This is a genomic window from Rheinheimera texasensis, from assembly GCF_964031785.1.
Lineage (GTDB): Bacteria > Pseudomonadota > Gammaproteobacteria > Enterobacterales > Alteromonadaceae > Pararheinheimera > Pararheinheimera texasensis_A.
Window position 1 is genome coordinate 344,473 of sequence record NZ_CAXIRE010000024.1, and the last position, 57,671, is coordinate 402,143.

At 52.7% G+C, this 57,671-nt stretch carries 47 protein-coding genes and 1 riboswitch (2 of these 48 only partly in view); of the genes, 19 read left to right on the plus strand and 28 right to left on the minus strand.

The genetic code is table 11. The annotated features are described in order from the left end of the window. Together mnmA and ABNT34_RS20155 are read right to left on the minus strand one after the other, a co-directional pair. Positions 1–1,049: the 5' portion of a tRNA 2-thiouridine(34) synthase MnmA gene (mnmA, locus tag ABNT34_RS20150; RefSeq protein WP_348734699.1), read on the minus strand. Its footprint begins 52 nt before the window's first position; the window shows 1,049 of its 1,101 coding nt (coding positions 1–1,049); its start codon is at positions 1,047–1,049; its stop codon lies off the left edge, out of view. An 82-nt stretch (positions 1,050–1,131) separates the two neighbouring features. Beyond that, positions 1,132–1,599, minus strand: a complete 468-nt coding sequence (locus ABNT34_RS20155) for an NUDIX domain-containing protein (RefSeq protein WP_348734700.1) — start codon at positions 1,597–1,599, stop codon at positions 1,132–1,134. 300 nt (positions 1,600–1,899) lie between these two features. Between ABNT34_RS20155 and ABNT34_RS20160 the strand changes: the two genes are divergently transcribed. Further along, positions 1,900–4,128, plus strand: a complete 2,229-nt coding sequence (locus ABNT34_RS20160; RefSeq protein WP_348734701.1) for an NADP-dependent isocitrate dehydrogenase — start codon at positions 1,900–1,902, stop codon at positions 4,126–4,128. A 252-nt stretch (positions 4,129–4,380) separates the two neighbouring features. Here ABNT34_RS20160 and cspD read toward each other — a convergent pair whose 3' ends face one another. Continuing rightward, positions 4,381–4,602, minus strand: a complete 222-nt coding sequence (gene cspD, locus ABNT34_RS20165) for a cold shock domain-containing protein CspD (protein ID WP_031570768.1) — start codon at positions 4,600–4,602, stop codon at positions 4,381–4,383. Between the two features lie 194 nt (positions 4,603–4,796). Here cspD and clpS point away from each other — a divergent pair, with 194 nt between their 5' ends. Continuing rightward, a complete protein-coding gene (clpS, locus tag ABNT34_RS20170) occupies positions 4,797–5,117 on the plus strand; it encodes an ATP-dependent Clp protease adapter ClpS (protein WP_031570766.1) in 321 nt (106 codons plus the stop codon). A 48-nt stretch (positions 5,118–5,165) separates the two neighbouring features. Next, entirely contained in the window at positions 5,166–7,424 is a 2,259-nt protein-coding gene (gene clpA, locus ABNT34_RS20175) for an ATP-dependent Clp protease ATP-binding subunit ClpA (protein ID WP_348734702.1), read from the plus strand. A gap of 76 nt (positions 7,425–7,500) precedes the next feature. On the opposite strand, the gene infA is transcribed toward clpA, so the two are convergent. The 4 genes from infA to trxB all read right to left on the minus strand — a co-directional run bounded on the left by infA (position 7,501) and on the right by trxB (position 10,204). Next, positions 7,501–7,719, minus strand: coding sequence for a translation initiation factor IF-1 (infA, locus tag ABNT34_RS20180; RefSeq protein WP_008610216.1), 219 nt, complete (start codon positions 7,717–7,719; stop codon positions 7,501–7,503). 96 nt (positions 7,720–7,815) lie between these two features. Then, positions 7,816–8,520 carry an arginyltransferase gene (locus tag ABNT34_RS20185; protein WP_348734703.1) on the minus strand — a complete coding sequence of 235 codons (705 nt, stop codon included), beginning with the start codon at positions 8,518–8,520 and terminating at the stop codon, positions 7,816–7,818. After that, on the minus strand, positions 8,517–9,242 hold the full coding sequence (gene aat / locus ABNT34_RS20190; protein ID WP_348734704.1) for a leucyl/phenylalanyl-tRNA--protein transferase: 726 nt from the start codon (positions 9,240–9,242) through the stop codon (positions 8,517–8,519). The genes ABNT34_RS20185 and aat overlap by 4 nt, the downstream gene beginning before the upstream one ends. Before the next feature lie 5 nt (positions 9,243–9,247). Further along, positions 9,248–10,204 carry a thioredoxin-disulfide reductase gene (gene trxB, locus ABNT34_RS20195; RefSeq protein WP_348734705.1) on the minus strand — a complete coding sequence of 319 codons (957 nt, stop codon included), beginning with the start codon at positions 10,202–10,204 and terminating at the stop codon, positions 9,248–9,250. Between the two features lie 224 nt (positions 10,205–10,428). On the opposite strand from trxB, the gene ABNT34_RS20200 reads away from it, so the two are divergent. Further along, a complete protein-coding gene (locus tag ABNT34_RS20200; protein WP_348734706.1) occupies positions 10,429–13,692 on the plus strand; it encodes a two-component regulator propeller domain-containing protein in 3,264 nt (1,087 codons plus the stop codon). Positions 13,693–13,746: 54 nt separating this feature from the next. Here the strand turns inward: ABNT34_RS20200 and ABNT34_RS20205 are convergent, their stop codons facing one another. Next, complete coding sequence (locus ABNT34_RS20205) at positions 13,747–14,382, minus strand: hemolysin III family protein (protein WP_348734707.1); 636 nt, start codon at positions 14,380–14,382, stop codon at positions 13,747–13,749. A 123-nt stretch (positions 14,383–14,505) separates the two neighbouring features. On the opposite strand from ABNT34_RS20205, the gene ABNT34_RS20210 reads away from it, so the two are divergent. Then, positions 14,506–15,771 carry a glycosyltransferase gene (locus ABNT34_RS20210; RefSeq protein ID WP_348734708.1) on the plus strand — a complete coding sequence of 422 codons (1,266 nt, stop codon included), beginning with the start codon at positions 14,506–14,508 and terminating at the stop codon, positions 15,769–15,771. Beyond that, positions 15,758–16,516, plus strand: coding sequence for a Nif3-like dinuclear metal center hexameric protein (locus ABNT34_RS20215; RefSeq protein ID WP_348734709.1), 759 nt, complete (start codon positions 15,758–15,760; stop codon positions 16,514–16,516). Before ABNT34_RS20210 ends, ABNT34_RS20215 begins: the two co-directional genes overlap by 14 nt. Positions 16,517–16,532: 16 nt before the next feature. Here ABNT34_RS20215 and ABNT34_RS20220 read toward each other — a convergent pair whose 3' ends face one another. Then, positions 16,533–17,159: an ElyC/SanA/YdcF family protein gene (locus ABNT34_RS20220; RefSeq protein WP_348734710.1), complete on the minus strand. Its 627-nt coding sequence runs from the start codon at positions 17,157–17,159 to the stop codon at positions 16,533–16,535. A gap of 138 nt (positions 17,160–17,297) precedes the next feature. Between ABNT34_RS20220 and ABNT34_RS20225 the strand changes: the two genes are divergently transcribed. Continuing rightward, positions 17,298–18,083 carry a methyltransferase domain-containing protein gene (locus tag ABNT34_RS20225; RefSeq protein ID WP_348734711.1) on the plus strand — a complete coding sequence of 262 codons (786 nt, stop codon included), beginning with the start codon at positions 17,298–17,300 and terminating at the stop codon, positions 18,081–18,083. Positions 18,084–18,120: 37 nt separating this feature from the next. Here ABNT34_RS20225 and ABNT34_RS20230 read toward each other — a convergent pair whose 3' ends face one another. The 5 genes from ABNT34_RS20230 to ABNT34_RS20250 form a co-directional block, all read right to left on the minus strand. Further along, positions 18,121–21,951 carry a translocation/assembly module TamB domain-containing protein gene (locus ABNT34_RS20230; protein ID WP_348734712.1) on the minus strand — a complete coding sequence of 1,277 codons (3,831 nt, stop codon included), beginning with the start codon at positions 21,949–21,951 and terminating at the stop codon, positions 18,121–18,123. Next, positions 21,948–23,711 carry an autotransporter assembly complex family protein gene (locus ABNT34_RS20235; RefSeq protein ID WP_348734713.1) on the minus strand — a complete coding sequence of 588 codons (1,764 nt, stop codon included), beginning with the start codon at positions 23,709–23,711 and terminating at the stop codon, positions 21,948–21,950. The genes ABNT34_RS20230 and ABNT34_RS20235 overlap by 4 nt, the downstream gene beginning before the upstream one ends. Before the next feature lie 96 nt (positions 23,712–23,807). Then, the gene (locus tag ABNT34_RS20240) at positions 23,808–26,660 is read right to left on the minus strand and encodes an ATPase (RefSeq protein ID WP_348734714.1); all 2,853 of its coding nucleotides are present in this window, start codon (positions 26,658–26,660) and stop codon (positions 23,808–23,810) included. Next, on the minus strand, positions 26,653–27,201 hold the full coding sequence (locus ABNT34_RS20245) for a hypothetical protein (RefSeq protein WP_348734715.1): 549 nt from the start codon (positions 27,199–27,201) through the stop codon (positions 26,653–26,655). The genes ABNT34_RS20240 and ABNT34_RS20245 overlap by 8 nt, the downstream gene beginning before the upstream one ends. Before the next feature lie 3 nt (positions 27,202–27,204). Continuing rightward, a complete protein-coding gene (locus tag ABNT34_RS20250) occupies positions 27,205–28,449 on the minus strand; it encodes a hypothetical protein (RefSeq protein WP_348734716.1) in 1,245 nt (414 codons plus the stop codon). A gap of 140 nt (positions 28,450–28,589) precedes the next feature. On the opposite strand from ABNT34_RS20250, the gene nhaD reads away from it, so the two are divergent. After that, positions 28,590–29,837: a sodium:proton antiporter NhaD gene (gene nhaD / locus ABNT34_RS20255; RefSeq protein WP_348734717.1), complete on the plus strand. Its 1,248-nt coding sequence runs from the start codon at positions 28,590–28,592 to the stop codon at positions 29,835–29,837. Positions 29,838–30,011: 174 nt separating this feature from the next. After that, positions 30,012–30,184: riboswitch (Lysine riboswitch) on the plus strand. A 115-nt stretch (positions 30,185–30,299) separates the two neighbouring features. After that, the gene (gene lysC, locus ABNT34_RS20260; protein WP_348734718.1) at positions 30,300–31,649 is read left to right on the plus strand and encodes a lysine-sensitive aspartokinase 3; all 1,350 of its coding nucleotides are present in this window, start codon (positions 30,300–30,302) and stop codon (positions 31,647–31,649) included. Between the two features lie 81 nt (positions 31,650–31,730). Here the strand turns inward: lysC and ABNT34_RS20265 are convergent, their stop codons facing one another. The 9 genes from ABNT34_RS20265 to ABNT34_RS20305 all read right to left on the minus strand — a co-directional run bounded on the left by ABNT34_RS20265 (position 31,731) and on the right by ABNT34_RS20305 (position 43,661). Next, a complete protein-coding gene (locus tag ABNT34_RS20265; protein WP_348734719.1) occupies positions 31,731–33,566 on the minus strand; it encodes a prolyl oligopeptidase family serine peptidase in 1,836 nt (611 codons plus the stop codon). Positions 33,567–33,824: 258 nt separating this feature from the next. Next, positions 33,825–34,667 (minus strand): HDOD domain-containing protein, encoded by an 843-nt coding sequence (locus ABNT34_RS20270; RefSeq protein ID WP_348734720.1) that lies wholly within the window; start codon positions 34,665–34,667, stop codon positions 33,825–33,827. A 190-nt stretch (positions 34,668–34,857) separates the two neighbouring features. Beyond that, positions 34,858–35,364, minus strand: coding sequence for a DUF3087 family protein (locus ABNT34_RS20275; RefSeq protein WP_348734721.1), 507 nt, complete (start codon positions 35,362–35,364; stop codon positions 34,858–34,860). A gap of 22 nt (positions 35,365–35,386) precedes the next feature. Further along, positions 35,387–36,019 (minus strand): glutathione S-transferase family protein, encoded by a 633-nt coding sequence (locus ABNT34_RS20280; RefSeq protein WP_348734722.1) that lies wholly within the window; start codon positions 36,017–36,019, stop codon positions 35,387–35,389. A 124-nt stretch (positions 36,020–36,143) separates the two neighbouring features. Further along, positions 36,144–37,904 carry a DEAD/DEAH box helicase gene (locus tag ABNT34_RS20285; RefSeq protein ID WP_348734723.1) on the minus strand — a complete coding sequence of 587 codons (1,761 nt, stop codon included), beginning with the start codon at positions 37,902–37,904 and terminating at the stop codon, positions 36,144–36,146. Positions 37,905–38,000: 96 nt separating this feature from the next. Continuing rightward, positions 38,001–38,249 carry a DUF3862 domain-containing protein gene (locus tag ABNT34_RS20290; protein WP_348734724.1) on the minus strand — a complete coding sequence of 83 codons (249 nt, stop codon included), beginning with the start codon at positions 38,247–38,249 and terminating at the stop codon, positions 38,001–38,003. After that, positions 38,246–39,430 carry a CsiV family protein gene (locus ABNT34_RS20295; protein WP_348734725.1) on the minus strand — a complete coding sequence of 395 codons (1,185 nt, stop codon included), beginning with the start codon at positions 39,428–39,430 and terminating at the stop codon, positions 38,246–38,248. Before ABNT34_RS20295 ends, ABNT34_RS20290 begins: the two co-directional genes overlap by 4 nt. 8 nt (positions 39,431–39,438) lie before the next feature. Beyond that, positions 39,439–42,918 (minus strand): transcription-repair coupling factor, encoded by a 3,480-nt coding sequence (gene mfd, locus ABNT34_RS20300; RefSeq protein WP_348734726.1) that lies wholly within the window; start codon positions 42,916–42,918, stop codon positions 39,439–39,441. Between the two features lie 143 nt (positions 42,919–43,061). Then, a complete protein-coding gene (locus ABNT34_RS20305; RefSeq protein WP_348734727.1) occupies positions 43,062–43,661 on the minus strand; it encodes a PilZ domain-containing protein in 600 nt (199 codons plus the stop codon). A gap of 85 nt (positions 43,662–43,746) precedes the next feature. On the opposite strand from ABNT34_RS20305, the gene ABNT34_RS20310 reads away from it, so the two are divergent. From ABNT34_RS20310 to ABNT34_RS20320, 3 genes are read left to right on the plus strand one after another with little or no spacing between them, the layout of a single operon-like run. After that, a complete protein-coding gene (locus ABNT34_RS20310; RefSeq protein ID WP_348734728.1) occupies positions 43,747–44,937 on the plus strand; it encodes a lipoprotein-releasing ABC transporter permease subunit in 1,191 nt (396 codons plus the stop codon). Between the two features lie 17 nt (positions 44,938–44,954). After that, a complete protein-coding gene (gene lolD / locus ABNT34_RS20315) occupies positions 44,955–45,632 on the plus strand; it encodes a lipoprotein-releasing ABC transporter ATP-binding protein LolD (protein ID WP_348734729.1) in 678 nt (225 codons plus the stop codon). Beyond that, entirely contained in the window at positions 45,625–46,863 is a 1,239-nt protein-coding gene (locus ABNT34_RS20320; protein ID WP_348734730.1) for a lipoprotein-releasing ABC transporter permease subunit, read from the plus strand. Before lolD ends, ABNT34_RS20320 begins: the two co-directional genes overlap by 8 nt. A gap of 3 nt (positions 46,864–46,866) precedes the next feature. On the opposite strand, the gene ABNT34_RS20325 is transcribed toward ABNT34_RS20320, so the two are convergent. Then, positions 46,867–47,397, minus strand: a complete 531-nt coding sequence (locus ABNT34_RS20325; RefSeq protein ID WP_348734731.1) for a DUF2062 domain-containing protein — start codon at positions 47,395–47,397, stop codon at positions 46,867–46,869. Between the two features lie 8 nt (positions 47,398–47,405). Continuing rightward, the gene (locus tag ABNT34_RS20330; RefSeq protein WP_348734732.1) at positions 47,406–47,930 is read right to left on the minus strand and encodes a DUF2062 domain-containing protein; all 525 of its coding nucleotides are present in this window, start codon (positions 47,928–47,930) and stop codon (positions 47,406–47,408) included. 25 nt (positions 47,931–47,955) lie between these two features. On the opposite strand from ABNT34_RS20330, the gene ABNT34_RS20335 reads away from it, so the two are divergent. The 7 genes from ABNT34_RS20335 (at position 47,956) to tcdA (ending at position 55,642) form a co-directional block, all read left to right on the plus strand. Next, entirely contained in the window at positions 47,956–50,256 is a 2,301-nt protein-coding gene (locus tag ABNT34_RS20335; RefSeq protein WP_348734733.1) for a DNA internalization-related competence protein ComEC/Rec2, read from the plus strand. 72 nt (positions 50,257–50,328) lie between these two features. Further along, on the plus strand, positions 50,329–52,080 hold the full coding sequence (msbA, locus tag ABNT34_RS20340; RefSeq protein ID WP_348734734.1) for a lipid A export permease/ATP-binding protein MsbA: 1,752 nt from the start codon (positions 50,329–50,331) through the stop codon (positions 52,078–52,080). Then, positions 52,077–53,054 carry a tetraacyldisaccharide 4'-kinase gene (gene lpxK, locus ABNT34_RS20345; protein ID WP_348734735.1) on the plus strand — a complete coding sequence of 326 codons (978 nt, stop codon included), beginning with the start codon at positions 52,077–52,079 and terminating at the stop codon, positions 53,052–53,054. The genes msbA and lpxK overlap by 4 nt, the downstream gene beginning before the upstream one ends. A 33-nt stretch (positions 53,055–53,087) precedes the next feature. After that, positions 53,088–53,285, plus strand: coding sequence for a Trm112 family protein (locus tag ABNT34_RS20350; protein ID WP_348734736.1), 198 nt, complete (start codon positions 53,088–53,090; stop codon positions 53,283–53,285). After that, a complete protein-coding gene (kdsB, locus tag ABNT34_RS20355) occupies positions 53,273–54,028 on the plus strand; it encodes a 3-deoxy-manno-octulosonate cytidylyltransferase (RefSeq protein WP_348734737.1) in 756 nt (251 codons plus the stop codon). The genes ABNT34_RS20350 and kdsB overlap by 13 nt, the downstream gene beginning before the upstream one ends. Positions 54,029–54,030: 2 nt before the next feature. Further along, a complete protein-coding gene (locus tag ABNT34_RS20360; protein ID WP_348734738.1) occupies positions 54,031–54,825 on the plus strand; it encodes a TIGR01621 family pseudouridine synthase in 795 nt (264 codons plus the stop codon). Further along, on the plus strand, positions 54,818–55,642 hold the full coding sequence (gene tcdA, locus ABNT34_RS20365) for a tRNA cyclic N6-threonylcarbamoyladenosine(37) synthase TcdA (protein ID WP_348734739.1): 825 nt from the start codon (positions 54,818–54,820) through the stop codon (positions 55,640–55,642). Before ABNT34_RS20360 ends, tcdA begins: the two co-directional genes overlap by 8 nt. On the opposite strand, the gene ABNT34_RS20370 is transcribed toward tcdA, so the two are convergent. From ABNT34_RS20370 to ABNT34_RS20380, 3 genes are all read right to left on the minus strand, one after another. After that, positions 55,637–56,050, minus strand: a complete 414-nt coding sequence (locus ABNT34_RS20370) for a SufE family protein (protein WP_348734740.1) — start codon at positions 56,048–56,050, stop codon at positions 55,637–55,639. The two genes, tcdA and ABNT34_RS20370, sit on opposite strands and share 6 nt — an antisense overlap. Then, positions 56,050–57,255, minus strand: coding sequence for a cysteine desulfurase (locus ABNT34_RS20375; protein ID WP_348734741.1), 1,206 nt, complete (start codon positions 57,253–57,255; stop codon positions 56,050–56,052). The genes ABNT34_RS20370 and ABNT34_RS20375 overlap by 1 nt, the downstream gene beginning before the upstream one ends. Positions 57,256–57,395: 140 nt before the next feature. Next, positions 57,396–57,671, minus strand: partial view of a citrate synthase gene (locus ABNT34_RS20380; RefSeq protein ID WP_348734742.1) — the 3' end only. Its footprint extends 1,014 nt past the window's final position; only the last 276 of its 1,290 coding nucleotides appear in the window; its start codon lies off the right edge, out of view; its stop codon occupies positions 57,396–57,398.

Below are 57,671 nucleotides of genomic sequence, written 5' to 3' on the forward strand. Positions count from 1 at the left end.
TAGAACACCGCAGACTGACCCGGTGTCACCGCTTTTTGCGGTTCATCAAACAGCACTTCCAGCCGGTCCGCGTCAAGGCGGCGTAAGGTGCAGGGAATGTCTTGTTGGCGGTAACGGGTTTTCACGCTGCAGCGCAGCGTGTCAGCCGGGCCTTGCCGGTCGACCCAATGCAGTTGGGTGGCAGTCAGACCACGTGACAGCAGGCTGGGGTGGTCGTGCCCCTGGGCAACGATCAGCTGATTGTTGATTAAATCTTTGCTGACGACATACCAGGGCTCTTCGCCACCGTCTTTAGTGCCGCCAATGCCAAGGCCTTTGCGCTGGCCAAGTGTGTGATACATCAGGCCTTCGTGGCGGCCGATTTTTTCGCCATCGACGGTGATGATGTCGCCAGGCTGTGCCGGCAGGTATTTTTGCAGGAAATCTTTAAATTTGCGCTCGCCAATAAAACAGATGCCGGTGGAATCTTTTTTATTGTGGGTGATGAGGCCCTGTTGTTCGGCGATAGCGCGAACAGCCGGTTTTTCCAGATGACCGACCGGAAACAACGTTTGCGCAACGTGTTGTTCGCCGATGGTGTAGAGGAAATAACTTTGGTCTTTGTTGGTATCGAGGCCACGCAGCAATTGCCAGTGGCCATCCACTTCGCGGCGCTGCACATAATGGCCGGTGGCGATATAGTCGGCACCGAGTGCCTCAGCGGCAAATTCAAGGAAGGCTTTAAACTTAATTTCCTTGTTGCACATGATGTCCGGGTTTGGCGTGCGACCTGCTTTGTATTCGGCCAGGAAATACTCAAACACATTGTCCCAGTATTCGGCGGCAAAATTCACTTTATGCAGCTTAATGCCAAGGGCGTCACACACCTGCTGCGCGTCTTTTAAATCTTCGGCTGCAGCGCAGTATTCGTCATTATCATCTTCTTCCCAGTTCTTCATAAACAGGCCTTCGACCTGATAGCCCTGCTGGATTAACAGATAGGCTGAGACTGAGGAATCAACGCCGCCGGACATACCGACAATGACTTTTTTGCTGCTGTTTTCTGACATAACCTGCGCTTTGTGGAAAAAATGAGGCGCGGATTATAGCATCATTTCATGGCCAACACAGCCCGCGCGCAGCATGCAAAGTTCAGCGCGGATCTGTCATCGGCTGCAGGGCTTCGAGCGGCAAGCGGATGCCTTGCTGATAAACGTCTATCGCTGCGGTGACCAGCTTGCTGCGCACCGGCAATGCGGCTTGTGCCAGTTCTGCAGCGCTGAACCAGTGCAGCGCCAGAATATCCGAGTCTTGCGGCGCATAGCGGGGCGGCAATGAGACCGGTTCAAAAATAAAATTCACCCGGTAATAAAAATGACCGTTGGCGGCGCGTAACTGCGAGATGCCAAGCCAGCCAGTTGGTGTCAGTTCCAGGCCGGTTTCTTCACGTAGTTCCCGCTGCATCGCATCAACTAAATCCTCGCCATGCTCAACGTGGCCGGCAGGCTGGTTCAGCACTAAAGCGCCGCTAAGTTTGTCGCGTTCTTCCACCAGTAAAAAACGTTGCTGATAGCAGACCACGGCTGCCACTGTCAGATGTAAAGATGAACGGTCCGGCACCGGATGCCTCCTGTAGACTTTTCATTGTTATACGGATTCTGCACAGGTCAGTCCAGAAAAGGTTTTGCCATGCGCTTGAAAAGCGTACACTGAGCCGCCATTGCCTGAATTCTGCAGCAGCTGCTGTGGCAACATGGCGGTATCAGTGCAGGCACTTCTGCTGCGTGGCCTGTTGCTGATACACTGTGACTGATGTTTCGGACCCATTTTTATAGTGACCGGTGTTTCGCTGCGACGTACCGCTGGATGTGCGTTGCGGTTGGGATAGCGGTGCTTGTCGAAAGCTAGCCAGGACCTGATATGACCACTGAAATTTCTAAAATCATCTACACCAAAACCGATGAAGCGCCAGCGCTTGCCACTTATTCTTTTCTGCCGATAGTCCAGACTTTTGCCAAAGCCGCTGATGTGGTGGTGGAAACACGCGACATTTCGTTGGCAGGCCGCATTATTGCTGTATTCCCTGAATTCTTAAAACCTGAACAGCAACAATCCGACGCGCTGGCAGAATTAGGCGAACTGGCGACTAAACCTGAAGCCAATATCATCAAGCTGCCTAATATCAGTGCTTCAGTACCGCAATTAAAAGCGGCGATTAAAGAACTGCAGGCGCAGGGTTATGCGCTGCCGGATTATCCGGAAGAAGCCCAAACCGAACAGGAAAAAGACATCAAAGCGCGTTACGACAAAATCAAAGGCAGTGCGGTAAACCCGGTGCTGCGTGAAGGTAACTCCGACCGTCGTGCGCCATTGTCCGTCAAACAATATGCGCGGAAAAACCCGCATTCAATGGGCGCCTGGTCAAAAGATTCTAAATCTCATGTTGCACACATGAGCCATGGCGACTTCTATGGCAGTGAGCAGTCAGTAACTGTCGCCGCTGCCGGCCCGGTAAAAATCCAGCTGGTGCAGGCTGATGGCACTGTTAAAGTGCTGAAAGAAAAAACCAATCTGTCTGCCGGTGAAATCATTGACGCCGCAGTATTAAGTAAAGCGGCACTGCGTGAATTCCTCGCCGCCGAAATCGCGGATGCCAAAGCCAAAGGTGTGCTGTTCTCTGTACATCTGAAAGCCACGATGATGAAAGTGTCTGATCCTATTATGTTCGGCCATGTCGTCACTGTGTTCTTTAAGTCGGTGTTTGATAAACACGCGGCGTTATTCGCCAAACTGGGCGTGGATGTCAACAACGGCCTGGGTGATTTACTGGCGAAAATTCAGCAATTGCCGGACGCACAACGTGCTGAAGTTGAAGCCGACCTGCAAGCCGCTTACGCCGCGCAGCCAGGTGTCGCGATGGTCAACTCAGACAAAGGCATCACTAACCTGCATGTACCAAGCGACGTGATTATCGATGCTTCTATGCCTGCCGCTATCCGCAGTTCTGGCCAAATGTGGAATGCTGCCGGTAAGCTGCAGGACACTAAATTCGTCATTCCGGACCGTTGTTATGCCGGTGTGTATCAGGAAACCATTAACTTCTGTATCGCCAATGGCGCTTTTGATCCACGCACTATGGGCTCGGTACCGAACGTCGGTCTGATGGCGCAAAAAGCTGAAGAATACGGTTCACACGACAAAACTTTCGAAATCCCGGCCGCTGGTACTGTGCAGGTATTGGATGCAGCCGGTACTGTGCTGATGAGCCATGCGGTTGACGCCGGTGATATCTGGCGCATGTGTCAGACCAAAGATGCGCCGGTGCAGGATTGGGTGAAACTGGCTGTCAGCCGTGCCCGTCTGTCTAATACTCCAGCAGTATTCTGGTTGGACGCCAAGCGCGCCCACGATGCGCAAGTGATTGCTAAAGTTGAAACTTATCTGAAGAACCACGACACCACAGGCCTGGATATTCAGATCATGTCGCCGGAAGCGGCAACCCGTTTCAGTCTGGAGCGTATTAAACAGGGTCTGGACACTATTTCAGTGACCGGCAACGTACTGCGTGATTATCTGACCGACTTGTTCCCAATTCTCGAGCTGGGCACCAGCGCCAAGATGCTGTCGATTGTGCCGCTGATGAACGGTGGCGGTTTGTTTGAAACTGGTGCCGGTGGTTCTGCGCCTAAGCACGTTGAACAGTTTGTTGAAGAGAACCACTTACGCTGGGACTCGCTGGGTGAATTCCTGGCACTCGCCGCATCGCTGGAGCATTTAAGTCAGGTGTCCGGCAATGCCCGCGCGCAAGTACTGGCCGAAACTCTGGATGCAGCGACAGCCAAGTTCCTCGACAACGATAAATCGCCAACCCGTAAACTGGGTCAGCTGGATAACCGCGGCAGCCACTTCTACCTGGCACTGTACTGGGCACAGGCTGTGGCAGCACAAAGCAAAGACGCGGCGCTGGCAGCTCGTTTTGCGCCACTGGCCAAAACACTCAGTGAGCAGGAAGCGGCCATAGTCGCAGAACTGAACACTGTGCAGGGTAAAGCCGTGGATATCGGTGGCTATTATCGTCCGGACGATGCCAAAGCCAGCGCTGCACTGCGTCCAAGCGCTCTGTTTAATGCGGCATTAGCGGCTGTCTAAGCAAGTCTGTTGATTGATGCAAAAGGCACCTGCGGGTGCCTTTTTTCTATGGCGCGAACCGACCAGTCTGATTTGAGCAATGATCCGGCGTAGGAACAAATGGAAACGCAGAGTTTGAAATGTTTTTAGCTTATCGCAGAAAAACAAAAACGGCCGTGATATCGGGGGTATCACAGACCGCTTTGACAGGCATGTTGCCTTGAACCGCACCGATTTAGTCTGACGCCCTGCATCGTCAGCGTTGTGGTGGGGTTATTCAGGTTTTTCACCTTCTGGCAGTGCAATGTTCACTGCGTGCAGGCCTTTTGGCCCTTCTGACAGTTCAAACGTCACGTCCTGACCCGCTTTGAGTGTCCGGTACCCATCCATGCTGATGGTGGAGTAGTGGGCGAAAATGTCTTCGTCACGACCCTCTTCACGGATAAAGCCAAAACCTTTGGCGTTGTTGAACCATTTTACTTTACCGGTAGCCATACTACTTACTTCCTTCTCTTCGTTAGCTAAAATCTGTATTCTAGGTCTGGAGCTGTCGCTATGCGCAAAGCTCCAAAAATTACTGTAGATAATTTGTCCAACTAGTCAAGTTTTTTAGAAAAGTACGACCACTTGAAATACGGCAGAATCAACACAACATCCTTTGATGGAAGCAACAGGCGTGACTATAGTCTATGAGCAACACTAAATTTGGTGACGGACAATCCGAAGGGCTGGCGGAGCTGATACGACAGAAAGTCGAACCTCCGCCGATGTATAAAGTGGTGCTGCACAATGACGATTACACCCCAATGGATTTTGTTATTGATGTGCTGACCCGGTTTTTTAATATGCAGTATGAAAAAGCCAGCGAAGTGATGTTACAGGTTCATTACGAAGGTAAAGCGGTCTGCGGGGTTTTTACCGCAGGAATTGCCGAAACCAAAGTTCAGCAGGTCAGCGAATATGCCAGAGAACATGAACATCCGTTACTTTGCACAATGGAGCGTGCCTGACTGCAGTCTCTCAGCTTTTTATAACTCAGGTGGATTGGGAGTTGTCTTATGTTAAATAAAGATCTTGAGTTAACGCTGAACCTGGCTTTTCGCTTTGCCAGAGAGCGCCGCCACGAATATATGACCGTCGAGCATCTGCTGCTCGCACTACTGGATAATCCGGCCGCCGGCGATGCGTTAAAATCCTGCGGCGCCAATATCGAACGCCTGCGCCTTGAGCTGGCGAATTTTATCGATTCCACCACACCACTGATCCCCGATGGTGACTTAGAGCGCGACACCCAGCCTACGCTTGGTTTCCAACGTGTCTTACAACGTGCAGTGTTTCACGTGCAATCCTCTGGCAAGTCTGAAGTGACCGGCGCTAATGTGCTGGTGGCAATTTTCAGCGAGCAGGAATCTCAAGCGGTTTATTTGTTGAAAAAGACCGACATCAGCCGGTTGGATATAGTTAATTTCATTTCGCATGGTGTGATTAAATCTGAAAAGCTTGAGCAGTCAGACGAGCAGCAGCAGGATGAAAACGGTGAAATTGCAGTTGAAGACAATAAATACTTGGAAAATTTCACCGCCAATCTGAATGTGCTGGCCAAAAATGGCCAGATTGACCCGCTGGTAGGCCGTGATCTGGAGTTGGAACGCACCATTCAGGTGTTGTGCCGTCGCAAGAAAAACAATCCGTTGCTGGTCGGCGAAGCCGGTGTCGGCAAAACGGCGATTGCCGAAGGGCTGGCGTTTCGCATCGTGCAGAATCAGGTCCCCGAAGTCATTGCCAATGCCACCATTTATTCGCTCGACATGGGTGCTTTGCTGGCAGGCACCAAATATCGCGGTGATTTTGAAAAACGACTGAAGTCGTTATTAAAAGAAATCGAACGTGAAAAAGATGCCATTTTATTTATCGACGAAATCCATACGGTAATAGGCGCCGGCGCAGCCAGCGGTGGGGTGATGGATGCCTCAAATCTGATTAAGCCATTGCTGTCCAGCGGTCGCCTGCGGTGTATTGGCTCCACCACTTATCAGGAATTTAAAAGTATTTTTGAAAAAGATACTGCGCTGGTCCGGCGTTTCCAGAAAATTGATATCACAGAGCCCAGCGTCGATGACACCACACAAATTCTGCTGGGGCTGAAAGAACGCTACGAGCAGCATCACGGCGTGCGTTACACGCAAAAAGCCTTGCGCGCGGCGGCAGAGTTGTCGGCGAAATATATCAATGAACGGCATTTGCCGGATAAAGCCATTGATGTGATTGATGAAGCAGGTGCCAGTCAGCGCATGTTGCCGGCGTCAAAGCGCAAAAAAGTGATCAACGTACCAGAAATCGAACACATCATCGCCAAAATGGCGCGAATTCCGGAAAAGTCGGTTTCCGCGTCAGACAAAGATGTGCTGGCCAATCTCGACCGGAATCTGAAATTGGTGGTGTTTGGTCAGGATGCGCCGATTGAAGCCCTGACCTCGGCTATCCGCTTATCGCGTTCAGGCTTAGGCAATGAAGAAAAGCCGATTGGCAGTTTTTTGTTTGCCGGCCCGACGGGTGTCGGGAAAACCGAAGTCACTAAACAACTGGCGCGCATTATGGGCGTCGAACTGCTGCGTTTTGATATGTCAGAGTATATGGAACGGCATGCAGTCAGCCGGCTCATTGGTGCGCCACCGGGCTATGTTGGCTTTGAACAGGGTGGCCTGCTGACCGATGCGGTGTCCAAACATCCGTATTCTGTGGTGTTGCTTGATGAAATCGAAAAAGCCCACAGCGATATCTACAACATTTTGTTGCAGGTCATGGACCACGGCACTTTGACTGACAACAATGGTCGCAAAATTGATTTCCGTAATGTCGTGCTGGTGATGACCACCAACGCCGGCGTGCAGGAAACAGTGCGTAAGACCATCGGCTTTAAGCAGCAGGATCATAGCCATGATGCACTGGCGGAAATCAACCGGACTTTCAGTCCTGAATTCCGCAACCGGCTGGATGGCATTATTTGGTTCCAACATTTAAGCCGTGACATTATCCTGCAAATCGTCGACAAGTTTGTCTGTGATCTGCAGGTGCAACTGGACAAAAAACAGGTGCAGCTGGAGCTGAGTCCCACAGCGCGGCAGTGGCTGGCGGATAAAGGTTATGATCAGGCAATGGGCGCGCGGCCGATGGGACGCGTGGTGCAGGAACAGCTGAAGAAGCCGTTAGCCAACGAAATTTTGTTCGGCCGTCTGAGTCAGGGCGGGGAAGTGCGCATTGATCTGCAAGGCGATGAGCTGTCGTTTGATTATCATGAAGATGAGGTACCGGCTTAATCGCTGGTACGCGCATAAAACAAAACCCGGGAAACCGGGTTTTGTTTTATGCTGGATACTTGGAGCCTGGCTGCGATTAGCGCTGACGGAAAACGATCCGGCCCTTAGTTAAATCATAAGGCGTCAGTTCAACCGTCACTTTGTCACCTGTCAGGATACGGATATAGTTTTTGCGCATCTTGCCTGAAATATGCGCAATCACCACGTGACCGTTTTCGAGTTCGACCTTGAACATGGTATTTGGCAATGTATCAAGGATGGTGCCTTGCATTTCAATCACGTCTTCTTTCGCCATTCAGCGTACGAGCCCCTTCGGATTTAATTTTAAACAGAAAAAAACAGCGCAGATTTTGCCTAAAAGCCGGCGATAAGTAAAGCGACAAGCTGTTATTTAGCAAAATGATTGCCATTGGTCGAGGACTAACCGCTGTTGCGGCCGAAATTGGCTCTTATAACGCATTTTTTCTGACTGGCTGACCAGGTAGCCCAGATAGAAATACGGCAGCTGTTGTTGAGCACAGAGTTCAGTGCCGGCCAGCACCGCCAGAATACCCAGAGCCAGTTTGTGTTCTGGCAGATAAAAACTGTACACCGCTGATAAGCCCTGTGGCAAATGGTCCAGCACCAGCACGCCAACCAGCTGGTCACCGACATATTGTTCCAGCGTGCTGACCTGTAACCAGCTACAACTGAGTAACTGCTGCAGGTGTTCTGGCTCTGGCGGATACATCACACCATCGGCGTGGCGCGTGCTGATATAGGCCTGATATAGCGGAAAATAATCTTGTTGCAGTGGCTGCTGCTGCCAGCGCCACTGCCAGTTCAGCTTATGGGCTTGTTGTTGTAACCGCCGTTGACTGCGGTTCAGGCGTAAAGTGCTGACATCAAGCCGCACTGCCTGACAGGCCTGACATTGCAGGCAGTAGGGACGGTACAGCTGCTCACCGCTGCGGCGGAAATTATGATCAGTAAGCCACTGATAAACCTCAGCGGACATTGGTTGCTCCGGCAAGCTGAATAACAGCCGCTCCTGCTGTTCCGGCAGGTAACTGCAGGGGTGAAGTTGACTGACACCTAATAAAAACTTGTCGCTCATCGGTTTTTAATCAGCGGCGCTAAGGTACCGGCTTGCCATAAACCTGCAGGTACAGGCAAGGCGGCTAAAGCCTGCAGCAGTTGCAGGTAATCGGGTCTTGGCATTTTTTGTGCGCCGCATTGCAGTAAAAATGGATTGGGCAACTGACAGTCGATCCAGCCAAGGCCAAAGCTCTGCAGATAATGTTGTAACTGCACTAAGGCAAGTTTGGCAGCATTCGGCACGCGGTTAAACATCGACTCACCGCAAAACAGCTGACCAATTTGCAGGCCATAGAGGCCGCCGACTAACTGGTCTTGCTGCCAGACTTCAATACTGTGCGCGATCCCTTGTTGATGCAACTGTTGATAAGCCGCGCGAATGTCGGCGCTGATCCAGGTGCCGGGCTGATTGGGCCTTGGCGCGGCACAGCCGCTTGTCACCGCCGTAAAAGCCAGATCACAAGTAAAATGATATTGGTGCTTTTGCCAATCCCGGCACAAACTGCGGCCGGCTTTGAGGCTGTCGGGCGCAAACACCGCCCTGACCGCTGGAGACCACCATAACAGCGGGTCGTCCTCGCTGAACCAGGGAAAAATACCCTGATGATATGCTGCAGTTAACCGCTGAGGCGACAAATCGCCGCCAAATGCCAGCAAACCGTCTGGTTCAGCCAGCGCCGAGGTCGGCGCCGGGAACCAATCGGGATCAACACTCAGCTCAGGTAACCACAGCACAGTCACAGCGATTATTTGTCCAGAGCGTCGAGGTAACGCTCAGCATCTAAGGCTGCCATACAACCGGTACCGGCTGAGGTAATAGCCTGACGGTAAATATGATCGCTGACGTCGCCGGCGGCAAAGACGCCCGGAATACTGGTTTGGGTGGCATTGCCGTGTAAACCGCTTTGTACAACCAGGTAACCACCATTCATTTCCAGCTGGCCAGCAAAAATGTCAGTATTAGGTTTATGGCCAATCGCAATAAATACGCCTTGTAAATCAATCTGCTCGTCAGCCTGACCTGCGGTTGAAGACAAACGGACGCCGGTCACGCCAGCGTCATCGCCCAATACTTCAGCCAGTTCACGGTGCGTGTGCAACACGATGTTGCCGGATGCCACTTTGGCATTTAAGCGGTCGACCAGAATTTTTTCGGCTTTAAAGCTGTCGCGACGGTGGATCAAATGGACTTCTGAGGCAATGTTTGACAGATACAATGCTTCTTCGACCGCAGTATTGCCGCCGCCAACGACGGCGACTTTCTGTTTGCGGAAAAAGAAACCATCGCAAGTTGCGCAGGCTGACACGCCACGGCCACTGAATTTTGTTTCAGATTCAAGGCCAAGGTATTTGGCTGAAGCGCCGGTGGCGATAATCAGCGCGTCACAGCTGTACTGACCGTTGTCGCCGGTCAGCAGAAATGGCCGTTGTTGCAAATTAACCGTGTGAATATGATCAAACACGATTTCGGTGTTAAAAGTTTCAGCATGCTCGCGCATGCGCTCCATCAGTGCCGGGCCTGTCAGGCCGTGTGGGTCGCCTGGCCAGTTCTCCACTTCGGTGGTGGTGGTTAACTGCCCGCCTTGCTGCATGCCTGTCAATAAAACTGGCTTCAGGTTGGCACGGGCAGCATAAACTGCGGCGGTGTAGCCGGCTGGGCCTGACCCCAGAATAAGCAGGCGGCTGTGTTTTGGATTTGACATGAATTTCCCCGGAAATGCTCTACAGAATTGAGCGTTGTCTGTACGTGGGGCCGATTCTATTGGATTGCAACCCGATCGCAAAGTCGGGTACTAAAATTATTTCTGCCACAATGTAAAGTCGGCGGTGCTGTGCTAATTTAGCCACAAACATGCTGTATAAGTTGCAGCACACCATATCACGCAGATCCTGCGCGGAGGTTTACCTGAAACGGTTGGTTATCCTGGTGTTCATCTGGCTGTGGTTGCCGGTAGCGAAGGCCAATGACACTTTTTTCAAACGGATTGGCGTGGATGACGGCTTGCCAAATGCAACTATATATAGCGTTGCGCAGGATTCTGACGGTTTTATCTGGTTGAGTTCAACCAATTCGGGGTTATTGCGTTATGACGGCTATCAGTTTGCTGAATTCCAGGTGCTGACCGCGGAGGAGCAAAACACTTTAGGTTCGCAGGATGTGGGTAGCCTGCTGATTGACCGTAAACAGAATATCTGGGCGGGCACCTGGGGTTACGGCCTTAGCCGGATTGACGCACGAACCGGTAAACTCAGCCGGTTTAAAACTGACGACGCAGATGTGAACAGTCTGGCCAGCATGCAGGTGCAGGTGTTGTTTGAAGACAAACAACAAAATATCTGGATCGGCACCACCGGTGGCCTGAACCGGATGACAGCCGATGGTCAATGGCAACGCTTACAGTTTTCTGAACGCCAGCTCGCCCATAACCGGATTTGGAGCCTGAGTCAGACTCAGGATAATACGTTGTGGATTGGGACATCCGCCGGCTTGCATGCCTGGCGCGAAGACAGCGGCTTGTCTGAAGTATTATTACCCTTCCCACAGGGCAGCGGCCGCGATAATGAGATCCGGGCGCTGTTTAGTAGTGGCGACAAACTTTGGGTAGGGACCCGGCAGGGTTTATTTGTGCTGGATCCGCTGAAACGTACTTTCCAGCAGGCGGAATTCTTCAACGGCCGGCATACACCCATTATCAACGTCATTTCTGCCGATCAAAACGGCATGCTGCTGGTTGGCACCTATAATGGCCTGTTCCGGGTGCATCCGCAGTTACAGCAGTTTGTGAAATTCCGCGAGCAGGAGTCGCTGCTGCAGACTGTCAATATCCGTTCATTATTCCTCGACCGCACCGGCGTACTGTGGCTGGGTTCCCGTGAAAATGGCCTGTATTACACCAGGCACAGCAAATCCGCTTTTGCTTCTTTACAGGATCTGGCGCCGCAGACCAATCCGGCACAATTTCGTTTTACTGTGACTGCAGTCTTTGCTGACACCGATGCCATCTGGCTTGGCAGCGCTGAACATTTGCATCGTTTTGTCCGCAGTACCGGTGTGATGACCAGTTATTTAACCGGTGGCCGGGTCAATGCGATCCGGCGGGACCCGGCTGGTCAGATTTTTACTGCGACTGATGTGGGTTTATTTAAAGTAACGCCTGATCTGAAAACACTGCAACCAGTGCCTGAACCCTTTGAGCAAAATCCACAAGTTGCCGCTAATATCCGCGATCTGAGCATTCAGTCCGATGGTAGTTTCTGGATTGGGCTCTGGGGCGATGGTGTGATCCACTGGGACCCGGTGCAGCAAATGTCCACAGCCTACCTGCAGCCGGAGATCCGCCACAAAACCGGGGATGCCGTACAGGCTATGTTGGTTGATGACGAATTTACCTGGGTTGGCACCCGGTACTCTGGCGTGTTTCGTATCAGGCATGGCAGCGGCGAGGTCGAGCATTTCAGTCAGGCCGAGTCCAACGCGCTGGAACTGCCAAGCCCCGACGTGCAGTGTCTGGAAAAGGGCCCGGCCGGCAGCTTACTGATTTGTACCCAGCTCGGTTTGGTCTTGTACGATTTACAACAGGACAGCCAGCATCTGCTGGATGTGCGCAGTGGTTTACCGAGCAGTAATATCATCGGTGCTTACGCCGACCAGCAGCAAAATATCTGGTTGCTGACCTCCAAAGGTCTGAGTCTGAAGCACAGTGACAGCCAGCGGTTGATCACTTTTACCAAGCAGGATGGTTTGGTGGCGACTGAATTGGTGTTTAAGTCGTTTTTTGACGACCAGCAGGGCACATTTTACATCGGATCTATTGATGGTCTGACGGTAATGGAGCCGGCCCTGATTTGGATTAATCAGATTGAGCCCAAGGTTGCAGTGTCGCGCATTCTGGTCAATAACACAGCGCTGCCGCTGCAGGCCAATACCGCCCGTTGGTCAGAAATCGTATTAAAACCAACAGATACCAGCCTGGAGTTTGAGTTTGCCAGCCTGGATTTTCATGACCCGTCGCGTAACCAGTATCAATACAAACTGAGCGGCTTTGACCCTGACTGGATTTTGCAGCCCGGCCGACGCAGTGCTTATTATTCCAATCTGCCAGCCGGCGAGTATGAACTGGAATTAAAAGGCTCCAATAATCATGGTCTGTATAATCAGGTACCTGAACGGGTCCGCGTCCGGGTCTTGCCGGCCTGGTGGCAACACAGCTCAGTGCAGGTATTGGGTTTTGTCCTGACGCTGCTATTGATCCTGACATTTCACCAGTATCGGTTACGCCACATTCAGCAGATCAATAAACTGCTGCAGAACTCTGTACAGGAAAGAGCCAAAGCGCAGTTAATTCTGGAAACCAAAGTGACAGAGCGGACGCGGGCGCTGGAAGAGAGCTCCATGACCCTGTCATTGCGCACCCGGCAGCTGGAAAAAAGTCTGACCGAAATTGCGAAAGCCAACAAAGAGCTGAAACGGCTGGATAAACTCAAAGATGAGTTTATATCAACAGTTTCCCATGAACTGCGCACTCCGTTAACTTCCATTCGGGGGGCTATTGGTTTGGTGGCGCAGAATGTGGTGCCTTTGGGCTCAGATGCCTATCGCCAGCTGGTTGAAACTGCCTTGCAAAACTGCGAGCGGCTGTCGCAGCTGATTAACGACTTGTTAGATGTCCAGAAGTTTGAAGCCGGCAAATTTGCGTTGCAGCTTAAACCGGTGGAATTAACCGAATTATGCCGCCAGGCGGTCGATGGGATTCAAAGTTATGCGCTGCGCTATCAGGTGACGGTTGAACTGCAGCTGCCGCCAGATCCGGCCGTGCAGACCTTAGCTGACGCGCTGCGGCTGCGTCAGGTACTGGATAATCTGCTGTCAAATGCAGTGAAGTTTTCTGCGCCGCAACAGCCGGTGGTTTTACGCCTGTTGTCACAACCCGACGCCATCCGACTGGAAGTGATTGACCAGGGGCAGGGCATTCCGGAGGCTTTTAAATCGCGGATTTTTGAAAAATTCTCCCAGGCCGATGCGTCCGATAGCCGCTCCAAAGAAGGCACCGGACTTGGACTGACTATCTGTAAACGCATCATTGAAAGTCACGGTGGGCAAATCGGTTTTGACAGTACTGAGCATGTCGGGACCACTTTCTGGATCCGTTTGTCCCGTCTAACCAATGTCGTGCCGCTTGAATCCGCCTGATGTGCTGCTATCCGGCTCAGAAGCGTGCAAAAACCTACAGCAGCACGGTGATCGTTAGTGGGGTAACACATAACGATATACTGACCAGAAGTGACAGGCGCTGCCCGCCATGACAAAACAATGCCAAATCAGGTGATGAAAACGCAGGCGATGCCACAGGTAAAATACCACGCCACCGGAGTAACACAGACCGCCTGCCAGCAACCACCACAAACCGCCAGCCGGGACATGCTCGAGCATCGGCTTCGCCGCAATGACCACCAGCCAGCCCATCACCAGATATAAAACCAAACTGAGTTTCTTAAATTTGAGGTGAGCGACGAATTCGAGTGCGACACCAAGCAAAGCAATGCCCCAGACCACCAGCACCAGATAATAACCCCAACTGTCTTTGAGGCTAATCAGGGTAAATGGTGTGTAAGTTCCGGCGATCAGCAGATAAATAGCGCTGTGGTCCAGTTTGCGCCAAAAGGCTTTTTGGCGGGCATCAGTACAGGCGTGATAAAAAGCCGAGCAGCTGTATAACAAAATCAGACTGCTGCCAAAAGCCAGCACAGCGGCAAGTGCAGCGGGTTGCGCCGGTGGAACCATTTGCAGCATCAGCACCAGGCCAATGACGCTTAGCAGAGCTCCCACAGCATGGCTCAGCGCATGAAATAGTTCGTCATGCCCCTGATATCTTAAGTCCATCGAAATCATTCTTATTACATATCTGGTCGGCTCAGCTTACCACAAATCTCTACCAGCACTACAGCCGGGCGGATTGCTCTGGCTGAAGAAACAGTTACAATGCGCGGCAAATGGGGAGAACTTATGCCGTTATTGCTGGTATTGGGTTATATCTGGCCAGAGCCAAATTCGTCTGCTGCCGGCTGGCGTATGCTCAGTTTATTGCAGTTGTTTCAGCGACATGGCTGGCAGGTGGTGTTTGCCAGTGCGGCTGACAAATCGCCGCACCGCGCTGATTTAAATCAGTACGGCATCGAAGAAGTCACCGTAGCCCTGAACTGTGACAGTTTTGCTGTGCAGTTACAGCAATGGCAGCCGGCGGCTGTGCTGTTTGATCGTTTTATGCTGGAGGAACAGTTTGGCTGGTGGGTCGATGAAATTTGCCCGCAGGCGCTTAAACTACTCGACAGTGAGGATTTACATTGTTTACGCGCCGCCCGTCAGCAGGCGTTTAACGAACAACGCCCGGTCAATAACGCCGATTTGACTGGTGAGCTGGCACTGCGCGAAATTGCTGCCATCCATCGTTGTGACCTGACATTAACCATCTCCCGTGCCGAGCTGGAATTGCTGACTGATTTTTATCAGGTACCGGCAACGCAGCTACTGTATTGTCCGTTTTTTATCGAAAACTGTCAGGTGGATACCAGCAGCGGTTTCAGTGAACGCCAACACTTCAGTTTTATTGGCAACTTTCGCCATGAACCGAACTGGCAGGCAGTATTGCGCTTAAAACAGCTGTGGCCGGCGCTACGCAAACAGCTGCCGCAGGCTGAATTACATATTTATGGTGCTTATCCACCACCAAAAGCCACACAGCTGCACGCACCCAAACAAGGATTTTATATCAAAGGCTGGGCGGCACAGGCGGCCGATGCCTTTGTGAACTACCGGGTTTGTCTGGCCCCGCTGAGTTTTGGTGCTGGCTTAAAAGGCAAGATTATTGATGCCATGTGTTTTGGCACCCCAGTGGTGACAACCGGGATTGGTGCCGAAGGAATTAGTCATCAAGCGGATTATCAGGATTTTCCCGGCATTGTCGCTGAGGATGACCAAAATCTGGTTGCTGCCGCTGTCGCGTTATATCAGGATCCCTCGTTCTGGCTTCAGGCCCGGCATAAAGCCAGTGCTTGTTTAGCACAATTTGATGCGGCGTCGTTGATGCCACAAATCTGGCAGCAGCTGAGCACGGTGCAGCAGCAGCTGGCACAGCACCGTCAGCAAAGTTTTACCGGCCGCATGTTAAAGTATCATCATCATCGTAGTACCAAGTTTATGGCGCAGTGGATTAACGCAAAAAACAAACTGGCTGCGTTGCAACAAAAGGAGCCTGCAGATGGCGCATCGTGACGAAGTGCTGCAGTTACTGAACAGCAAATTAGAATCAGGCCGGGTGCGTGATTATTGTCCAAATGGCTTGCAGGTTGAGGGTAAAGCCCAGATCCGGAAATTAATCACCGGCGTTACAGCATCTCAGGCCTTGCTGGATAGGGCTGTGGCGGAACAGGCCGACGCAGTACTGGTCCATCATGGTTATTTCTGGAAAAGCGAGGCCAGTGAAATCACCGGGATGAAAAAACGCCGGCTACAGACCTTGTTGCAGCATGACATTAATTTGTTCGCTTATCATTTACCGCTGGATATTCATCCGGAACTGGGTAATAACGCTCAGCTTGGCGCTTTGTTGGGATTTAGTGACATCAGTGCGCTGCCGAGTGTGGAGCCGGTCGGCGTGGTCCGGCAGACGCAGCTGAGCACTGCGCTGTCTTTAACCGACATCGTGGCGCGTTTGCAGCAACAATTACAGCGGCCGGTGTTTGCCCATGATGCCGGCATCGGTGACATCCGGCATATTGCCTGGTGTACCGGCGGTGGTCAGGGCTACATTGATGCCGCCGCAGCGGCTGGGGCTCAGCTTTTTATCAGCGGTGAAGTATCAGAGCAGACCATTCACAGTGCTAATGAACTCGGCATTCATTTTATTGCCGCCGGCCATCACGCCACCGAGCGTTATGGCGTGAAAGCGCTGGGAGAGTGGCTGGCAGCGCAGACCGGTATCGAAGTTCAGTTTGTTGATTTATATAATCCGGCGTAAGCGGGGGGCCTTTAGATTATTGGCTTTTCGTACGCAATGAGATGCTGATCCACTGTTCCAGTAAGCCGGCGTATTCGTAGTAAGCGTCGCCGAGTGTGTTTGTGGCATTAAGTTGAGGGACCCAGACCGGCCACCGACTGTTGGCATAAGTGCGGCGAATGCGATATTCCGTTGGGGCGGCGATAGGATTTCGCTGATGCAGCCCGAACCAGCGCATGGCTCTTGGCATATGCATCGCGGTGGTAACCAGTGCCAGTGGCTCGTCCGCAGGGATCGCTTTGACCAGCAGAGTAACTTCACCCTCAGTGTCCGTTGCAGCAGTATGTTGCCGGATTGCACTGGCGGGGATCCCTAGGGCCAATAAAAACCTTTTTTCTACCTCGGTATGTGGAGTCAGGCGGTCAGCGATGCTGCCACTTAAGTGAATGATTGCGTCAGGTTGAGCGTGCCAGATCTGAGCAGCTTCTACCAAACGGGCCAAACTACAGGGTTCTGGCTGACTGCTCAGTGGCAGAAATGTGGCTTCCGCGTGGCTGCAGCCAAGTACCGCGATATGTTGTACCCGTTGGCCGGCAAATGCTGGATAAGCCTGCTCCAGTGGAGAGGCCAGCCAGTCTGATAAGGGCCGACAGGTGATTAGCAACAAAAAAACCAACGGTATGGCCAGTAACCAGGTAGAGATTTGTCGGCGGCGCCACAGTAATATCGCACAGCACAAACAGACCAACAGCAGTTGTACTACAGGCGTCAATAGTATTTTAATCAGCAGATCCATAGATTTATGACCAGAAAAAATCCAGAGAAGACCAAATCAGACCGCAATTTTGACAGCATTGCCGCCAAATTCCAGCAGAATATCTACAACACCACCAAAGGCCGCTTGCGCCAGCTGGTGTTGCAGCGTGATTTGCTGGAGCTGCCATTGCTGCAACAGCCGGGATGCCGGGTGCTGGATGTCGGTGGTGGCCAGGGCCAACTGGCTCTCTGGCTGGCCGGTTTGGGGCATCAGGTCACGTTGACAGACTTATCCGGCGAAATGCTGGCACTGGCGCAGCAAGCGGCCGCAGAACAGCAGCTCAGTCTGCATATTCAGCAGTGGTCTTTACAACAGCTGGCTGAACAGCGCCAGACAGCGCCGCTGGTGCTGTGCCATGCGGTATTGGAATGGTTAGCAGAGCCGGCCGCAGCTATCCGCCAGTTGTATCAGCTGGTCGAGCCCGGCGGCGTGCTGAGCCTGATGTTTTACAACGTCGATGCAAAACGGTTTTCCAATATTGTGTATGGCAATTTTAACTATGTATTGCGCGACCTGGCATACAAGAAAAAAGTCAGCCTGAGCCCGCAAAACCCGCTCGACCCGAGGGATGTCAGTCACTGGTGTCAGCAGGCCGGTTTTACTCAGCTGAGCAAAACCGGGGTACGTTGTTTCCATGACTATCTGCGCGATCGTTCAGAGCAGGAAACGGAGTTTGATAAGCTGCTGGAAGTCGAACTGCGCTACAACAGAACTGAACCTTATGCCTCCTTGGGCCGCTATCAGCATCTGCTGTTGCAGAAACCTCTGTAACGAAAAAACTGTAGCTAAAAACCCCTGAAATCAGGGGTTAATCAAATTCCATTTTATACAGCAGATCAACAGAGGTCGCGAGGCCCTGAACTGCCTCAAGGTATACCTGCTGCATTAGCCGGTAGCGCAGGGTAAATTCACCAAACTGGCTGAAGATACCAACCCCGTATTTCACCTGCAGTCGCGGTGACAGATAGCCACTGACCGTGACTTTGGATTTATCGCCACTGCCGGCGGTATCGAGGCTCAAATCTGAGATACCAAAGGCCTCACCAATAGCGCCGACAAGTTGACCTGAGTTGGCAATGCCAATGCCAATCAGGCCGGTAGTGACTGCGCCATCGCCGGCACTGCTGCCAATATCCCGGCCCATCAGCAAATAAGCCAGCGCATTGGCCTGCGGTTTAGAGGGTTCACTGAACACTTCAATCAGTGGGCTGTCTGCCAGACCATTGACGCGCAAACCGGCAATGACGTTATCTTCGGTTTTCTCCGGATTGCGAATGGCTTCAATCGCCAGCAGCGGTTGATTGGCCGGGCCGTTAAACGTCAGCCGGCCTTTACGCAGTTTTAAATCCTGACCATAAGCGCGGAAACTGCCGTCTTTGAGCTGCACCTGACCATGTAACGTCGGTACCAGACCTTGCTGGCGCACGCGTAAATCACCCTGCAAGCGGGTTTTCAGGCCAAAAGCCGACAACCGCACCTGCTCGCCAATCTTCAGGCGGATGTCGGAAGTTAATGCCCAGGCTGACTTTGCGCTGGTCGTGTTGGTCTTGCTCAGAATCACTTCATCGTCACTGACCCGCACCGCATCTTCCGGCAGGCTGTTAAACCGGATAGAGCCGGCCGGTATGTCAATGTTGCCGCTGATTTGGCCGGAATGCGGGCTCGCAGTCAGTTTCAGCTGCGGGCTGACGGTGAGGTCGGCATCCATCAGTTGTAACTGCAGCTTGTCGCCTTTGACTTCCAGTTGGCTGAACCAGGCATCAGGCGTCAGCCAATTGGCATCACCGGTCACACTCAGCCGGCCTTCCGGCGTTTGCCAGTCGCTATTTAGGCTGGCGGCAAAACCGCGGAAACTGGTGAGCAGGCTGGCTTTGGTCAGTTCCAGTGGCGCTTGCTGGCCGGTCAGCTGCAGCGCATCCACAGCCAGATTGCCATATATTGCCGGATTGGACAGTAAGCCTTCCGCGCGCAGATTGGCACTGAGCAGACCGTCAAATTTACTGAACTCATTAAACACCGGCTGTAGGAAGGCCATCGATAAAGGCGCCAGCTGCAGATTGGCTTTGAGCTGTGGCGCTTTGGTGTTGAGCTGACTGATATCGACATTAGCGGCAATGGCGTTGTCGCTGGCGAGTGTGGCCTGCAGCACTGTGCTCAGCTGATAATTTTTCAGTCCACCTGTTAAGGTCAAATCATGCCAGGGCAGTTCCAGCACTGTGGTCAGCTGGTGGCGCAGCAGCCCCTGATTACTTTTGAGGTCCCAGTTCAGCGCCGCTAACCGGCCTTGTTGCCAACTCAGCGCCAACAGACCACTGGCATCGCCGTCGGCACTGAATTTAGCGGGTAGCAACGGATCCAGACTGCTGAGTGGCAGCTGTTGCAGCGATATTGCGAGTTCGCCTTGTTTGGTACTGAACACCTTGGTTTTGCTCAGGCAAATCGATGCTTCGGCCTGCTGCAAACACGCGGCACCCAGTTCGGCCTGTTGTTTGCCAACATCAAGCACCACCTGCCAGGGCTGTTGCAGCTGCCAGTCGCCCATATCCGATTGCAGGCGCAGCTCCTGCACATCCGATTGCCAACGTTGCTTGTGCAATTCAGCCTGCATCGCGAGCACGGCTTTGAGCTGATGACTGTCCAGCGTCAGGTGGGTTTGGTGTTTGCTGACTGTGCCTTCTGACTGCCAGTCCAGCTGCTGCAACTGCCAGCCAGGTGCCTGACCGTTTTTCAGGTTAAGACTGATTTGACTGGCTTTGCTACCTAAGGCCGGTAAAGAGGCGCTGGCCGTCAGCTCCGCCAGGGCGTAATCATCGAGGTAATTCACGTTGTGGGCTTTGAGGTTGAGCTTAACATCGGGCTGTTGCACATCACCGCGCAGCTGAATACTGCCATCGATTTGCCCTTCAGATAGCGCCAGCGAATAGCCGAGATCAACAATGTGCAGCTGCGCGTCCAGCGTCAGCTGCTCGGCGAGGGCACCGTTCAGTCCCAACTGATTTGGGCCGTGTTGCAGTTTCAGTCCCGGCGTTTTTAGCTGCAGCAGACCATCAACAGGTTGTTCAAGTGTCAGCTCTCCGGCCAAAGTCAGCGGCTGATTGCGCAGCTCACCATAAAAATTCAACCCTTTGGCCAGCACTTGCCATTGCCGCTTGGCATCTGCGCTGAAATTACCAGCCAGCTGTATCTCGCCACTGAGTTCACCCGGGTAGTCTGCCCAGTATAAACCCGGTTGCATGCTACTGAGCTTCAGCGCGGCATCAAGATCAAGCGTGGTCAGGTCCAGTTCGCCACTGACCACAGCCTGGCCATTTAAACTCTGCAGCTCAAGCTGTTGTAATGTAATTTTGTGCGCCTGCTGACTGGCTTTCAGCTGCCATTCGGCCTGCGGCAACTGTGGATGCTGACTGGTGACCTGTAGCGCCAGTTGTTGCTGTTGCAAATTGCCATGCAGGACCGCCTGAAGTTTCTGCAGCAAGAACTGCTCTGGCGGCTTTTGTTGCGAGACGCCGACAGGTGCAGTGAGTGGCCAGCGCAGTTCGTCGCCTTGCAAAGTTGCATCAAAGGCGAAGTCCGGGCTGATTAAATTGGCCTGCAGTGTTAACTGCAAGGGCCAGGGGCTTTGGCTGTCGGCCTGCAGTTGCCAGGCAGAAAGTGGCCCTTTACCGCTTAACTTCAGCTCGAGCGGCTGTGGCAAGTCGGCGCTGCGGGCGTTGAACTGAAGCTGCAGCAACAGCTGCTGGCTAATTGGTTGCAGCGCTATCTCGCCCTGCAGCGTTAAGGCCGGCTGTTGCAGCTGCAGACGGGTATTTTGTAATTGCCACTGGTCTGGCTGCAGGCTGAGGTCGGTGCTGAGGGATTGCAGCATCAGCAGTTGCTGCTGACCTTGTTGTACTTTGAGATCAGTGACTTGCAGCCTGTGCAGCTCAACTTCCAACGGTAGCTGGAGTTTGAGTAATTCTGGCAACGGGTTTGTTCCGCTGTCGGCATTTGTTGCCGCGCTCAATTCGATACGGCTTTGTTTTAACTCCGGCTGCAGCAGAGACAAACGGTTGGCGGTCAGTTGTATGCCGGTCTGCAGGTTGCTGATCCGGACATGTTGGCCAGTTAGTTGCAGCTCGGTATCCTGTAAAATCAGCTGATTGACCAGCAGGTCAAATGGCAGCAGCGCTGGTTTTTTTTGTGGTGCCGACGGAACGGCAGCAATTGGGGCCGGAACTTCGGCTGGCACCGCGTCCGGGCGCGCCGCGCTGTTTGCCGGTTGGACCAGGTTCAGTCCTTGTAGCTGTAACAAAGGGAAACACAGCTGCTGATGCCACAAGCAGGCTAAATCCAGCCGGACCTGCAGTTCTGACACTTTGATCTCAAGGTCTGGCTGCTGGTAACTGATCTCACGCAGCGTGATGCCTTGCCAGATATCGCCTTGTAGTTGTTTGATTTGTAACGCTGGCAGCAGCTGGGGTTGCAGCAGCCACAGCAGTTGCAGGCCGGCGTTGCTGCCAACCAAAGCCAGCGTGCTTGCTAATATCAGCAGCACACTGAGCAGACAAAGCCGCAGCCAGAGCCAAACCGAGCGGGGCCGGCGTGGTGTGATGGCGATGGCTGGTGGAACCTGGGCCTGATTCACTTCAGCTCCACTCATAATTCCGGCCCCAGCGTGAAATGCAGCCGAAAACGGCCATTGGGTTCATGGTCCAGGCCATAAGCCAGATCCAGCCGGATCGGGCCCACCGGTGAGGCCCAGCGCGCGCCGATGCCCACGCTGCGTTTCCAGTCTGGTTGGTCGTTCCAGGCGCTGCCGTAATCGGTAAAAAGCGCCAGCCACCAGTCGCCTTTGACCCGATGCTGATATTCCAGATTCACCGTGGCCAGACGCACACCGCCAATCAATTCCTGTTCGTTGTTAAGCGGTGCTATGGTCTGATAACCATAACCCCGCAGACTGCTGTCGCCACCGGCAAAAAAACGTAGCGAAGGCGGGATATTCGCCACTTGTTCCTGCAAAATCGCACCGGCGTCAAGCCGCACTAACCAACGTTGATCTTCACTGAAACTGCCAATCCAGCCCGCCCGGCCATAGAGCCGGACAAAATCAGTATCCGAACCCCAGCTGGTATTCGCCGCTTCGACGCTGAGCAGATAGTTGTCAGCATCCAGTGGCATACTGCCGCCAGAATCGCGGTTGCGATTAAAAGTGATACCGGGTAATACCAGATTGGATGTGTCACGTTGTGTGCCCTGCACATAATCTTCATACAGCCAGCGCAGTGATAATGTGCGTTGCCACTGGTTGCTCAGTAGCCAGTGACGTTCACCTTTGAGGTTGTAGCTGGTGCTGTCAGTATCCAGCAGGTCTTTGTTTTTATAGCCAAAAGACAGCTGGTAGTAGTCGTTGGCGACATCGCGCAGTGGGAATTTATAAGCCGTTTCCAGATTTTGCTCGCGCTGCGACAACGCCAAATCGGCGCTAAGGCTATGGCCGCGGTCGTTGACCCAGGGTTTAAACCAGTTGGCGGTGATCCGTGCGCCGACATCGGTGGCGTAGCCAATACCGGTTTCGACGCTGTTGCGGGTGGCCGGCTGCAGTTCAATGGTCAGCGGCAGCACCCCATCTTTGCGGTTATCCGGATCAGCAATTAAATCGACGCTGCCAAACCACAGCGTATTGGCCAGATTCTGACTGAGTTTGGCAAGTAGCGCCGCCGAATAATAATCACCGGATTTAAACGGTAACAGACTACGCAGCCGGGCTTCACGGATTTGACCACCGTGAAAAATGATGTCACCAAAACGATAACGTGGGCCACTTTCAAAGTGCAGATGCATTTTGCCGCGCCGGTCACCCGGCGTTATCACCAGCTCAGCACGGCTGAATTTCGCATCAAAATAACCTTTGCGGTGTGACAGGCTCAGCAGCGCTTTTTTGTAGGCCTCATAGTTGCCATGGTGCATGCGGTCGCCTTGTTTCGGCGCTTTTTGGCGTTGCAGTGCCAGAAACTCCGGGTCACGAATGGCTTCACCAGTGATTTGCAAGTCCGCCACATCGATAAACACCGAACGGCCGGCAATGATCCGGGCTTTGAGTACATAGTCGGCGCCGTCTGTCGCGTCCTCAAACACGACGCGGACCTGATAATAACCGTGGCCGCGCAGCGCCTGTTTGATTTCATTGGCGACCCGGTTTTTAAAGCGGGCAGATTTGTTGATTTGGGCCGGGGTAAACACCGACAGGTATAACGCGATATTGTCTTTACGCTCTTCGGTGGCACCGGTAAATTCAATCCGGTTGGCGGCATAAAGTGCAGCAGGATGGCATAGCAGTACCAGCAACAATACCAGTAAGAATGCAGCATAAACCAGTGGCCGGGCCCGGAATAAAGCAAAGGTAGGCAGGATCAGCACTCCATGTCTGCGGCAGTTTTGTCAGTCTAGCTGGCAGCCGTTGAATTGCCTATTCAGATGCGACTGCCAGCCGGAAGTTCCGGCCGGCGTCCACCATTATTGCGCAACTGGCTGATTTTCATCCGGTTGCGTTATATCTTCTGGCAGCACTTCAGGCATCGCATCCTGCGTCAGCTGTTCACAGATGATCCAGTCTTTTTCATCAACCCAGTTTTGCGCGCCGTTTTTCACGGTACGAATAGGCACAATATAGCGGCAGCTGGTTTGTGGTTTGACCGATGCAAAAATCGGCACAAAACCAAAATTCAGCGCCGTTTCAATCAGCGCCTGCTGGTTGTGTGGGTCGATATCGGCTGCTTCGTCGATATAAATCGGAATGCGATACTTGCCGCGTTCACGTTCAGCCAGCAGCTGACGGATAAACAACATGCCACAGAGTAGCTTGATTGTGATCCGGGTACCGTTGGAGCCGGCCGAATCGATTTTGTCGAAAAATTCTACTTCACCGGCGCGGTTCACCACTTTAAAGCGGATATCAAATAAATCCGACAATGTCAGACCGCCTTTTTCGCTGGCGGCCTGGATCAGGTAGTCCTTGGCCGAATTGATATCGCGCTCAGCACTGGTCACGCCAGGTGCTAATAAGTCCAGCGTATCGCCTTGCTGATAAGCATCGGACGTGGCCAGGATGGTATCGATATGGCCAACCAGCAGTTTGCGGTCGACGATTTCAATTTTAAAATCCTGCAGGTTGGAAATTTGGTGACGCCAGATGCCGCGGTTAAAGCTGTTCAGTTCGCGGTGCAGCCGGTCTAAGTCCGAGCGCAGGCCTTTTAAGGTACTGGCCACTTCGGTTAACGCCACCCGGGCGCGCCGCTCAATGGCTTCACGCTCTTTATCCAAATGGTGGAAGGCGCTGATCAGCTTCTGGTACTTGGCTTCTTCATCGGTTTCGGCTTCAAACTTGCTGATGCCGGCATTAAAAATAAACAGATAGGTATTTTTAATGTTGATTTCCAGTAGCTTCAGCTCCTGGCAGTGTTTGTTGTAGCTGCGCAGTTCGTCGGCCAGATTGTCATATTCCAGATTGATTTCAATCGGATAGGGCGTGACGCGGCCAGAATAAAAATCGAGCTGGAAATCAATCCGGTCTTTTTTCTCGTGTTCAATGCGCTCCAACTGGCGTTTCAGCTGGTCTTGTTTGTTGGTGATGAGGTTACGCCGGTCCGACAGGCTGCTGGCTTTTTGCTGCACCTGCGCCAGCTGCTCATGCACAATCTCTTCTTCCTGCGTCAGCTGTTCGGACAATAGCTGCTGCTCGTCGAGTAATTGCGCCATTTCGCTGTAGCGGGCGAAGCGTTTGAGGTCTTCTTCCGCCTGCAGCATGTCCTGATACAACCGCTCTTTTTCCCGGCTTTTGCCGGCAAAATCTACCGCAACTTCGGCTTGCTGCTCTAAAGTCGCTAACGTCAGCTGCAGCGCTTCGATTTGTTCCTTCAGCGCGACTTTGCCTTCGCTGCCGGCCATATCTGGCGCCGATAAGTGGCTTAAATCAATAGTGGCGCCGGCCAGATGTAATTTGCCGCCTTTAAAAGCATCGGCGATTTGGCCGAGCTGCTCAGCAAAAGCATCATCGTCGTGGATCACTACATCGCCACCAGTGGCGGTCGACAATGACAATAAATCCGGGTTTAACAGCCTGGTCAGCTGTTGCACTTCGCCTAACGACAAATCTTCGCGCAGTCGTGAATACAGGTTGTATTCGAGGTTTTTCAGCTGCAGTTTCAGACTTTTTAACTGTTTCTGCGTCTGTGCCTGCTGATGCGCCAGCGTTGCCGGATTTAAGTTGGCGGCGCCCTGCAGGCTGTGGCTCAGGCTCTCGTACTGGGCGCGAATATTGGCGAGGTTCGACTGTAGCGTTGGTAAGTTGGTCAGGCCAAAACGCTGGGCGAGGGCATCATGTTCGTCAAACCAGCTTTTCAGGCCAAGTTGTTTACTCGACAGCTCTTTAATCTGGCCGACATACAAACGCTGTTTATCTTCGAGCTGATGTTTTTCCTGCGCCAGCGCTTCGAGCTGCTCGCCGAGCTCCTGCTGCTGTTCGTCCAGATAACTCTGGAACTCAATTAAGGCTTTATCGAGCTTTGGCGCATAAGCGGCGAGGCGGCCTTTTAATACAGCGCGGTTATCAATCAGGTTTTCTAAGGCTTCAACGGCCTGCTGCTGATTTTCCAGCGCTTTGAGTTCACGCCGGTCGCGGTTCACTTTTTCAAAAGCGTTGTGCCAGACTGTGTAAAAATCGACTTTTGGATCACTTAAATGGCGGGCAAACACCGGCAACAGCAGCCGTTTCACGTCCTGCGCCGTTAAGCGGTGCAGGTTCAGAATACGGCGGAAAATGTCTTTGTACACCGGCGCGTCGCTGACGTTGGTCAGTGGGATCATCCGCAGATTGATTTTGCTGTCGTACGGTGTGGCGCCGCCGGTCAGCATGGCATTGAGTTCCGACGGTTTTAATTCCAGCGGTTCAAAGCCTAAGTTGCGTAAATGATGGTCCAGCTTGTTGTAGCGGATGATGCTGTTTTCACTGACGTAATGCGTCAGGTCTAACTTGCCGCGATAACAGAAATACTGGAACTGGTAGCCGGCAATTTTGCCAAGACCGGCCACACCAATCACCACCGGGCCTTCCGGCAGATTGGCTTCGAGCAGGATGTAACTCTGATCAGTACCAAAATAGAACTTCCGCGTTTCATCAAGATCGTGGCCGTCCCATTCGGTCAGGCGTAAATCGTTGATGAGCGGAAATTGCAACGCGTTAATCACCGAGCTTTTACCGGTGTTATTTGGCGCACAAATCGACGCAGCGTCATCGAGCGGAATGACACACTTGGCGTAGCCGGCGGTATTCAGCAGCGCGAGTTTGGTTAAGCCATAAAGTTCAGACATCGGTATGGCCCTCATCCGCCTGTAAAGAATCGACCGCAACTAAGGCATCGAGGAAACGATACAAAGGCGGCAGCAGTTTAAAATTATCGCCCTGGGTTTTGGCAAAACCGTAGCGCAGCATGCGGTTGCCGACTTCGCGTTTTAAATCGGTGGCGGAATAGATTTCCAGCTGCTCAAACAAGTGATATTGCTGTTGCAGGATGCTGGATAAAATCTCGTGATTGATTTCGGTTTCAAATAACGCGCGCAGCGGGTCCTGACCCTGATCGGCAAAAAACTCCACCAACGCATAAGTGGTCAGCGCAAACAGCCGCGAAATTTTGCCCATATTGACCGTCGCGTCGTCGACATCAAAATAAAAGAAACCACGGCTGTCGCGTTTGAGCTGATTGCCGAGTGCGCCGAATAAGGCGCTGTAGGCGTCCTCATTGCTGTCCAGCTCAGTCCAGAGCGCAAAATCCTGCTCGCTGATGTGGTAGCCGGTGGTCAGGCGTTTGTGAATGTCTGCCAAATTGGGCAGTTTTTCGAGATCGATTTGCATGGGTTATGTCCTGTCGGCCGGGCGGGTGACAAAAGGGTGCAGGCGCAGACGGAAGCCATTGACCTCCATTTCACTGACGCTGTCCTGATGTTCCAGTTTTAACGCCGGAGCGCGACTTAATTCCTGATACAAAAATAATAATTCGTCGACCGGCAACTGCGGATAACTGCGCGCCAGCCATTGCGATAAGTCGGTATTGGTTTTTTGCGTGCGGGCCGATTTCAGCACATCCTGCAAGTCCGGTACGCGGATATTGGCGCCGGGCTGGCTGTCGACCGCATCGGGCAGCTGATAGTTATCATCCTGATAATCCACCAGTTCTGCCATGTAACTGGTGATCTGGTTGGCGCTGCCGAGGCTGAATTTCTGATGGTCTGAGCTGAATTTAGGCACCAGCTGTTCCATGGTCGGCTCAAAGCCTTGTTTGCGTAAAGTGGCCAGTACCAGACTGGCGTTGCGCGAGATCAGTGTGTTTTTGCGCAGTTCTTCCCTAAGCGGCATCAATACGTCGGTGCTGCGCGTTAGCGATTCGCGGCCAATCTGGTTCATGTCGAGCAAGCGGGTGCGTAGCTGCACTAAAGGCTCTTTATCACCAGACATAAACCCGGTGTCTTCAATAAACTGCACTAAATCTGACAGGCAATGTTCCAGCGTTTCGATGCTGGTCTGGAAAGGCCCGTTGATATCAATCATCTGCAGCACGGGCTCGATGTATTCGTCAAAGGCTTCCATCACCGCGGCGTAACGGCGTGCCAGCGATAAATTGCTGTCGTCGGCTTTGGCTTTATCCACCAAATGCAAAATAGCACTTTCATTTTTACGGAAGTGTTTCACCACTTCGCGTACCCGTTCGTCCATCAGCCGGACAAAACGGCGCATCTCGTGCACGTCTTTTTGCCGCACGGCTGTATCGAGGCGGGCGCGTAAGCGGTCCAATTCGTCAATGCGGCTTTGAATATCACCGACAGTGCCAAGGTTGTGTTCCTGCGTAAGAAACTGAATAAACTCCAGCACCGAACGGTTCAGTTCCAGCTGACTGGATTTGGCCTGCGGGATTAAAATTTCCTGGGCCAGCAGTTTTTGCGCTTCGCGAAACACCTGCTCGCTGGAGAGCTGCGGGAAATAACGGCTAAACAGCGCCTGCACGTCCTGAAAACTAAAACTGTACAGCTGACTGCGATTGGCCAGCGCTTCAAGCACCGGCCAGTCGTCGTCCAGGCATTTCAGTATTTTTTTGGCTGATAACATGTGGGGATTGCTTTCATCCGGTGATTATTTGATTCATTGGAGTTATACGACCAATTTCCAGTAGAGCACGATGAACCGCAGTGTTAGAATGCCGCCCCGACAATATTTCATAATTTATTAATAATTGCGGGTGGTCATTTATGCTAACGGGTATTTTACTGGGCTTGGTTGCACTTGCCTTTGTGCTGATCGTTATAGAGGATATTATCCACGTAAACAAGGCAAAAACGACACTTTTTTTCGGTACTCTGTGCTGGATTTTACTGTTTATTTTTGCCGACGGCGATGCCTCGCGTGAGCATGTTCAGCAGCAGCTAGAACACAATTTGTTAGAAATCGCCACCTTGTGGTTATTTTTAATGTCAACTATGACTTTTGTCGCCTATTTAAACAGCAAAGGTTTTATCGCGCAGCTGGTACAACGCATTCTGCCGTCTGAGCTGACAGAGCGTAAACTGATGTTTATCGTCGCAACCTTTGCTTTTGTGTTCTCGTCTTTTGCCGACAACGTCACGGCCACGCTGGTGACTATTGCGGTCATCTCCGGTGTGAAACTGGAAGCAGCGAAAAAAGTGAAGTTCGGTGCCTTAATTATTTTCGCCGTGAACAGCGGTGGTGTGTCGTTAATCACCGGTGATGTGACCACGCTGATGTTCTTCCTGGCGGAGAAAGTGACAATCCCGAACCTGCTGTGGCTGGTGCCACCGGCTTTTGGTGCTGTCATGTTACTGGCCATTCTGTTATCCCGTGGCATGAATCAACCGCTGACTGTGGAAAAAAATACCAAGCCGTTTGAAAAGCGTGATGCGGTCATCGCCGGGATTTTTGTCAGTACCATTTTCGCGACTTTAATCTTCAACATTCTGTTTTCAATTCCGCCGGTGCTGACCTTTTTGTTCGGTCTGGGCGTGATGTTTTTAAGTGCGCAGTTTTTGTTCCGCAAAAAAGCCACACAAAGCATTCTGAACTATGTGCGTGAAGTGGAATTTGAAACGCTGCTGTTCTTCCTCGGCGTGCTGTTGTTAGTCGGCGTGTTAAAGGAGCTGCATTTCCTGAAGAATTTCACCGACTTATACGCCGTATTACCGCCGGTACAAGCGAACTATCTGATGGGCCTGTCTTCGGCGTTGATCGATAACGTGCCGCTGACTGCCGCCTTATTAAAAGCTGATTTAGTGCTGACGACTGCGGAATGGCTGATGCTGACTTATGCAGTAGGTGTCGGTGGCTCGCTGTTAATCATCGGCTCAGCGGCCGGTATTATCGCGATGAGCAAATTAAAAGAACTGACCTTTGGCACTTACCTGAAAATGGGCGGCTATTTATTGCTGTGCTACAGCCTGGGTTACGCCGGGGTGTTTTTCAGCGGCCAATTAGCCGGCTACTAAATCTACGGCCAGGTCGGCTACAGATATCCTGACAAAACGGCGCTTTATGGCGCCGTTTTTTTTGCCTGAAACTGAGCCGGGTACTGGGTTAAAATGTAATTTTATTACAGCCGTCTAAAAGGCTGTTGCCTTTTAGCCTCAGACAAGATAAGGTAGCGGCGTCAATCATTCTGATAGACCAGAAGAGGAGCGTTCACCAGGTAGTTCAGTTCAGGTGGCTATACACCGCAGACTGAAGGAGGGGGATGAACGCCGAGGAAAACCTGTCATAGCAGCAGGTTTTTCGGTTGTCAGGGCTGAATCCCTGCGACTGTCACCTGAAACTTCGGTGGAGAGCTTCTGGCCTTTGTTGTGTCTGCAAGTAGACAACAACACCGTGCTTTCGCGTCCGGGGTTTGTTGTATCTGATTGTTGTGCTGCAAATGCCATGCTCTGCTTATTTTGTTCATAAGGAGAGACACCTTGTCTAATCAATTCATCGTCGCCAAATTTGGCGGTACCTCTGTTGCTGATTTCACGGCCATGTCGCGTTGTGCCGATATTGTCCTTGCAGACCCTACGATTCGTTTGGTGGTGGTCAGCGCGAGTTCCGGCGTCACTAATCTGCTCGTTGCCATCACTAAAGAAGACATCATTGAAGGGCGTTTTGCCCATTATGCCGGCATTGAGCGTATTACCTATGCAGTGCTGGAAAAACTACAGCAACAAGCTGCGGTTGGCGCAGCCATTGAACAGTTGCTGTTAGAGCTGAAAACCCTCATTGGCCGCACTGTGGCTTTTACCGACAGCGAAAAAGACCTGGTGCAATCCTTTGGTGAGCGGTTAAGTTCGGTGTTATTCGCGCAGGTGCTGGCAGAGCGCGGAGCTGCCGTCAGCAGCTTTGATGTGCGTCAGGTGCTGCGGACCGATTCACGTTTTGGCAAAGGCGAACCACAAATCGAACAGGTTGCAGCGCTGACGGCACAGTATCTGACACCGCTGTTACAGTCACAAATTATTGTGACTCAAGGTTTTATCGGTGCTGACAGTGCGAATCAGACCACCACACTCGGCCGTGGTGGTTCGGATTACAGCGCCGCCATTCTGGGCGAAGCCATTGGGGCCAAAGTGGTACAAATCTGGACGGATGTGGTCGGCATTTTCACCACAGACCCACGCCTGACGCCGGACGCGCGTTGTATTCCGGAAATCAGTTTTGACGAAGCGGCCGAAATGGCGACCTTTGGCGCCAAAGTGCTGCACCCGGCGACGCTTATTCCGGCGATGCGGCAAAATATTCCGGTGTTTGTTGGTTCCAGCCGCGAGCCGGAAGCCGGCGGCACCTGGATCTCCAAACAAGTCGACGCAAGGCCGTCTTACCGCGCTATTGCACTGCGGAAAAACCAGACGCTTATCACAGTGAAAAGCCCGGCAATGTTGCATGCCGCCGGCTTTTTAACCCGGGTCTTTGCGATTTTAAGTCAGCATCAGATTTCGGTCGATTTAGTCACAACCTCTGAAATCAGCGTTGCACTGACGTTAGACGATGCACCGGGTAGCGCGTTTGGCACTGCGATTGAACCAGCGCTGGCGGCTTTACGTGAATTCTCCGAAGTCACAGTCGAGCAGGGCCTGAGCCTTGTCGCCGTCATCGGTAATCACCTGCACAGCACGCGCGGCATCACCGGTTCTTTGTTCCAGGCGCTGGAACAAATCAACATGCGGCTGATTTGCCACGGTGCCAGCCGGCACAATTTGTGTTTCCTGGTGCAGGATGGCGAAGCGCCTGGCGTGGTAAAGGAGCTGCATCAGGCGTTGTTTCAGGCGGCTTAAAGGGCCGATGACGAAAAAGCCAGCATCAACGCTGGCTTTTTTGTGGTTTAAATCCTGAGTTGTCGGAAATTCTTTGCAAATTCAGAGTGGCAGATGTTGGCGTAGAAAATTCTCCATTGCGCTAAAAGCTTCAACCCGCTCTTGTTCGGTATCAAAAAAGTGGGTGCCGTCTTTTTGTTCCACGTAACTGACATTCACACCACGGCGTTTTAATGCGTCATAAAAATCAGCCGATTGTTTATAAGACACCCGGGTGTCTTTAACGCCATGGATCAACAACATTGGCTTTTTGATTGCGGCCAGATTGGACATCGCGGAGACGGCATCAAGCGCCGGCTTGTTATTTTCATAATCCCCGATCAAGGTGCGTTGCACAACTTTTCTCGCTTCACTGTTCGAGCCATCCGTGCGTAGCATCGCCGCAAGGTCTGAAATACCAGAGATCGCGATAAAACAATTAAATTTAGCGCTGTCGCGGTAGCTGCCGACCATCGCAGCGTAACCGCCGTAGCTGGCCCCAACTAAACAGCTGCGGCTGCTGTCGACATCAGGATTGGCGGAAACAGCCTGCAGCGCGTCCATCAGGTCGTCTTGCATTTGTTTGCCCCATTGCTGATAACCAGCGGCCTCAAATTTGTTACCAAAACCAGATGAACCGCGAAAATTTACCTGCAATACCGCATAACCCATTGAGCTGAAAAACTGTACAAAAGGGTCAAAGCCTTTGTTATCCCGGGCATGTGGGCCACCGTGTGGGAACAGAATAACGGGGGCAGGTTTGTCTTTATTTGGCGGCGTCGTCAGGTAACCACTCATCGCTAAACCGTCGCGGCTTTTGAAGCTGAAATTATTCACTGACGGCAGTTGCGTCTTTTCCAGATGTGGATACTGACTGAACCAGAATGCCGCCTTTTTTGTGTTGAAATCGAGTGTTAAATACCGACCGGGCTGATTGTCCTTCACGGTGTAAATAATGACTCGCTGGCCATCGTCACTGTAGCTGGTGATATAGGAATGACGGTCCGGAAACAGCTTCTTCACTTGCTCGTTATATTGCTGTTGTTTGGCGTCGATGAAACGCTGCTCAAAGAAGTCTTTGGTATAGCCATAGCCGATTAATTTACCGGCTTTTTTGTAGGTGGCGTCGATATCGTGGTCTGGGATCTGGTACAAAGGTTTGCCGATTTCAGCAGTTTTTAAGTCGACTTCGGCCAGGTAGTTAAAATCGCTTTGATAGTCCGTATTAACCAACACTGACTTGCCATCTTCCGACAGACCGACTGGGTTAAAATCAATGTCACCCGAGATATCAATGGTCCGCAGCGATAGCCACGCTGCGTCGGGCGCGCTTTTATACTCAACGCTCAGTTTCTGCTGTTTCAGCACTGTTGAAAAACGCACATTGCCAGCGCGGTCCGTGGCAAAACCTGCACGATCACCAGCACCACTCTCGATTTTGCTGAATTTACTGTCGTAGACATTTACTTTGAAGACGCCAAAACCCTGATCGCGTTCGTCATAAGCTGTGACCAGCACATGATCGTTATCATCAGCCAGATCATTTAACAAATGCGTGCTTTGCAGACCTGCCATGGCACTGTGTTCGGCTTTTTTATATACCGACTGGTTCTTGATTTCGAGCAGTTCAGATCCATCCGCATTGACCGCATACATGGTATGAAAGCGATAAAACCGGCCTGACAGGTATTCAGCACGGCTGGCGTTGATCAATAGCCGCTTGGGGTTAACCCAATCAACAGATTCAATCCGATCCGAGGCAAACTTCAGGCTGACAACCGGCGTGGTTTCGTGCTGGCCAAATAGTGATGTCATCACCACTTGTTTGCCATCGACCTGAAAAATCCCAACAACAAACTGGCCATCCGGAGAGACCGATGCCTGCTGGACTAACGGCATCTTGCCGAACAGCTTTGCGTTATTTGTTTCTGTCGCGAAGGTACCATTGCTTAGGCAGGCGAAAATAAACCAAAACAGCCTTGTTTTCATAAATATTGTCCTTGTGTTAGATAATGATTTACTTACTATTGATTTACTTTGTTATATCAATAAATGCAAATAAAAACAAAATGATAATTATTTGATGGCTGTTTAGCAGAGGTAAATTGGAGAGCGTAAGGATGGCAGCCTGACAAGTGCAGGCTGCCATGAAGAGGCTTAGATAAACAACTGTTTGATTTCGTTGAATGACGCTACAAATTCCGGCGCGCGGTAGTATTCATTCGACGGAATTAATCCGAGCTCAACATAAGGCGTCAGCAATTCTGCCGTGTCGCCTGCCGCATGATAACGGCCTTGTTTAATCGCTGCGATCCGAATGAAATCAACATAAGACGGGTGTTTCGGTTGGTATTCGGCATGATCCCAATGTTCTGCGACTTCGATCAGCTCGTCCGGGAAACCCCAGGAACGCAAAATTGTCGAGCCAATTGGGCCGGCAATAGAAGCTGTTGCCTGTTTGACAAAATCTTCGTTGCCAAAAACGTCCAGTTGTTTTTCGGCTTCGGTTAAGACCGGTAAAGCGCCGATATTGTGCACCAGGCCAGCCAGGGTCATAGTGTCAAAGTTCACAGCCGTATATTTATAGTTTGAATTGTATTGTTGCATCGTGGCCAGCGCAAAAGCGGTCAGTTCCAGCGTTTCAGCCCAGACTTTGTCCATGAACTTTTTGATCATCGGGCTTTTCGATACAAACAACTGTTCCATCGCCATCGCCGTCACGACGTTTTTGATATAACGCAGGCCAATCCGGGTGGTTGCCTGTTGCAGTGTGTTGACATGGACGCCACGGCCCACAAAAGCGCTGTTGGCAATTTTCATGATACGGGCGGACAGGGCTGGATCATGTGAAATCATCTCGGCCATCTTGCTTAAATTCACGTCTGGATCTTCCGCAAGCTTACGGATTTTCAGCGCAATTTCAGGCAAGCTTGGCAGAACCAGTGTATCAGTGCGGACTTTTTCGATCAGAATAGTTAATAAGGCATTTTGAACTGTCATAAATAAGAACCTTGTAACGAATGTACAGAGAAGATGTGGGACGCGAATAAGTTGATTATTGTCTAACTCACCGCGGTTTCACAGCCGGAAAATGAAAAAAATAAAAAATAACTATGCTTTTCCAGATTAAAAACAGCTGCCAGATCATCTGCTTAGTCTGGCTTCATCAAATGAACCTTTATCAGGACGGTTAAAACTTATCGAGTATACCGCGATGATAAAGGTTGGCATCGAGTGTCAGACCACAACTGCGGATTTTGTGCTCAAGCTGAATAAGCTCGAGTTCAAGCTCTTGTAAATTCAACAAGTTATCATCAAGTTGCCAAAGCTGTTTTGACCCTTGCAGGTTATACAGCATCACCAGCATCGCATCCGGGTCCTGCGCTTCAACCGCCTTTTTTAATACGGTCAGTTTGCGGTTGATCAGGTTAAGTTCCTGTTTCAAATCCCAGACATAAGCCACTTCATAAAAATAACCGGTACTTTTCAGTCGGTGCAGACACCAGGCGGCGATGGCTCCTCCGGCGCAGACACCCAGTAAATTCAGATAAAAATTCTGGCCTTGCGCAGCGCCGAACCAATAGACCAATGCAGCAGAAATGCCGACGCCTAAGGCTGAGAACACCGCGACAGCGCAGACAATCACCACATTGAGGTGGCTTCTGTAGGTATTTTTATCGATATCAACCAGTTGCATAGCGCTTACGAATTCCTGTTCATTAAAAGCCTGCCCATTCAGTCAGTTGTTCCTGCTGATACAACTGTCGCCAGCTTGGTCTGGCGCGAACCAGATCTGCCAATCGCTGCAGTGCCGGCCAGGCCAGAGCCGTTTGCGGCATATTGCGCGACCAGCGCATGTACATGGTCAACATTAAATCAGCAGCACTGAAGGTATCGCCGAGTAAATAAGGACCACGTTGGCTGAGCTGGTCATCAAGTTGCTGCCAGAGCGCCGAAATATTCTGTTGCAGCTGCTGGCGCAAGTCCGCCGGATACTGTTCCAGACCAAGGTCGGCCGGATAAAACCATAAGCGGAATTGCGGTGCCAGATTATTGGTTAAAAAAGCGATATGTTGTAAAAACAAGGCGCGGTCGGCGCTGCCTGCTGCCGGCGCCAGTTGCTGATGTTTTTCTGTCAGATAAAGCAAAATGGCTGCGGATTCAAACAGGACTGTTGTGTCGTCAACCAACACAGGTACCCGGCCTTGCGGATTTAAACGGCGAAAGTCGGCTGATTTTTGCTGGTCGGTGGTAAAGTCGAGTAAAACCAGCTCAACTGGCTGATTGAGTTCAATTAATAACTGATGGATGACCATACTGGCACTGCCAGGGGCATAAAACAGTTTATACATGGTCATGGCTTCCTTTGCGGTCAATGAGTCTATTCTTGCTGAACCAAATCTTAATGTAAAGCTGCGGACAAGATTTTAAATCGGCATTAATAAGTATTTGAATTTAAATAATTATAAGACGGAATTAGCTGGATTTATTAATTTCGAATAATTTGTCTCGAATCTTCCAGAATCGACCATCTTTTTGTGCGATCACCACAGCCGGCGGTTGCAGGCGGTGTAACAGGGCATCAAGTTGCAACACTGTGTTTGCCATAAAGGGCCTGTGACGGTCGGCAATAAAGGGGGGCAGCACTTGAGCGCACAGTCGCTGAATTTGGCTGCGGCTGTTGATACGAAAAAATTCCTGTAGTTGCTGTCCTTCCGCATCCAGATACCGCAGCCGTAGCCTTGGCTGGCCTTGTGCATCCGTTTCGGTTTCTGCTTCAAGCCGGTTTGGATATAAAATCAGTGCATCCTTGAGTTTCAGCGCATCCTGCAGTTTTTTGTCCGGGTCGACCAATACCAGCCCACAGGCGCTGCAATTGCGTGCAGCGATATCGTGCTCAGTGCCGCATTCCGGGCAGAAGCGGGCCTTAAATCGAAAACCGCAGGGCACCGGCTGTTGCTGTTCGCCCAGCCGCATGCCCTGACATTGCCGGCCATAGTGTTCCAGTACCAGCCCATCCGGGTTTTGTTTGCCCCAGAACTGATTGGGGTACTGGCACAGCGGACAAGGCACTGTCACTTGTACCGATTGGCTGTCCGGTGGCGGTGGCCCCGGGTCGTTGCTGTATAAATCGTATAAATTGCCGGCGTAATCCAGCACCAGACAATCGGTTTTACCCGGCGACAGGCGCAGACCACGACCAACAATTTGTTGGTACAGGCTTAAGGATTCTGTCGGGCGTAAAATCGCAATGAGGTCAACGTGCGGCGCATCAAAGCCGGTAGTCAGTACTGCGACGTTGACCAGATACTTCAGCTGCTGCTGTTTAAATTGCTCCAAAAGCAATGCGCGTTCGGTCGAGGGCGTGGCCGACAAAATCAGCGCGCTCTCACAGGCAGGTAACAGCGCCAGGATCTCCCGCGCATGCGCGCTGGTCGCGGCAAATATCATTACGCCACGGCGGTTTTTCGCGTATTGCTGCACTTGCGCGATGATTTGCGGCGTCACTCTTTTGTAGTGATTAATTACCTGATTGAGTTCCGCCTCGCGAAAATGGCCGTTATTGGCCGGTTTCAGCCCGGAGAAATCGTAACTGAGCACGGCACAGTCAAGACGGTTTGGCGGCGTCAGATACTGGCGTTGTAGCAACACACGAATTGACAATTCAAAAATGCACCAGCGGAAAAAGCAGTCGGCGTCGCCGCGCACGGCGCCCTGATAATGAAACTGATAGATAAACCCCTGACCCAGCCGGTAAGGCGTCGCAGTCAGACCCAGCACTTTTAAGCCGGCATTTTGCTGTTGCAGGTGGCTAATCACAGTGCGGTAGCTGCTGTCGGCAGCCAGCGGTACCCGGTGGCATTCGTCAATAATCAGCAAGCTAAACTCATCGCAAAAGTCAGCGAGATTTCGGCTGACGGATTGCACTGAGGCAAAAATCACCTGCTGAGTGGTTTGCTTCAGGCCAAGGCCTGCGGCGTAAATGCCGCCTTCCAGACCATAACTTTGATATTTTTGTTGGTTTTGGCTGACCAGTTCTTTGACATGCGTCAGCACCAGCACCCGGCCACGGGCAAGCCGCGCCAGCTCTGCGATAACCAGACTTTTACCGGCGCCGGTCGGCAGCACCAACACGGCCGGGTCGGACAGCCGGCGGAAATATTGCAGCACTGCTGTAACGGCCTGCTGCTGATAGTCGCGAAGTTGAAACGGTAACGCCGGGCGGGGATTGTCCACAGCAGGCGCGACCGGCACAGACGTCGTCTGTGCGGGCCCGGCTGTGACTGACATGGTTGCAGCGCGGGATGCGCTGCGGTCTTGAGCTGTCACTGATTAGTTAAGGCCTTTATGGCTGAAGGCGATGGCTTTATCGGCGACAAAACCGGCTTTAATGCCTTTTTGCTCGTCACCCCAGACACAACTGCGGGTACCAATGACTTCTTCACAGCTGTTGGCGTCACCGATGATGGCGGTCACTTCCTGATAACTCATGCCGACTTTGAGCTGATTGTAATTTTCCATCGACAATTTGCCGCAGGCGGCTAATAACAACAGAGTGGCTAACGGAACTAATTTTTTCACGGGCTGACTCCTTCGCCTGCAGCAGGCGTAGCGGGTGGGGTAAAACGGCGGATTTGCAAAATCAGGCCAAAACGTGGATGGTCCAGATAATGAATTTCGCCAAGTAATAAACGCACACTATCTTTGACATAAAAAGTGTTCAGACGCTCGTTATTATTGGCATCCGTGACCAGCTGACGCAGATTAAATTCCGTATCGGCAAACAACATGCGTTCATTGTATGGATGGATAATGCCGTCTAATTGCCAGACCTGCTGCGGCAAACCGTGCACGGCCTGTGCCTGCTCGTCACGGCTGAGCTGCTGCGCCTGCTGTAATTGTTGATAAGTTTGCTCAATGGCGGCCTGCAGATTGGGCGCCGCCGCAAGCATATCGTTTTGCTCGGTCTTCAACAGGCCCTGATAATCAAATTTCGGGCTATAGCGCTGGCCGGCAAAAAATCGCAGGCTGGTACTGCGGCGTTTCACGCCCAGCGACTGACGCCAGGCCGTATGCAATAACAGTTTGTGGCCCGCCCTGTGGCCAAGCTGCCAGGCCAGGTCTTTGAGCTGAAACGTGGTTTCGTCCAGCAGATAAGGTGTTATCTGGTGCTGCTGCGGCACATTTGGTTGCAGTACAGTCGGCTGTGGTATCACCGGTAACAGGCTAGGGCCGTCCACCTGACTGTCCTCATCAGTAGCAATTAGCTGTGGGCTTTTGACTGCGACAATTTGTGGCTGGTTGCGGCGGCAGCTGAGCGGCCATTGCAATAAGGGCTCGGCGGGGAATACGCCGGTGTATTGTTGCAGCTGTTGCTCTGCCAGTTGAATTTCATCAAACCAGGGCTGCGGCTCGATGCCGCTCAAACGGTCTTCTGCCGCCAGCAAGCTGTCGGTTTTATCCTGACAAGATGGCCAGGCGCTTTGCAGCGCGCGGATATCCGGTTGGTACAATGGCTTCAGCAAATCCAGGCTACGATGCACCGGAATAGCGGTGACGCGCTGCTCAAATTTTTCCAGCGTGCTGCTTAAAGTACCGCGTTCAAAGGCTATCAGTTCAATCTCAAACCAGGGATCGCTATTGGCCTGACTGAGGCTGGTCTGGGCCTGTGCGGAAATTGCAGTGCAAAAACCGAGGCTTACAACACTCAGGCCAATTACACGGAAACCAACAATAAGGCGACTTAACAAAGTTCTGTTCATGGTCCACTTCACTGACTGTTGGCCTGAAAATCGGCCAGCATCGTTTTTAATAAGGCCAGCCGCTCAGTGCTGCCCGGGGTTTCAATATTAAAGCGCAGCTTCTGACCGCCTTCGAGTTTATAAATGCGCGACTGCGTCTGGATCAGCCGGATAATATAAGCCGGCGCCACTTTGGTGCGTTCGGCAAATTCAACTAAGCCGCCTTTGGCATTCATCTCAATGCGCCGGATGCCAAGGTGCTGCGCGACCTGCCGCGCTTGCGTCAGCGCGACCAGATGTTTGGCGGCATCCGGTAACAGACCAAAACGGTCAATCAGTTCGACCTGAATTTCATCCAGTTCCTGCGCATCTTTGCAACTGGCGAGGCGTTTATAAAAGGATAACCGCAGGCTGACATCCGGAATAAATTTATCGGGCAGCAGCGCCGGAATTTTTAAATCCAGTTCGGTTTGCTGACTCAGCATCATGTCGAGACTCGGCTCACGGCCTTCTTTGAGCGCCTGCACTGCTTCTTCCAGCATTTCCATGTACAGCGTAAAACCGACCGATTCAATCTGGCCGCTTTGGTCATCGCCGAGCAGTTCGCCGGCACCGCGGATCTCTAAATCGTGACTGGCGAGGGCAAAACCAGCGCCTAAATCTTCCAGGCTGGAAATAGCTTCGAGGCGTTTTTGCGCGTCCACAGTTAAACGTTTCGGTGGCGGCGTCAGCAAATAAGCATAAGCCTGATGGTGCGAACGGCCGACACGGCCACGCAGCTGGTGCAGCTGAGCCAGACCAAAATTATCAGCACGATTGATAATAATGGTGTTAGCGGTCGGCACGTCAATACCGGTTTCAATGATGGTGGAGCACAGCAGCAGGTTAAAGCGCTGATGGTAAAAATCGGCCATCACCCGTTCCAGTTCGCGCTCCGGCATCTGGCCGTGGGCGATACCGATGATCGCTTCCGGCACCAGGGTTTGTAAGTCTGTGGCGGTTTTTTCGATACTGGCGACGTCATTGTGCAGGAAATACACCTGACCGCCGCGCAGAATTTCGCGCAGCACCGCTTCGCGCACCAGGCCGTTTTCATATTCCCGGACAAAGGTTTTGACGGCGAGCCGGCGCGCCGGTGGTGTGGCGATAATCGACAAATCCCGCATACCCGATAACGACATATTCAGCGTGCGCGGAATAGGGGTGGCGGTTAAAGTCAGAATATCGATATTGGCACGCAGCGCTTTGATTTTTTCTTTCTGCCGCACACCAAACCGATGTTCTTCATCGACGATCAAAAGCCCGAGGTCACGGAATTTAATGTCGTCCTGCAGCAATTTATGCGTGCCAATCAGGATATCGACTTTGCCGGCTTCGGCGTCGGCCAGAATCACTTTTTGCTCTTTGGCGCTGATAAAGCGTGATAACACTTCGACCCGTACCGGCCAGTTGGCAAAACGGTCGCGGAAATTTTCAAAATGTTGCTGCGCGAGTAGCGTGGTTGGTACCAGAATCGCCACTTGATGGCCATCATCGACCGCCACAAAAGCGGCGCGCATCGCCACTTCGGTTTTACCAAAACCGACATCGCCGCAGACCAGCCGGTCCATCGCGCGTGGTGTTTGCATGTCGCTCAGCACGGCATTAATGGCATCGAGCTGATCGGCGGTTTCTTCAAACGGGAAACCATCGGCAAAGCGCGAATAGGACTCGGCGTTAATTTTAAAGCCATAGCCTTTTTGACTGGCGCGCAGCGCGTAGACATCGAGCAATTCGGCCGCCACATCTCGGACTTTTTCTGCGGCTTTGCGCCGTGCTTTGTCCCAGGCGTCGTGACCGAGTTTATGCAGCGGCGCATGCTCGGGTTCTGTGCCGGAATAACGGCTTAACAGATGCAGTGCCGATACCGGCACATAAAGTTTGCTGCCGCCGGCATATTCGATAGTGACAAATTCAGCGACGATACCGGCCGCTTCCAGCACTTGCAGGCCTAGGTAACGGCCGACGCCGTGTTGTAAATGCACAATAGGCTGGCCAATGGATAACTCGGCCAGGCTACGGATAATGGTTTCGCTGGAGATCTGCTGGCTGTGTTTACGCCGCCGGCGCTGGCTGACTTTCTGGCCAAACAGTTCGTTTTCACTGATAAGTGCCAGCGGCGCTGGCAGGCGCAGCTCCACGCCTTGCTCCAGTGCGCCGACTGTGATGGCGACATCAGCGTCGCTACCAAGCACCGCTTGCAAATCCGGCAGCTGAGTCAGGCGGATGCCGCTTTTATGCAGTAATTGCAGCAGGCTTTCGCGCCGGCCTTCGGATTCCACCAAAAATACCGCACGGCCTTGTTGCTGTTTGATAGCGCTGAGGTACTGCCGCAGTGCGCCCAGTGGCTCGGCCAGCTGATGATTGACGGTTAAATCCGGCAATAACGCAGTCGGTGCGTTGCTGCTGCCGGCTTTTTGCGGCAACTCGGCACGCGACAAACGGATACGGCTATAGGCTTTTTGCAGGCCAAACAGCTCGTCGACACTGAAATACAGCTCTTTGGGTTGCAGGATAGGCCGCAGCAGGTCAATAGATCTGTCCTGGTAACGGTTTTGCACGTCCTGCCAGAAGCGCTGCGCGCTGGCTTCTAAATCACCAACAGCCAGAATGCGCGTGGCCGGGGGCAAATAAGAAAACAACGAGCCGGTACTTTGCGCAAACAACGGCAAATAATATTCGATACCGGCCGGCAGCGCGCCACTGCTGACCTGCTGGTACAGCGATTCTTTTTCATTACGTTGCTGAAAACGTTCGCGATAGCGGCTGCGAAAACGTTCAATTGCCGTTTTATCCAGCGGAAACTCATGCGCCGGTAACAGCTCGATCTGCTCCACCTGCGCCACAGTGCGTTGATTGTCCGGGTCAAAGGTACGCAGACCGTCAATTTCATCGTCAAAAAAATCAATGCGATAAGGTAGGGGGCTACCCATCGGGTATAAGTCGAGCAAAGAGCCACGCACCGAAAATTCGCCGTGTTGCATCACTTGTTCGACGGCGCGATAACCGGCCTGCACCAGTTGCGTGCGCAGGCTGGCTAAGTCGAGCCGCTGGCCTTTTTGCAGCAATAAACTTTGTTGCTGTAAATGATCTGGTGCTGTTAAGCGCAGCATCAGGGTGCTGACCGGTACCAGCACCAGGCCATGACTGACGCTCGGCAGCTGATATAGCGTGCGCAGGCGCTGCGAAATAATATCCTGATGCGGCGAAAACTGGTCGTACGGCAGGGTTTCCCAGTCCGGGAAGCTGTGGACAGGGACCGTCTGAGCTGAATTCGAGGCGGCGAAAAACACCGCCAGTTCCTGTTCCAGCCGCAGTGCCGTTGGCGTGTCTGGTACTATCAACAGGTACAAAGCCGGTTGCTGTTGCACCAGTTCGCTGATCGCCAGCGGCAACGCCGCACCGGTCAGATTGCCCCAATGTAATAAATCGGTCGGTTGTTTAATTTGTGGCAGCGTCAACAAAGCCATCAGTGCAGGTTTCCGTGTCAATCTTTTAAACTAGGGCCAGCAGGCGGGCTGGCGGACATCAGGCACATGAAGTGCCAGGCGTTTAAAGCGGCGCGCCGCAGATACTATTTTGCTAAAGGCCGCTGTACAGTCAGGCTGCGCAATCAGGACTGGCCTTGCTGCTGGCGCATTTCCGCTTTGCGTTTAAGCTGGCGCGATTGCTGATGCAAACTGGCGCGCACAATCAGCTCGCGGTCCTGCTCGCGCAGATGAGTGTAAGTGGTGCGGATACGGAACTGCTCACCAACAGGTTCAACGCCAATGACACGCACCAGTGTAAAGACCGCGCCGTCATTGTGTTCCAGGAACATTTTGACTTCCAGTAACTGGCCTTCGGCGTAGGGCGCACTGTGATCAAAACACAAGGCGGAGCCACCATAACTGTGGCTGAAACAGCGGTATTGCGGGTCATCCTGCATCAGCAAAATGTAACGCATCATGCCATCAATTTTGCGCGCCTGAATGCGCAGGTATAAGGCCAGTTCTTCGGCCATATCACCAAGGCGGTTCAGCGATTTGAGCGCCGACTGTTCCAGCATCACTTGTTCGCCGGCCATCAGAAAGGGCTCCGGGATCAGCCGTTCAAAACTGCGTTCATCCGGCTCATCACCGGCAAAAGGTTTTACGTTGATGCGGATGTCGTGTTCGATAATGAAATAATCGTTGTATTGGTCTTTCAACAGGTTCAGTTGAGTTTGGTCCATGCTGCACCGCGCTTGTAAGCGCCCCCGTTTATCTCTATGATTCCGCTACTTTATCACTTTGCATGGCTGAAGTCCTGAGAAAAGGATGCAAGTTCCGGTTTCATTATTCATAGGGTTACGTTACAGCCAGAGCCGTAAAGGTAATGCCTTCCTGTCGTTTATCACCTTGTTTTCAGTAGCCGGGATTTTTCTCGGTGTGCTGGCATTGACTGTAGTCAGTTCGGTGATGAATGGCTTTGAAGGCGAGCTGAAAAAACGCATTCTGGGCGTGATCCCGCATTTAATTGTGCAAAGCTCCGACGCAGCATTGCCGGCGCGGCTGCCACAACAGTTTCCGGCTATTGCGCAAATCAGCCCGTTTTTACAAAGCGAAGCGCTGATCCAATCCAGTAAAGACTTAACTGGCGCTATGTTGCAGGGCGTTGACGTAAACGCCTTACCGACATTTTTGCAGCAATCATTGCAGCAAGGCGACTGGCAGGAATTTGCAGCAAGCCGCTATCAGGTGGTGCTTGGCAGTGCACTTGCTGACAAACTGCGGGTCCAGCTCGGCCAGCAGATCCGGCTGATGTTACCGACTGGCGGCAGTTACACCCCGCTTGGCTGGATGCCGCGCCAGCGCAATTTCACCGTCGCCGGCATCTTTGATACCGGCTCTGAAGTCGACAAAGTGGTGGTGCTGCTGCGTTTGCAGGACCTGCAAAAACTCACCGGCAACAAAGACAGCACCTGGCGCGTCAGCTTACACGATGCGTTTTTAGCACCTCAATTACAAGCAGAGCTGAGCAAAGTGGATGGCGTAACAGCCGTCACGGACTGGCGGCAAAGCCACGGCAAACTGTTTTCTGCAGTGGCGATGGAAAAAGCCATGATGTGGCTGATGTTATTACTGATTGTCGCGGTTGCCGCTTTTAACATTGTTTCGGCGCTGGTGATGATGGTGACGGAAAAACAACGCGAAGTCGCCATTTTAAAAACTCAGGGCATGACCAATCAGCAACTGTTTTATGTGTTTGCCGCCCAGGGCATGAGCCATGGTGTAACCGGGGCGCTGACCGGCGCCGTCGCCGGCGTGTTGTTAACGCTGAGCTTAAACGACTTACTGGCGCTGCTGGGATTACAGCTGGTGCAGGGCATGGCGTTACCGGTCATTTTGCAGTGGACAGACGTGCTGCTGATTATGTTGTCGGCGGTGTTGCTGACCGCATTGGCAGTGATTTACCCGGCCTGGCGTGCAGTTCAGGTGGAACCGGCCGCAGTGCTGCGTGACGAATAACAGACAGGCAAAAAATCATGATGTTACGCTGTGAAGATCTCTGTAAAAGTTACCGCGATGGCGCCCATGTCACGCCGGTGCTGCATCACATCAATTTACAGGTGCCGGCTGGCCAGATGGTGGCGATTGTCGGCAGCTCGGGATCAGGCAAAAGTACCTTGCTGCATATTCTCGGTACCTTGGACCAGGCTGACAGCGGCGAGCTTATTCTCGCCGGTCAGAAAATTTCTACGTTAAATCCGACACAAAAAGCGCAGCTGCGTAATCAGCAGCTGGGGTTTATTTATCAGTTCCATCATTTGCTGATGGATTTTACCGCTGAAGAAAACGTCGCGATGCCGCTGTTAATTCGCGGCATCGCACAAAGCGATGCGCTGCACAAAGCCCGCCAGATGTTAGAACGGGTGGGGCTTGGCCATCGCCTGACACACCGGCCGTCAGAACTCAGCGGTGGTGAACGTCAGCGTGTCGCCATTGCCCGCGCTGTGGTGGGCGAGCCTTCACTGATCCTGGCCGATGAGCCGACCGGCAATCTCGATCATCAGACGGCGGAGAGCATTTATCAGCTGATGCGTGAACTGAACCGTGATTTGGGCACCAGCTTTATTGTGGTGACGCATGATCCGGATCTGGCAGCAAAACTCGACCGTCAGCTGTACATGCGCGACGGCAAATTAGGAGAGCTGCATGGCTAGCCTGTCCTGGCAGCTGGCGCAGCGTTATCGCCATACCCGTTCCAGCAGCGCTTTTATCCGTTTTATCGCCGCGTCTTCCACTTGGGGCATTGGCCTTGGCGTCGCTATTTTAATCCTGGCGTTGTCGGTGATGAATGGCTTTGAACAGGCGCTGCAGCAAAAACTGCTGAATGTCATTCCGCATGTGGAATTGCAGGCGGTGGATAAACCCATCGCTAACTGGCCAGCGAAATTACAGCATTTGAGCAATCAGCCCGGCGTTGTTGCCGCCGCGCCTTATATCCGCACCGACGGTTTGTTACGCGCCCAAGGTAAAGTCAAAGCCATTGCGGTGCGTGGTATCGATTTGGCTTACGAAAGTGGCATCAGTCAGCTAGACCAGTTTGTTAAAAGCGGTGCCTTGACCGAACCAACCGCGCAGCAGGTGATTGTAGGCGAGGGCGTCGCCAAAGAGCTCGGTGTCAAAGTCGGTGAACAGGTGCAGCTGATGCTACCGGAACTGACCGAACAAGGTGATTTAGCCGGCCAGAAAAACGTGTTGTTGGAAGTCATCGCCATCGTTGGTATTGGCGGACAACTCGATTATCAGCAAATCTGGGTGCAGCTGGATGCACTGGGCGACTGGCTGAAAATGCCCGCGGGTACAGTGCAGGGTTTTGCCTTTAAAATTCAGGATATTTTTCAGGCTGGCAATATAGCGCGGGAGCTTGGTAATCAAGCCACTGACTATGTCTACATGCTGGACTGGTTCCGCACTCAGGGCCATTTGTATCAGGATATCCAGATGGTGCGCAGCATTTTGTACTTAGTGCTGGCGCTGGTGATCAGTGTCGCCTGTTTTAACATCGTCGCGACGCTGGTGATGGCGGTGCGGGAAAAAGAAGCCGATATCGCTATTTTGCTGACGATGGGCACAAAGCCTGCTGTGCTGGTGCGGGCTTTTATCTGGCTGGGTTGGCTCAATGGCGTCAAAGGCACATTGTGGGGCGCATTCGCCGGCCTGCTACTGGCGTGGCAGATTGAAAATGTATTTGGCCTAGTATCAACCCTGCTCGGGCGCAGTTTACTCGACCCGACTATCTATTTTATTGACACCTTGCCTGCACAAATTCAGTGGCCGGATGTGCTGCTGACAGTGAGTGTGGCACTGGTGCTGAGCCTGATGGCGACCATTTATCCGGCACGCCGGGCGGCCCGCGTTGAGCCGGCACAAGTGCTGGGGCAGTATTAAAGGCTAACGGCTTTGCTGCCGCAAGCGGGCTTTGGCGCGGCGTTGGCGCAAATGAAAGTGCCAAATCCGCGCGGATAGTGGCCAGCTCAGCAGCGCCGACAATAAACCTAACGCCACTGAACCGGTCAGCAGCGGTACACCCACCTGATGCAGCGAAGTGGCCAGCCATTGCCAGCTGGCTTCAAACACAAAATCCTGCACCGGCATCTGCAATATCACCACCCCAGCCTGATAACCAGCCACAATCAACAGTGGCAAAGTCAGCGGATTATTCAGCCAAACCAGGCCAAGCGCCAACGGCAGATGAGCCTGAAAACGGATAGCAAGTGCCGCTGCCAGTAGCATCTGGATGGGAAGTGGCAGCCAGGCACAAAACAACCCGACCACACAGGCACGTTGCAAGGAACGGCGCCGCAAGCGCCATAACGCCGGCGCATTTAACTTAGGGCCAAATTTCTGTAACCAGGCTTGCTGGCGCAGCATCTCTGCGTCAGGCAGTTGCCAGAAGCGGCGGGAAACGGATTTTGCTTTCATCGGTCGGGTTAAACCGCGGGCTTGTGGCGTTCGGCTCTTTTACGCCAGGCGCGGCGCACTGCAATGATCCAACACCAGTCGATTAAAAACCAGGCGGCAGTGGACACCATAGCCGCAAAAATCAGACTACCGACCAAAAAGGGTTTACCGACTGAGTCGATACTGGCGATCAGCCATTCAAAAGTGGCGTGAAATTCCACGTTTAACGGCGGCATACCCAGTACCCAGGTACCAATGTTGTAGCAAATGTAAAAAATTGGTGCCATGGTGAATGGGTTGGTCAGCCAGCATAACGCCACGGCGATTGGGATATTACAGCGAAAAATGATAGCGAGCGCAGCTGCCAATACGGTCTGGCCCGGCATCGGCATTAACGCGGCGAACAGGCCGGCCGCAAAGGCGCCTCGGGCCGAACGGCGGTGCAGATGCCACAGATTGCCGTCGTGCAGGAATTTGCCAAAGATCTGCATCGATTTATGATTTCTGATCAAATCTGGATCTGGCAGGTATTTTTTAATAAAGTTCTTAGCCATTACATCTCATTAACCAAATTGAAACATGGAACGTTTTAGCTTTGGTGTGCTGGCCGCAGCGTTGCTGGCGTTGTGGCTGGAGCAATTGCCGCCGTTACGTCCGCTGGCTCTGGTCTGTCTGGTTGCGCTGCTTGCTGCGCCGCTGCTGAGTGCCGGGCTGCGGCGTTATCATGCCTGTTTATGCGGCGCGCTGGTTTATCTGCTTTGCCTGAGCTGGCAGCTGCAACAACATCAACACATTAGTACACAAGTTGTGGCCGAGCATACCACAGAAGTTTGTGGCCGAGTGGTCAGTCTGCCGCGTCAATTCGTCGAAAATAGTCGTTTTGTCTTGCAGTTCAGTGACGACTGCGCAGAAAAAGCACAAGTGGCGGCCGGCCGGCTGTTAGAAGTGCGCTGGTATGCTGAATCCGGCCAGACGCTGCCCAGCGTTAAAGCCGGCCAGCACTGGCGTTTGCCGGTGAAATTCAAAGCGGTGCGTGGCCTCGCCAATCCTGGCAGCCCCTGGCGGGAAGCTAATGCGCTGGTCGATGGCATTGTGGCGGTGGCAACGGTGCGACCCGGCGCAGCAGCAACACTGTTGGCGGATACGCCCAGTCTGCGTCAGCAGCTGGCCGATCGTTTTGCGGCGTGCTGTCAGCACTATGCGGCTTATCCGCTGTGGCTGGCGCTGACCATCGGCGACCGGCCATTCAGCGATGAATTATGGCTTGGTGTGCAACACGCGGGCATGGCGCATTTATTGTCGATCTCCGGCATGCATATCGCGTTGCTATTTGGTTTGTGTTTACTGACGAAGCCATTGTGGGCATGGCTTGGGCTGTCGGAGCCCTGGCGTAGTGTGTGGTTATGGGGCTTTGCCTTGCTAGTTGCCTGGGGTTATGCCGCGCTTGCCGGCTTCGCCATTCCGACGCTCAGGGCGGTGTTGACCTTGTCGTTGCTGGTGCTGCTACGGCTAAGCTGGCGACGGGTGTCCTTCTGGCAGCTCAGCTGGTTGCTGAGCGCAGTGTTACTGCTGTTCTGGCCATTCTGGTTGTTGAGTTTTAGTTTCTGGTTGTCGGCGTTGGCGCTGGCGCTGTTGGCCCTGCTGGAATGGCAGCAGCCACTCAGACCCGGCTTTGGGCCTTTGTGCCGGCGCTTTGCCAGCTTTCAGCTCGGTTTTAGTCTGTTATTGTTGCCCATTGGCTTGTTGTTATTTCAGGGCGTGGCGCCTTTTGCGCTCTGGCTGAATTTATTGTTGTTGCCGCTGATGACGCTGCTGGGTATTCCGGTCCTGTTGCTGCTGTTTGGCTGGTTATGTCTGGCCGGCACTGTGCCTGCGCTTGCCTGGCAAGGCTTGGATTTATTGTATTGGCCACTGTTGCAGGCCTTGCAGTGGGCAGCTTTGGCCGATGGTTGGTGGAGTCTGCCAGCGCTGCCCTGGTATGGCGCTTTGTTGCTGTTGCCGCCTGCGCTGCTTGGCTGGTTTTGTCGCGGCCGTTGGCAGTGGGCAGCATTGCCGCTGCTCATGCCGTTATTGTTCTTGCCTCAGGCGCCGTTTTCGGCTGCATTAGGGCGCGCGGCAACTAAGCCGGAACCGCTATATTTTCATCTATTGGATGTCGGGCAGGGCAGCAGCGCTGTGCTACAACAAGGCGACCACGCCATTTTGTTTGACTTGGGGCCTGCCTATGGCGCCGTCAGTGCCACCCGTCAGGTGGTGTTACCATTTTTGCGCTACCTCGGCATCCGTCAGCTCGATTATGTGGTGGTGAGCCATGACGACAGCGACCATAGCGGTGACTGGCCGCTGCTGCGTTCGCGTTATCCACATACGGTACTGGTCAGCGATATTCGCCGGCTGGCCCCCAGATTTCACTGCCTGGATTTGCCAAAATCCTGGCGCGGTGTTCAGTTGCAGTCATTCCGGGCCGGACCTTATCAACCCGAACCCAGCAACGAAGATTCCTGCGCTGTGCTGATTGATACCGGCCGCTACCGGTTGTTATTACCGGGGGATTTGGGCCGGCGCGAAATGACAGTCGCAAGTGCGATCACCTGGCAGTTTGCCGGCATTGATGTGCTGGTGCTGGGGCATCACGGTAGTCAAAGCGCGAGTAGTCTGGGCTTTCTGCAGGCGTTAAAGCCAAGGCTGGCGTTGGCCAGCAGTGGTTTTCAGAATCAGTTTGGTCATCCTTCAAAAGACACCCAGGCACGTCTGAGTCTGCTGCAAATTCCGCTACTCAACACTGCCGAAAGTGGCGCAGTACGGCTGCATCTTAGTGCTCAGGCATTACAATACGATCAATTCAGGCCACGCCGCTTTGCGCGCTGGCTGGAAAAATAGCCGGGGAGATGCTGAAACCCGTTCATTAAACAGGTAGAATGCCGGGGTTTTGTTATTGTCAGGAAAGCCATTTTGACTGCTCCCCAGCCATCGACGACCGCTACATTCCGCCGCCTCATGCGTTATATGAAACCGTACCGTGGCGGTTTTATTCTGGCGACTTTGGGCATGATTGGTTATGCCTTAATTGATGCCCTGTTTATTGCCAAGTTCGGTGATTTTATCGACCGCGGCATCGCCGAAAAAGACTACGACTACCTGGCGATGATCCCGCTGGCGTTGATCCTGATGTTTACCATCCGCGGTATTTTGAATTTTATTGCTACTTATTGCCTGCACTGGGCCGGCACCAATGTAGTAAAAGACCTGCGCCAGCAGTTGTTCGAACACATGATCAAGCTGCCGGTTAGTTACCACGACCAGCACAGTACCGGCGAACTGATTTCCCGTATTACCTACGACGCCGAACAGATTAAACAGGCCTCGAGTAAAGCACTGGCTGCTCTGCTGCACGAGGGCGCGCTGGTGATTGGCCTGGTTGTCGTGATGTTTTATAAAAGCTGGCAATTGTCGGCGATTTTCTTAATTATCACGCCGCTGATAGCCGTCATCGTTGCAACGGTGTCCAGACGTTTCCGTGATATCAGCAAACGCATGCAATCCTCGATGGGCAATGTAACCAGCAGTTCTGAACAAATGCTCAATGGTCACAAAGTCATTCTGGCTTTTGGCGGCGAGCAGCTGGAATCCGACCGTTTCGCCGGCGTCAATAACCAGAACCGGCAGCTGGATGTCAAACTCGAGTCCACCCGCGCTATGTCGGTGTCGCTGATTCAGGTGATTGCCTCTTTTGCCGTGGCTTTTGTTGTGTATATGGCCAGCTTCCCTGAAATGCTCGAGCAACTGACGCCGGGCATTTTTACCACCATCATCGTGTCGATGACGATGTTGCTAAAACCACTGAAGCAATTGACCACTATCAACGGCGAGTTTCAAAAAGGCATGGCGGCTGCGCAGTCGGTGTTCGCCGTGCTTGACCAACAACCAGAGCAAGACCATGGCACTGTGGAACTGGAAAATGTTCGGGGTGCTTTATCAGTACAAAACCTGAATTTTCAGTACCCTGGCCATGAACAGCTGGTGTTAAAAGACATCAATTTTGACGTCGAGCCCGGTCAGACTGTGGCGCTGGTGGGGCGTTCCGGCAGTGGTAAAACCACGATTTCCAGTCTGTTACCGCGTTTTTATGAAATCAGTCAGGGCGAGATCCTGCTCGATGGCCATCGGGTACAGGACTGCACGCTGAGTAGTTTACGCCGCCAGATTGCGGTGGTATCACAGCAGGTGGTGCTGTTTAATGACACTATCGCCAACAATATTGCTTATGCCTACCGCGGGGAACTGAGCCGCGAACAGCTGGAACTGGTGGCTGAAAAAGCGCATGTACTGGAATTTGCCCGTCAGTTGCCGGATGGACTCGACACCATGATTGGTGAAAATGGCGTGATGTTATCCGGCGGCCAGCGCCAGCGTATTGCCATAGCCCGCGCCTTATTAAAACAAGCGCCGGTATTGATTCTGGATGAAGCCACTTCGGCGTTAGATACTGAATCTGAACGTAAAATTCAGGCCGCATTGGACGAGTTGCTGAAAAACCGCACCAGCATCGTCATCGCGCACCGGTTGTCGACCATTGAAAAGGCAGACTTGATTCTGGTGATGGATCAGGGCCGGATTGTCGAACGCGGTACCCATCAAAGCCTGCTGGCACAGGACGGCTATTACGCCAGCCTGTATAAAATGCAGTTTGGGGACTGTGTTTGAACGCGTTAGAGCGCAGCTGGTATCAAAAATTTGGCTGGAGCTGGTTGTTATTACCGCTCAGTCTGTTGTTTAGCTTACTCAGCGCCGCACGCCGGCTGGCGTTTCGTTTAGGCTTAAAAACGCAGCAGCGTTTACGGGTGCCGGTGGTGGTGGTCGGCAATATCAGCGTCGGCGGCACTGGCAAAACGCCGGTCACCCTGCGTTTATGCGAATTGTTACAAGCGCATGGCTGGCGGCCCGGCATTATCAGCCGCGGCTATGGCGTGAAATTATCCGCGCCGCGACTGGTACAACCGCATGACAGCCCGGCCGAGTGTGGCGACGAGCCGGTGTTGCTGGCGCGCCGCTCTGGTTGTCCGGTAGTGATTTTTCCGGACCGGGTGCAAGGTGGTGAATTTTTGCTGGCCACGACGGATTGCAATATCGTCATCTGCGACGATGGCCTGCAGCATTATGCACTGGAACGCGACCTTGAAATTATCCTGATTGACGCCAGTCGTGGCCTTGGCAATGGCTTGTTGTTGCCGGCCGGGCCATTACGAGAGGGCGCCTGGCGCCTTGCGCAGGCCGATGTAGTGCTCAGTAACGGTGGGCAGGACGCGCCAATCTCGGGCCAGGTCCGTGGCAATTTTTATCTGCAACCAGGTGTGCCACAGCCGCTGCAACATGCTGACGCCACGCTTGATAGCGCCACAGCACTGCAGTTGGTCAGCGGCATTGGTAACCCGCAGCGTTTTGCCACGACAGTGCAAAAAGCCGGCTTTCAGCTTGCTGGTCAACACTGGTTTGCTGACCATCATGCTTTTACTGCCGATGATTTGGCAGCCATTCCAACACCACTGCTGATGACCGAAAAAGATGCGGTGAAGTGTCAGGCGTTCGCGAAACCGGGCTGGTTTTATCTGCCGGTGCAGGCGGTACTGCCGGCAGATGTGGAAAATTATATTCTTGAGCGTCTGCGCAAGACGCATTAATCCGGCAGCGAACGGCTGTCGTGGGGAGATTTGATGGCATTTAATATTGCGTTACTGGACATCATTGCCTGTCCTTTGTGTAAAGGCCGGCTGAAGCTGGATAAAGAGCAGCAGCGGCTGATTTGTACTTTTGACCGACTGGCGTATCCGGTGAAACAGGATATTCCGGTGCTGCTGGCGACTGAATCGACTGAACTTAGCGCTGACGAGGCTGAACAATGGCGTTCGTAGTGGTGATCCCGGCGCGTTACGCCAGTAGCCGTTTGCCCGGCAAGCCGCTGGCTGACATCGCCGGTAAAACGATGATTGAACGGGTCTGGAGACAAGCCTGTTTAAGTGGTGCCAGCCGGGTGGTGATTGCCACCGACGATGCGCGGGTTGAAGCTGCGGCGACAGCCTTTGGCGCTGAAGTGGTAATGACGTCGCCAAATCACAATTCCGGTACAGAACGTCTGGCCGAAGTGGTGCAATTATTAGCGCTGACACCCGAGCAGGTGGTGGTCAATGTGCAGGGTGATGAGCCCTTTATTCCGCCGGCCATTATCGCGCAAGTTGCGCAGAATCTGGCAGGGCAGCATAAAGCGCGGATGGCGACGTTGTCAGTGCCGCTTTTGCATCAGGACGATGTCAGCAATCCAAACGTGGTGAAAGTGGTCTGTGACAAGGACGGTTACGCGCTGTATTTCAGCCGGGCTACTGTGCCATTTGATCGCGATGGCGCTTTTAGCGCGCAGTTTAGCCGTATCTATCGCCGTCACATCGGCATTTATGCCTATCGCGCTGGTTTTATTCAGGATTATGTACGCTGGCCCGTCTCAGAGCTGGAGCAGATTGAATGTTTAGAGCAGCTGCGGGTGCTGTGGCAAGGTGAAGCCATTCATGTTGATACGGCGCTTGAAGTGCCGGCGCTTGGTGTGGATACGCCGGCTGATTTAGAAAAAGCCCGCGCTGTGGCGCTTGCGGCCGGCGTTTAAAAATGTCTGTACCTGTTACCCAAAGTTTTCAGCTGCTGTTTCGCCACGCCGATTTTGTGCTGGTTGATAAAGCCGCCGGCGTCAGCTTTCACTCTGAAGACGGCCCGGGTCTGGTTGTCGCGGTGGAACAGGCGCTTGGTCAAAAGCTGTATGCAGTACACCGGCTGGATAAAGTCACTTCAGGCTTGTTGCTGCTGGCAACCTCTGCACAAGCCGCGGCGCGTTTTACCGCGCGGTTTAGTGCAAGGCAGATTGATAAATATTATCTGGCGCTGTCGCTTACCAGACCCAAACAAAAACAAGGCTGGGTCAAAGGCGATATGCAACCGTCCCGCCGCGGCGCTTATAAACTTTGCAATAGCATGGCAGATCCGGCTTTGACCTATTTTTTGTCAGCGGGGTTTGACGGGGCAAATACCGGTTTACCCGAAGGTGCCAGGGCGTTTTTGTTAAAGCCGTATAGTGGCAAAACCCATCAGCTGCGTGTCGCGCTGAAATCACAAGGCGCTGCTATTGCCGGTGATGCGCTGTATCAGGGCGCACCGGCCGACCGGGTATATTTACACGCTTATGCACTTAGCTTTGACTGGTTGGGTGAGAGTTTTCAGTTTGTTTGTCCGCCGACGCAGGGCAACTGGTTTGTGGCAGCGGCGCTGCAACATAAGATCACGACTGACTGGGCAGCGCCCTGGACGCTTGCTTTCCCGCAGCTCAAGCAGCAGTCGCAAAAACTCAAGTTAAATGAAAAGGATGCGTCTGTCGAAGCGCCTCCTGCGCAAGAGATATACGATGTCTGATTATCAATTAAGATTCGCCGGTATTGGCCGGTTATACGGCTCTGCTGCTTTAGACGCTTTTGCCAAAGCCCATGTTTGTGTGGTCGGTATTGGTGGTGTTGGCAGCTGGGTAGCCGAAGCGCTGGCACGCTCCGGCATTGGCACTGTGACCTTGATTGATTTGGACGATGTTTGCATCAGCAATACCAACCGGCAAATTCATGCGTTAAAAAGTACTGTCGGCCAAGACAAAGTAGCCGTAATGGCAGCGCGTATTCGTGATATTAATCCGGATTGCGTGGTGCATCAGGTAGAAGATTTTGTCGCGGCGGATAATTTATTCACCCTGATGCGGCCGGAGTTTAGCTATGTGGTGGATTGTATTGATTCGATTAAAGCCAAAACCAGCCTCATCGCGCACTGTAAACGCAATAAAATCCCGTTAGTGACTATTGGTGGCGCCGGTGGCCAGTTGGACCCGACGCAGGTGCAGCTGACTGATTTAAGTCAGACTATCAACGACCCGCTGCTTGCCAAAGTGCGTAGTAACTTACGTCGCGATTACAACTACAGCCGCACACCAAAACGTAAATTTGGCATTGATGCGGTGTATTCCACTGAGCAGCTGCGATATCCGAAACCGGATGGCACTGTGTGTCAGGCTAAACAGGCCAGTGACGGCGCGATGCGGCTGGATTGCAGCGGCGGTTTTGGTGCTGTGACTGTGGTGACCGGTACTTTTGCTTTTGTTGCAGCCGGAAGGGTATTGAAAAAACTGGCTGATCTGGCTGAAAAGACACAGCAACAAACTAACGCGCAGCCGGCAGCAGGCTTATAACACCTGTTTGATTTGTCTGATGACCGCCGCAACACCATTATTGCGAGACGGCGATAAGCCTTGTGCCAGCCCCAGCTGCTGGTAAAGTGCTTCGACATCAACACCCTGCAATTGAGCCTGCGACAGGCCATTGAGTTGGCTCAGCAGCGCTGCGATGACGCCTTTAATGACACGCGCCTCGCTGTCAAATCCCCAGGCATGCCGGCCGTCTTGCTGTTGATGACAAAGCCAGGCGGCGGATTCACAACCGGCAACCAGCAATTCATCGCGTTTTAATGCGTCCGGCAGTGGCGGCAGCGCTTTTCCCAGCTGCATCAGCAAGCGGTATTTTTGTTGCCAGTCACGGCTTTGGCAGATGTCTGCATAGCTGCTGGCCTGACTGTGAATAAATTCAATTTGTGGCTGCATCAGAATAACTCCACCGCTTGTGTCAGCGCTGTGAGCGCCAGGTCCACCTCGGCTTCGGTGTTGTAAGGCGCCAGTGATAAACGCACAGCACCGGTCTGTTGCAGTGCGGCAAATAACGGCATGGCGCAATGCGTACCGGCGCGCACGGCGATTTTTTGCTGGTCGAGCAGGGTGGCAAGGTCGGCCGGATGCTCGCCTGGTAACAACAAACTGACAATGCCGGCGTTGTCCTCAAGGCCTGATAGCAGTTGCAGGCCGGGGATTTGCTGGCAACCCAGATATAAACGTTGGAACAGTCGTTGTTTATGCTGTTGCAGCGTCACTAAATCAAAGCGTTGTAAAAACTCCACCGCCGCTGCGAGGCCTAAAGCGCCGGCGATATTCGGCGTGCCGGCTTCCAGGCGATAAGGCAGGTCATTCAGTACTGTGCCGGCAAAACTGACTTTTTTAATCATTTCACCGCCATACAACAATGGTCGCAGTATTTCGAGCGCAGCAGTTTTGCCGTATAAAGCGCCAATGCCAGTTGGTCCATAGAGTTTATGGCCGGAAAACAGATAAAAATCACAGTCGATAAACTCGAGGTTCAGCGGGCCTGCACTGACACCTTGCGCGCCATCAACGATAGTCAAAGCACCCGCTGCTTTTGCCGCAGCAACCATGGCTTTTATCGGCTGAATATGACCCAGGCCATTGCTGACATGGCTAAGACTCACCACTTTAGGTTTTTTCTCCAGCAGCTGATGAAACGCCGTGAGGTCAAGCCGGTGTTCGTTATCGAGCGGCACCACATCAATCAACACGCCGAAGCGTTCACAATGAAATTGCCAGGGCACAATGTTGGCGTGATGTTCCAGCGCGGTCAGTAAAATGCGGTCACCCGGTTGCAGCACAGTGCCCATCAGGCCAAAAGCCAGTTGATTCAGGCCCGCTGTGGTACCTGACGTCCAAATCAGCTGGCTGTCTGCGGCTGGCTGGAGGAATTGATGCACTGTGGTGCGCGCTTGTTCAAAAGCGCTGGTGGCTTGTTGCGCCAGTCCATGCGCCGCACGGTGCACATTGCTGTTTAGCTGCTGATAAAACGCCAATTCTGTTGCAATGACCGCCTGCGGCTTATGCGTGGTGGCGGCATTATCCAGATAAACCCAATCCGGATGAGCCGCAAAAAACGGGAATTGTGCGCGAAAATCTGCAGCAGTTAACATCCAAAGCACCATAAAGTCTGAACCATTGCGCCAGTATCAGCGCTGGCGCGGGATTTTGCCTTGTTTTATCAGCAGCAGCAATTCGCGCAATAAAAAAAGCGCCGGTTGGCGCTTTTTTCCTGTGAACAAGCTCGGCTGTATTAAGAGCGCAGCGCTTTTTTCACATAGTCACGTTGGGTGTAGCCGGTGTACAGCTGACGCGGACGACCAATTTTGTGGCCTTTGTCGGACAGCATTTCGTCCCAGTGTGAAATCCAGCCAACTGTGCGTGACATGGCGAAAATCACCGTGAACATGCTGGTTGGAATGCCAATGGCTTTCAAGATAATGCCTGAGTAGAAATCGACGTTTGGATACAGTTTCTTCTCGATGAAGTACGGGTCTGACAGCGCGATACGCTCCAGCTCCATCGCCAC

Coding starts and splice junctions, on each gene's coding strand:
- ABNT34_RS20160 (WP_348734701.1), top strand. CDS start 1,900: ATGACCACTGAAATTTCTAAAATCATCTACACCAAAACCGATGAAGCG.
- cspD (WP_031570768.1), bottom strand. CDS start 4,602: ATGGCTACCGGTAAAGTAAAATGGTTCAACAACGCCAAAGGTTTTGGC.
- clpS (WP_031570766.1), top strand. CDS start 4,797: ATGAGCAACACTAAATTTGGTGACGGACAATCCGAAGGGCTGGCGGAG.
- clpA (WP_348734702.1), top strand. CDS start 5,166: ATGTTAAATAAAGATCTTGAGTTAACGCTGAACCTGGCTTTTCGCTTT.
- infA (WP_008610216.1), bottom strand. CDS start 7,719: ATGGCGAAAGAAGACGTGATTGAAATGCAAGGCACCATCCTTGATACA.
- ABNT34_RS20185 (WP_348734703.1), bottom strand. CDS start 8,520: ATGAGCGACAAGTTTTTATTAGGTGTCAGTCAACTTCACCCCTGCAGT.
- trxB (WP_348734705.1), bottom strand. CDS start 10,204: ATGTCAAATCCAAAACACAGCCGCCTGCTTATTCTGGGGTCAGGCCCA.
- ABNT34_RS20205 (WP_348734707.1), bottom strand. CDS start 14,382: ATGGACTTAAGATATCAGGGGCATGACGAACTATTTCATGCGCTGAGC.
- ABNT34_RS20210 (WP_348734708.1), top strand. CDS start 14,506: ATGCCGTTATTGCTGGTATTGGGTTATATCTGGCCAGAGCCAAATTCG.
- ABNT34_RS20215 (WP_348734709.1), top strand. CDS start 15,758: ATGGCGCATCGTGACGAAGTGCTGCAGTTACTGAACAGCAAATTAGAA.
- ABNT34_RS20225 (WP_348734711.1), top strand. CDS start 17,298: ATGACCAGAAAAAATCCAGAGAAGACCAAATCAGACCGCAATTTTGAC.
- ABNT34_RS20230 (WP_348734712.1), bottom strand. CDS start 21,951: ATGAGTGGAGCTGAAGTGAATCAGGCCCAGGTTCCACCAGCCATCGCC.
- ABNT34_RS20240 (WP_348734714.1), bottom strand. CDS start 26,660: ATGTCTGAACTTTATGGCTTAACCAAACTCGCGCTGCTGAATACCGCC.
- ABNT34_RS20245 (WP_348734715.1), bottom strand. CDS start 27,201: ATGCAAATCGATCTCGAAAAACTGCCCAATTTGGCAGACATTCACAAA.
- ABNT34_RS20250 (WP_348734716.1), bottom strand. CDS start 28,449: ATGTTATCAGCCAAAAAAATACTGAAATGCCTGGACGACGACTGGCCG.
- nhaD (WP_348734717.1), top strand. CDS start 28,590: ATGCTAACGGGTATTTTACTGGGCTTGGTTGCACTTGCCTTTGTGCTG.
- ABNT34_RS20265 (WP_348734719.1), bottom strand. CDS start 33,566: ATGCCGTTAGTCCAGCAGGCATCGGTCTCTCCGGATGGCCAGTTTGTT.
- ABNT34_RS20270 (WP_348734720.1), bottom strand. CDS start 34,667: ATGACAGTTCAAAATGCCTTATTAACTATTCTGATCGAAAAAGTCCGC.
- ABNT34_RS20275 (WP_348734721.1), bottom strand. CDS start 35,364: ATGCAACTGGTTGATATCGATAAAAATACCTACAGAAGCCACCTCAAT.
- ABNT34_RS20280 (WP_348734722.1), bottom strand. CDS start 36,019: ATGTATAAACTGTTTTATGCCCCTGGCAGTGCCAGTATGGTCATCCAT.
- ABNT34_RS20295 (WP_348734725.1), bottom strand. CDS start 39,430: ATGAACAGAACTTTGTTAAGTCGCCTTATTGTTGGTTTCCGTGTAATT.
- mfd (WP_348734726.1), bottom strand. CDS start 42,918: ATGGCTTTGTTGACGCTGCCACAAATTAAACAACCGACCGATTTATTA.
- ABNT34_RS20305 (WP_348734727.1), bottom strand. CDS start 43,661: ATGGACCAAACTCAACTGAACCTGTTGAAAGACCAATACAACGATTAT.
- ABNT34_RS20310 (WP_348734728.1), top strand. CDS start 43,747: ATGCAAGTTCCGGTTTCATTATTCATAGGGTTACGTTACAGCCAGAGC.
- lolD (WP_348734729.1), top strand. CDS start 44,955: ATGATGTTACGCTGTGAAGATCTCTGTAAAAGTTACCGCGATGGCGCC.
- ABNT34_RS20320 (WP_348734730.1), top strand. CDS start 45,625: ATGGCTAGCCTGTCCTGGCAGCTGGCGCAGCGTTATCGCCATACCCGT.
- ABNT34_RS20325 (WP_348734731.1), bottom strand. CDS start 47,397: ATGAAAGCAAAATCCGTTTCCCGCCGCTTCTGGCAACTGCCTGACGCA.
- ABNT34_RS20330 (WP_348734732.1), bottom strand. CDS start 47,930: ATGGCTAAGAACTTTATTAAAAAATACCTGCCAGATCCAGATTTGATC.
- ABNT34_RS20335 (WP_348734733.1), top strand. CDS start 47,956: ATGGAACGTTTTAGCTTTGGTGTGCTGGCCGCAGCGTTGCTGGCGTTG.
- ABNT34_RS20350 (WP_348734736.1), top strand. CDS start 53,088: ATGGCATTTAATATTGCGTTACTGGACATCATTGCCTGTCCTTTGTGT.
- kdsB (WP_348734737.1), top strand. CDS start 53,273: ATGGCGTTCGTAGTGGTGATCCCGGCGCGTTACGCCAGTAGCCGTTTG.
- ABNT34_RS20360 (WP_348734738.1), top strand. CDS start 54,031: ATGTCTGTACCTGTTACCCAAAGTTTTCAGCTGCTGTTTCGCCACGCC.
- tcdA (WP_348734739.1), top strand. CDS start 54,818: ATGTCTGATTATCAATTAAGATTCGCCGGTATTGGCCGGTTATACGGC.
- ABNT34_RS20370 (WP_348734740.1), bottom strand. CDS start 56,050: ATGCAGCCACAAATTGAATTTATTCACAGTCAGGCCAGCAGCTATGCA.
- ABNT34_RS20375 (WP_348734741.1), bottom strand. CDS start 57,255: ATGTTAACTGCTGCAGATTTTCGCGCACAATTCCCGTTTTTTGCGGCT.